Raw genomic sequence first — 56320 nt, 5'->3', positions numbered from 1 at the left:
TGTCGGATTGACTTGGTTTTTCACCGCTCCAAAGTCAATCAGAACCAGTTTGCGGTCTTGTTCGCGGCGAATCAAGTTAGCTGGTTTGATGTCCCGGTGAATCACCTGCTGGCTGTGGATGTAATGCAGAACGGGCAAAATTTCGCTTAAGAATTGCTTGACTCCGGCTTCGCTTAGAGGACCCGCTCCTTTCACCTCCTGCTGTAGCGTCAAGCCGCTGATATACTCTTGCACAAGGTAAAACTGCTGATTGTCTTCAAAGTAATCCAACAGCCGTGGCACCTGGGGATGATTGCCAATCTTTCCCAAGGTTCTCGCTTCTCTTTCAAATAGATCGCGTGCCATTTGTAAAACGTGGGCTACAGTCGTTGCCGGTCTTAGTTGCTTGATCACGCAACTCGGCTCCCCAGGCAGAGACTCATCTTCAGCTAAAAAGGTCGCTCCAAAACCTCCTTGTCCCAGCGCTTTACTGACTCGATAGCGCTTTCGCAATAGGAGTTCGGAGCCACAGGCCCGACAAACTTCGGCGTGGTCGTGGTTTTGCGGATTTGGACAGGCGGGATTGAGGCAGTAGCTCATTCAGACTCACCGGGACGCTGCAACCGGATATTGCTACCCTAACTTTAATTATCGAGGCATTAATAAACAATAAGCATGGTACATTTACGGACAATTCTTTAAAGAGTTGCTAAAGACGATTAATCTTTGCTTAAAGAATTGAAAAACGATGTACTCCTGCAAATGCCAAGATTTTTCTCGAACATTGCAGTATAGATGGTATTAAATTGTCATCAAACAACTGGCGAACAGAAGAAGCGGATCGGGATTAAGCACAAAAATTGTTTCCATCTCTTTGATAGCACATCCGGAAGCGCTAGATGTGATTGGTGTTACCCCTGAAACTCTGATTACATCTGGAAGTGAGGGCAAAACTTGGGAAGAACAAAGGGGCAAAGATGCTGAGGGGCGCTGGTGCTAAGGAACACGCTCACCGGGAGAGGCGATCGCATTCACCCTCCCAGAAGGCTTCGTCTGCGTGTGCCATCTTTGGTACCCACTCGCCGCCGGACAAGCTTCACCTGTACAAAACGGTAAAATGATCGGGCTGAGGTAAGTAAAAGCTTAAGCGTAGATGCGTATTTCTCTGAACTGGCTACAAGAATTGGTTGACTTGAGGATGACTCCGGCGGAGTTGGCGCACACGCTAACAATGGCTGGGTTTGAAGTAGAAGATATTGAAGACCGTCGCACTTGGGCAGATGGGGTGGTGGTGGGGAAAGTTCTAGAGATTCAACCCCATCCGAACGCGGATAAGCTCAGGGTCTGTACGGTCGATGTGGGGGCAACGTCTCCGTTGAATATTGTCTGTGGGGCATCCAATGCCAGAGCAGATATTTATGTGCCTGTCGCCACCATCGGGACTTATCTGCCTGCTGTTGAGCTGAAAATTAAACCGGCTAAACTCCGGGGCGTTCCTTCTGAGGGGATGATTTGCTCTTTAGCTGAATTAGGTTTGGCAAAAGAGTCCGCAGGAATTCATATCTTTGGGCAGGAAAATCTGCAACTGGGTAGCGATGCGCGATCGCTCCTGGGCTTAGATGATGTGATTTTAGACTTGACATCTACAGCAAATCGTGCTGATGCTTTGAGTATGGTCGGCGTAGCACGGGAAGTCTCGGCGCTGACGGGTGCGGCGCTGCGACTTCCACAAGCCCCAGAAGTGTCAATCCCGACGGGGAATGGCGGTTTGAAGTTGCGAATTGCTTCTGGTCAAGCTTGTCCGGCTTATATCGGGACGGGAATCGAAAAAGTCAAAATTGCGCCTTCTCCGGCATGGTTGCAGGGGCGATTACAAGCCGCTGGAGTGCGACCCATTAACAATGTGGTAGATATTACCAACTATATTTTGCTGGAATGGGGTCAGCCGCTGCACGCTTTTGACCGCGATCGCTTGCAATCTTTGGCAAGTGGTGGAGGCGGAGGAACCTCACCGCTACAGATTGGGGTTCGCTTTGCCAATACTGGGGAATCCCTAAAAACGCTCGACGGTCAAACCCGCACCTTGCAACCCCAAAATCTGCTGATTACTGCCAACGACCAGCCAGTGGCACTAGCTGGAGTCATGGGCGGTGAAGAAACAGAAGTTTATGAGGGGACTGAAAATTTAATTTTAGAAGCCGCTTTGTTCGACCCGGTGGCAATCCGCCGGTCGGCACGCAGTCAAAATTTAAGGACAGAAGCCTCTGGACGCTACGAGCGGGGCGTCAATCAGGCAGAATTGGGAATTGCTTGTCAACGAGCGATCGCGCTGCTCTCGGAGTTCGCAGGTGGCACTCCCGTGGCACAGGAAATTGCCGATACAAGACCCGACCCCTCAACCTGGAGTCGCTCGATTGAACTGCGTCTAGACCGGGTAAACCACGTTTTAGGTCCGGTAGAGTTGGGAGATGCCACGGGGGAAGTTCACGCTGAAGATGTTGAGCGCATCCTAACTGCACTGGGGTGTCAGCTACAGCAAGTGACGAAAAAGGATGAAAGCAAAACGAGGAAGGATGAAGAAGATTCTAAGCTTCATTCTTCCGAATCCCTGATGTGGACGGTGAAAGTACCGCCCTATCGCTACCGAGACTTGGAGCGAGAAATTGATTTAATTGAAGAAGTTGCTCGCCTCTACGGCTACAACAAATTCTGCGACACCCTACCAGACAAGACTGAACCTGGGTATCTTTCTGTCGATCAGATGCTGATGCGCCAGATGAGGGAAGCTTTTCGGGCAGCAGGATTGACAGAAGTCATGCACTACTCTTACTCAGTAGCGAAAAGCAAGAACGATACAGAAGTAGCGATCGCTAATCCCATGTTTGCAGAATATTCATCTCTGCGAACTGAGCTGATCTCCGGCTTGATTGACGCCTTCCAGTACAACTTAGAACAAGGCAACGGCCCGTTGAACGGGTTTGAAATGGGTCGGATCTTCTGGCGGGAAGAGGATGGACTTATCGAAGCTGATTCCGTTGCTGGAATTTTAGGTGGAGACTCATGCACCCAAGGCACTTGGACGCGAGGCGGGAAGCCACAACCAATGACTTGGTTTGAAGCTAAAGGAGCGTTGCAAAGCGTGTTTGAGCAACTCAGCCTGCCAGTAGAATATCAACCAGACCGCCGCGACCCACGCCTGCATCCCGGACGCACGGCTTCTTTGTGGGTGCAGGGAAACCGATTGGGCACGTTTGGGCAACTCCATCCCCAACTACGGCAAGAACGGGACTTGCCTGATGAAGTCTACGTTTTCGAGCTGGATTTGGATGTTGTTTTGGATTACCTGGATGCAGAGGAAAACCGGACGCCCTTGTTCAAGCCTTACTCTACTTTCCCAGCATCAAGTCGGGATCTGGCTTTGTTCGCCTCGATTCAGGTTTCTGTCTCAGAATTGAAACGAGCGATCGCTAAAGCTGCCGTTGCGGGCAACCACAAGGGTACATCCCTACTAGAATCGGTCGAGTTGTTTGATGAATATCAAGGGAAAAATGTCCCAGAAGGACAGCGCAGCTTAGCGTTTCGCTTAGTTTACCGAGAAAGCGATCGCACTCTTACCGATGAAGATGTCGAGCCAGTGCATCAAAAAGTCCGCGAAGCTCTCGTCGAAAAATTCGGCGTTAATCTGAGAAGTTAAATCAAGTGTTGAGTGTTGAATTTAACACTCAACACTCAACACTTTACTGCGATTAGCCATGCCTAAATACATAATGTGGGGAAGCTATTGCGAGGATGTTTTAGACAAGCGATCGCCCTACCGGCAAGCGCATCTAGACGGTCTTGCTGCTCAAAAAGAAGCTGGTGTTCTGATTACCATTGGCCCGACGAAGGATATCTCTAAAGTCTTCGGCATCTACGAAGCGGAAGATGAAGCCGCCGTGCGCCAGTTGATTGAAGCCGACCCTTACTGGCAAAACGGCATCTGGACTGAATATGAACTCAAAGAGTGGATTCAAGCCATCTAATCCCACTAATCAAGCGCATCTCAATCGGGCAGATTTACCCTCCTCAATTCCCCTAAAAAACAGGGGAATTAGGATTTCTCCCTCTCCATACTCAGGTGGAGCCAGTCGCACAACCGCCGCTAGTTGCCATTGCCGATAGAATCTTGAGCATAAAATAAAGAAATCACCGTTAAATTGCCCCTGGCGGAGAGGGTTATGGTAGAAACCATTGACTGATATGGAACGCTTTCTCTACGATATCGAGCGTCACCTGCGGGCAATGCCCAAACCCTGTCGGTTGATTACAGATTCTCTCACCCCGCTTGCTGTCCAGTATGCTCCGGATGAGTTCATCACCTTCATCGAACGCAAGAACCGTCTGCTGCGGCAACTTGATGTAGCATTATTTGACACGATTCTTCCCAAAACGCTCAATGAGAGCATTCTTTACAGCCTGCTCAATAGTTACGATGTAGTTCTGGATGTGTACGTTCCGAACTGGGGTGAGATGGATATGACGGGTCAAGGTTTTCGGGTACTTCAAGCCCGTAAATCTAGAGGCACTCACGCTGACACCCGCCCCTATCCCTACACGATTCGCTCGCGGCAAGGGAGGCGAGCGTCCAAGAAGGCTTCTACGGAGAAATTTAAATTTATCAGGACTTACGCACTGAAAGCTTGAACCCCCGACGCAAGCGGGTTATGACCAGCCAGAGGATCTGCTGCGCGATGCCGATATCGCCATGTATCGAGCTAAGGCATTGGGGAAGGCTCGTTATGAGGTCTTCGATAAAAATATGCACGCTCGTGCAGTGGCTCTCCTGCAGTTAGAAACCGATTTGCAACGAGCGATCGAACGAGGGGAGTTTTTACTTCACTATCAACCGATTGTATGCCTAAAAACCAACCAGATTGTTAGTTTTGAAGCGCTATTACGTTGGCAACATCCAGAACGCGGTTTTGTTTCTCCGGGAGAGTTTATTGCGGTTGCAGAAGAAACCGCAATGATTACTCGGATTGGCTGGTGGGTACTGCGCGAAGCTTGTGCCCAATTGCGCGAATGGCAGACGCAATTTCCGAGTTCCATCCCTTTGAGTATCGTGCTGTGAATCTTTCGGGCAAACAGTTTTCTCAACCAGATTTAGTGGAACGTATCGCTGAAATTTTTGCGGAAACTGGCGTGGATGCTAGCAGTTTAAAACTAGAGATTACCGAAAGCGCCATTATGGAAAATGTGGAATCTGCGTCGGCGATGCTTTGGCGACTGAGAAAGCTGGGCGTTCAGTTGTATATGGATGACTTTGGGACGGGTTATTCATCCTTAAGTTATTTGCGTCGTTTTCCAATCGATAAGCTAAAAATTGACCGCTCCTTCGTCAGCCAGATGACAGTGGATAATGAGAGTCTGGAGATTGTCCGGACAATCGTGATGCTGGCTCACAATTTCGGAATGAATGCGATAGCGTTGCGCCGACCTGTCGGTTCGCAGAGGGTGTGGAAACCGTAGAGCAACTCGCTCAACTGCGATAGCGCGTTGCGCCGACCTGTCGGTTCGCTCATCTTGCGAATACGCGCAAGGATATTTCTTCTCTAAGCCTGTTGATGCTGAGACTGCGCGATCGCGCGTTGCGCCGACCTGTCGGTTCGCTCATCGCCAGCTAAAACACTCATTTATGCATCCAATTCGCAAGTCTTGAATTTACTCATTTTTGACAACTCAACTTTAGCTATTTGAAGATAAGTGTTTAAAGATTTAGCGAGAAAAATCAGCATCGGGAAGAAGGCTAGATTAGGTTCTTGTGCTGTATTTGGTTCAAGTGAAAAACGCTATCGATTTCTCTACTAATTTTCTAACTACTAACTGTTAAAACATTCGTAGATTCTGGTTGCAGCAATCCTGTCAAAAGCGACGCCGGACGCTGGCTGTAAGGCCAAGCAAAGGCATGGCGGAAAGCTGCCTCCTGACAAGCTTGCAACTGTTCAAAATCAATAATGTCCAGCGTCAGCAGATTTTCATACTCAAAGGGCAGACGCACATTGTGCAACCCAGCATTATCGGTGCAGATGGCAATATCTACACCCGCTTCAAAACAGCGGTCAAACACCAGTTTGAGTTGACACATATCTTCCAGCGTTCCTGTTTTTAGGTACGTGGTGGGACATACTTCTAAACACTGATTTCGTTGAGCCAATTGTGTTAATAATTCTGGATATAGCAGGGGAATCTGGATGCCATGACCGATTCGCATCAGATACGGCAGCAGTTCCGGATAACAGCCAGAAGGGGTTTCGTAGAGATGACCCGTGGTTTTGATGCCGAGCGATCGCGCATCCTTGTACAATTGAACAAACTCATCTAAACGCTGGGAAATTTGGGCATCTCCCCCCGCCATGTCCACGGCGCAGACATATTCCTTCTTCTGTGCTGCCAAATCAACAATCGCCCGGTTCACCTCATAAGGTAGCCGCGAGTGCATACACAGGATTTGGCTGGTTACAATCGGATACTCAGGCACCCGACTGGCTTTGCCGACAATGTCTACAATCGTCGCCATTTGGTCAATTCTTTCTGATTGGCTTAAATGCTCGGACGTTCGCAAATATGGTGTATATCGCAACTCCAAATAAGCCAAATTCTCAAAGATATAAGCACCCCGAATCAGCCGATAGATGAAGTAGGGCAAAGTTTCTGCCGTTTGCGTACTTTCCACCAGCGTATGTAGTTCTAAATACTCATCCAGCGTGTTGCGGGGTCGCGTGTAAAATTCTTCAAATTCTGGATAGTTCGGAAATCGTTGAGCCAGCTCAGAATCGCTGCGATGGAAATACCGCCAAAGAATGCGAGGCACAACAGAACCGCCTAGATGGCGATGTAATTCAGCATATAAAGACACAGGAACCTCTTTTGGGTAGTTGTTAGTTATTTGGTAAGGGCACGGCGTGCCCTTACCCCTACCGAAGCTGCGAATTGTTAATCAAAGTTGACAGCGGTAGCACCATCTGTTAATAATTGTAATTTGTGAAAACTCTAGCTCTTTTAATAAACCCTTGGCTAACGTAGTTGTGATCGGTGCCCAGTGGGGCGATGAAGGCAAAGGAAAAATAACTGATTTACTTAGCAAATCAGCGGATGTCGTAGTACGTTACCAAGGGGGTGTCAACGCTGGGCACACCGTCGTGGTGCAAGGGCAGACCTTTAAACTGCACCTGATTCCCTCTGGAATTTTATATCCGGACACCGAGTGCATTATTGGTTGTGGGACGGTCATCGATCCGCAGATTCTGATTGAAGAACTGGATCAATTAGAAGCTCTGAAGATATCCACCCACAATCTGCTGATCTCTCAGAATGCCCACGTCACAATGCCCTACCACAGGTTAATTGACCAGGCATCCGAGGAGCGACGCGGTAGCTATAAAATCGGTACCACCGGACGCGGCATTGGCCCCACTTATGCAGATAAGTCGGAGCGAACCGGCATTCGGATCTTAGACTTGATGGATACCGATGGGTTGCGCGAACAGGTGCGATGGACGATCGATTATAAAAACGTCATTTTAGAAAAGCTTTACAACTTACCGCCTTTGGATGCAGAAAGCGTAATCGAGCAGTACCTGGAGTACGCCGAGCGTTTGCGTCCCCATATAGTGGACAGTTCCCTAAAGATTTACGACGCCATTGGGCGACGGCGCAATGTTTTGTTTGAGGGTGCCCAAGGAACGCTCTTAGACTTGGATCACGGAACCTATCCTTACGTCACCTCCTCAAACCCAGTCGCCGGGGGAGCTTGCGTGGGTGCTGGGGTGGGACCAACGATGATCGACCGCGTGATTGGGGTGGCTAAAGCGTACACGACGCGGGTAGGAGAAGGGCCATTTCCCACCGAACAGAATGGCAGCGTCGGAGAAATGTTGTGCGATCGCGGGGCGGAATTTGGCACCACGACGGGGCGCAAGCGCCGCTGTGGCTGGTTTGATGCGGTGATCGGTCGTTATGCCGTGCGGATTAACGGTCTTGACTGTCTGGCGATCACCAAACTAGATGTTCTCGACGAACTAGAGGAAATTAAAGTCTGCGTTGCCTACGAAATTGATGGCGATCGCACCGAAGACTTCCCCACCAACTCTCGGCAATTTTCCCGCTGTCAGCCGATTTACAAGACTCTGTCCGGATGGAAACAATCCACTGCTGACTGCCGCACCCTGGAAGACTTACCCCAGCAGGCGTTGGATTATCTCAAGTTTCTCGCAGAGTTGATGGATGTCCCAATTGCGATCGTCTCCCTCGGTGCCAGCCGCGATCAAACGATTATAGTAGAAGATCCGATCCACGGCCCCAAGCGGGCGCTATTGCACGCCAACGGCACGCCGATAACATCACATCGGTAATAGAAAGTTTTGGGTGTTGAGTGTTGAATTAAGTATTCTTTACTCAAAATTCAAAACGCGCTACGCGCCACTACGAAGAGCAAAACTCTCTATCTACAACCGCAACACTATTAGCAACTCACAAACAACAAAGATGGAACATACAGTTGAATGTCAAAAGCGACCTGAAGGCAGCAAGCCGAATGCCCTTCGCCGCAGTGGATTAGTCCCAGCCGTTTTATACGGGCACCAAGGAACTGAATCAATTGAGCTGACTTTGGAAGCCAAAAAAGCTGAAACTTTACTCAAAGGTGCTTCCGTTAATAACACCTTGATTCAGCTCAACATTCCTGACATTTCTTGGAGTGGTAAAACACTGCTCAAAGAAGTGCAGACGCATCCTTGGAAAAAAACCTCCCTGTATCACCTCAGCTTTTTTGCTGTCGCGGCTCATGGCGACCTGGATGTGCAAGTGCCCCTACATTATGTGGGAGAGGCATACGGTGTTAAGCAAGACGGCGGCGTATTAGACCCCGTACTCACGGAACTTCAGGTGCGATGTGCGCCTGAAAGCATCCCAGATTCCATTGAGATTGATGTCTCTAATTTGCGTATAGGGGATAAGCTGCATATCAGCGAACTCGTTCTACCGCCGGGAGTGACAGCGCTTGGTGAGCCAGATCAAGTGACTGTAAGTGTCCTCCAACCTCGCGTCGAGGCTGAAGATACAGAAACTGAATCGGCAGATGTTGTATCCGAACCTGCATGAGGCGATAGCGAAGCGCTGACTTTTCAGTTCGCACGAAGCGCCAGTTTGTTTCTCATTGCCTTTAAGACCAGGGGTTAAGCCCCTGGCTTTTTTTTAACCGCAAAGACGCTATAAAACGCAAAGAATATGACAGAAGCTTCTTTTCCTCCTTTAATTCAGCAGATGTTGCAGCCGAGTTTTTATCCTCATTCGGTGACGCAACCAATTGAGCTGATTCAGACACACGTTTCTTATGTGTTGTTGACGGGTGATTTTGTTTATAAAGTTAAAAAGCCGATGAATTTTGGCTTCTTAAACTATTCAACGTTAGAGCTAAGGCAGCATTTTTGTAATGAAGAAATCCGGCTGAATCAGCGCGGTGCATCGGAAATTTATTTAGAAATTTTGCCCATTACTCAGACAGACGACCAATTTCATCTAAGTGGTACGGGTGAGCCAGTAGAATATGTGCTGAAAATGCGCCAGTTTCCCCAAGATGGCTTATTCAGCAACCTGTTTGAGCAAGACTTGCTGACGGAAAAACTCATGGAGGATTTGGGACGGGTTGTTGCCAAATTTCATGAAAAAGCGCAGACGGATGACTATATTCGTAAATTTGGTGAAGTGGCTCAAGTTCGAGATGCCATTGATGAAAATTATCGGCAAACTGAAAAATATATCGGTGGACCGCAAACTCAGGAACATTACGAGAAAACTAGGCAGTATACAGACTCTTTCTTTGCTGATAGAGAGGAGTTATTTAAAAGCAGAATTCAAAATAATTGGATTCGGGAATGCCACGGGGATTTGCATCTGAGAAATATTTGCCTCTGGCAAGACAAGATTCTGCTATTTGATTGCATTGAATTTAACGAGCCATTTCGCTTTGTCGATGTTATGTTTGACATTGCCTATGCAGTGATGGATATGGATGCGCGATCGCGTCCAGACCTCGGCAATGCCTATTTGAATACTTATGTCGAGCAGATGGGAGATTGGGAGGGGTTGCAGGTGCTGCCTTTGTACTTGAGCCGTCAAGCTTATGTACGGGCGAAGGTGACTTCTTTCTTGTTGGACGATCCTGCTGTTCCCGCAGCGGATAAGGAAAAAGCCGCCGCCACTGCTGCCCAATATTACCAACTGGCGTGGGAATACACGCGATCGCCGTCTCCGGCGGATGCTGCTCTAGGCTCCTCGCCGTCTCCGGCGGATGCTGCTGTTAGCGGTTCCTCGCGCCAAGGAAAGCTGTTTTTGATGTCTGGTCTATCGGGTTCTGGAAAGAGTACGGTAGCGCGACTCCAGGCGCGACGCTTGGGGGCAATTCACATCCGTTCGGATGCGCTGCGGAAACATTTAGGAGGCATTCCCTTGGAACAACAGGGGGGGGCAGACCTTTATTCCGATGAGATGACCCAGAAGACTTACAGCCGGTTGTTGGAATTGGGGATAATGCTGACAAGCCAGGGTTGGTCGGTGATTTTAGATGCGAAGTACGATCGGCAGAAGTTGAGAGAAGATGCGATCGCTCAAGCCACTGCTCACCAAATCCCTTTGCAAATCCTCCACTGCACCGCACCGATGGAAGTTTGCAAGGATCGCCTCTCCTCCCGTACTGGCGATGTCTCTGATGCCACCGTTGACCTATTGGCTAAGCAACAAGCCGCTGCTGAACCTTTTACCCAGTCGGAACAACCCTACGTGAAAACTTTAGACACTACTCAAGATTGGGAGTCACAATTAAATAGCTAATCGAAGACTGGCTAATTGAAGGATTGTTCAACCACTCTTCGATTAGCGACTCTTCGATTAGCCAGACACTTATGACTGACAAAAACACTGGGTTCAGATCGCTTGGACTCTCAAATGGGTTCTCCGCTGGGTTGAAGTACTGGTTGTTTTTTCTGATTTGCTTTGTAATGCTGGGGTATCGGGTACCCTTGAGCATCTTTCTTGGGGCCGTTGGGGGTTTTGCGGGGGCATGGGTGGTTGCCTGGTCAAAAGCCAAAGATGAACCACGACAGCTACGTTCTGAGGAGACTAAAGAAGTTTCCAGTGGGCTGAATAGGAATAGTTCGGCAAACAGAAAACGCTATGGTAAACCCAAAAAATCATATCGTGGCTTGAGTGGTCGCCGCGACCGGGGCAACAAAGAAAATAACCAACAAGATAATACAGAATACAACACAGAAGATAACCGGGAAGACAACACAGAAGATAACCGGGAAGAATAATCCTGCTAGGGATGGAAAGCCGAGGCGCAAAGGGGGAGACAGGGAGTTATACCACTTTAGATTTTGGATTTTAGATTTTGGATGGCACAAGTCTTGTCAGTAGACACTTCCAGCAATTTATTTGTGGCAACCTTAAGCTGAAATGGTCAGGACTTACGCAAAGTTTATACCTATAGCGTTTTGTAGGGGCAGTTCCCCTGTGGTTGCCCCTAGATGTGGTGACGTTGCGTAAGTCCTGATGGTATAGCAATTAGCTTTTTCCCAATTACCCATTACCTTTTTCTATGTTTTTGTTTCTCTCAAAACTGCTACCGCTATTCATCTATCCCTTGGGTCTTGCCTGCGTGCTGATGATTGTGGCACTGGTATTGCTGTGGAAACGTCCTCGTTGGGCAGCGGTGCCGATTGTTCTGGCATTGATTGCCTTGTTGGCGGGTAGTAATGGCTGGGTGGAGAACTCGTTATTGCGATCGCTAGAATGGCAAAATCTCCCACCGGCAGAACTCCCAACTGCCGAGGCAATTGTCATCTTGGGTGGTGCCACGAAATCGGCTTCGCCGCCGCGACCGAGTGTGGATTTGAGCGAAGAGGGCGATCGCGTCTTCTATGGTGCCCAGTTATACCGCGAAGGCAAAGCTCCCCTCGTGATTGCCAGCGGCGGACGCATCGACTGGCGGGGCAGTGGGGCACCGGAATCTGCGGATATGGCTGTAATTTTGGAAACATTAGGCGTCCCTAAATCTGCCATTCTTCAAGATCCTAGCTCTTTCAACACTTATGAAAATGCGGTGAATGTGGGGCAAATCTTAGAAAAGCAGGGAATTCGCCGAGTGTTATTAGTGACTTCGGCAATGCATATGCCGCGATCGCTCTTGATTTTCAAGCGTCAGGGGATTCAAGCGATCGCAGCACCCACCGACTTTTTGGTGACAGAAGCAGACTTCCTCGAACTCAACAGCAGCCTGCAAGCTCGGATACTGAATGTTTTACCAGATGCCGAGCGGTTACACAAGTCAACCAGAGCTTTAAAAGAATACATTGGAACAGGGATCTATCGCCTTAAAGGCTGGCTTTAAAAAGTTTAGACAGTAGTTTGAAGCGATTATTCTTCCAACCTTCAACCTTCAACCTTCAAAAATGCCCAAAGAATTCCCACACTTTATTCCAGCGCCTCCACGCGCAGCGGAAATCTTTGCCACCTACCAAATGACTCATGCCTTTTACCGGGAAGCCGAGTACCGAAAGGAACTTGAGCGTTACTGCCAGTGGTATCAAATGACAGCGGAAGCTAATCGGCAAGAGTTGCAGAGAATGCGGGGTGACATCAATATATTTGGCTGGTTTAATCGCGGTAGGCGATGATAGTCAATGGCGAGATAGCTAATAGCGAATATGAGCCATTGACAACTTGCCTAATTTAAAGCTTCTAGCTCATCCTCGCGGAAGTGACCTTTAAATTTTTTGTCAAACTGGACAAAAACTGGAAGGTTGGCGCTGACGGGTCTGCCTTGCCATTCGTGAACGATTGCTACTACTTCTCCTTCCCGATCCTTGACATCAAAAGGCTTACCCTTATTTTCAGGATGGTGGTAAACAATCACAGATTTGATAACGCGGACGCGATCGCCTACTTTCATTTCTTGATCTCCGGTTGGGTATCTGAGTCAAACTGGTACAGCCTTCTTTTGAGGAATGACTGCTTCCACCAAGCGTGAGCTGGGAGCGTTGCCTATCAAGACGCTTGGCTCTTACCAGTACCCAAGCATTGTGCTATTTTGAACAACCTTAATATTCTTGCACAGGACGGTAACTTCCTCTTTATCGACTTGGAGGGGGTACTGACGGAACTGGCGACGCCGAATTTACTGGAGGTGGCGGCACTGCTGTGGATGGAGACGGAGAGTTCTGCGGCGATGGCGGCACACTGAAAGCGGGAGATGGAGAATTTTCGGGGACTGACACTGGCAAGGGTGTGGGATTGAACAAGCGATCGCGTATTTGCTGTAACCCTTGAGGATTGTATTTCCACCAAGCATATAACCCAGCAGCACTACCCCCCATCAGCAGCAGCAATCCCAGTGCTACGACCAACCCTTTCCCTCGGCGCAGTCGGTTTGGCTTTGCCGGAACGATCTCGACCGGCACCGCTTCAATATACTTCACGGTTTCAGCGAGTTCGGTTTGCAGGCTAGCTTTCGGTATCAAGCTGAGATTCCCGATCTCGCCAAAATTGAGTAGCACCGGATACTCTGGGGAAACGCGGCAGTAAGTAATCACGACTGAAGTATTATCGTAACCGTTCTTCTGATTCGCTAAGTCAATCCAGGACTGGACTGCCGCCTCTAGGGGAATTTTAGCCTGAAGCACCGGCTCTACATAATCCGCCCAGGATTGCTCAACCCAGTTATTGTCGCTCAGACCATCAGAACACAGCAGCAGCAGTCCGTCTTCTTCCACAATGAAGCGTTGCACATTCGGACGAAGAAACTCGGCATCCCTCGTGCCTAGCGCTTGGGTGAGTGCCCCCGCATCGGGTCGCTGCAATGCCTCGCGGTAGAGACTGCGCCCCATTCGCACTTCCCTTGCCGCAACGTCATCGTCTACTGTCAGCAGCTGGCAGGAATGGGGGGTAATCCAGTAGGCGCGGCTATCCCCAACATGGGCGATATAGAGTTCGTGGGCATTCCCCAAATCAGAATTAGCCGTCGTCACCTTCTGGGGCAGCTGGAGAGCCATTACTAGCGTCGTTCCCATCCGTCGCCTGGACTCTCGTCCTTGTTCGTCATTTCGGGCACAAATTAGGTTATTTACCACCCGAATACTTGCCGCTAGTTGCTCTTTCACCAGTTCCGGCGGCACGATTTCCGTTTGCTCTGCCACTTCAGCCAAAAGCGCCCGCACTTGCAGTTTCAGGGATTGTACTGCTAGCTGGCTGGCAACTTCTCCACCTTCATGACCGCCAATCCCATCGCAAACGATGCTCAAGTGGGGAATCAACGGGTCAGTTGTTTGGGTGAAGTCTGCTGCTAGCAAATCCCGCGCGGTGGGATAGCAGGTGTCTTCGTTGTGATCGTGTTGGGGACCTGTATCTGTGGCACCGGCAACCCGCAAGCGCAAGGGGAGTTCCGCTGCCTGCTCTAGTAATAGCTGATTCAGCCGTTCGGCGATCGCGCTTTCGGTCACATCTTCGGCTTGCATCTGTTCGCAAATTTCTAAAAGCGGCGTCACTACTGATGTCTGTATTAATCGACACCAACTGGCTAGAACAACGCCCAGATCCCGGAGACTTGGCCCAAACCCCACAACCATTTGTTCCCCGGTCGGTTCCGCTAAGGCGTGAGCGGCAAAAGGCTCAAGGCTCAAGGTGAGAGGCAGAAATTTTTTCTCTCGCCGACTTCTTCCGGCTTGCCTGCGGTCGGAAACCCCATTCCCGTTGTTTGTATGGGCAACTCCGATATCTGGGTCGGTGACGGGATCGGCGTAAAGTTCCAACAACCGTAACCGCCACCCTTCCACTCGGAGATTGTCAGCAACTAAAAGGCTAGAAGCTACCCCAAATTCCGCAAGCGGCGTCCAAAGTTCCAGAATTTGCCACAGCCAGTAAATCTGGCGGACTGCCGATGCTTGCGGCAATACGTCCAAAATGGAAGGCAATAGCTTGCCTGTGGCATCCAGTGGGACATTTTCTAGCAACAGAATCTCCGTCGGGGATGGAGAATTTCCCAGCAACGCATATCCATATACTTCGGGGAGATGAAAGCGCTCTTGATACAAGCGCAGGTAAGGGTAAAGATTGTCTGGCAACTGTTCGGGAATCTGAGGCGGCAGTATCGGTTGAGTATCCAACCAAATTTGAGGTGCAACAACCTGATATCTGTCTTGCACGAATTCTCCGACAGGGAGCATTGCGGCAACTGAGCCAGTTGCCCAAAGATAGCGATCGCTCTTCAACTGGGAACTGTTCATAAACTGAAATTTTTATAAAAAAGCTTCCAAGAGATTCTTAAGGAAAAATTCCACTGGGTTCTGGGAAATTTATAGATGAAATGTTGTAGTCAACAAAAAGGCAAGATGCCTTCCCAATCCGGCGCTGGCTTTCATTGGAATAGTTCATCTTACCTTGATAACTATCCTTACTGGGATATCAAGAAGGGATTGAGTTTTATGACGATTTGGTTTCTAGCAGGGTTGTTTGATTCTCCTTTACTCATCCAGCTGGCGATCCAGTCTTTCGGATTCAGCCCGACTTTGTTGTGGTTACTGGTAGGGACGATCCTTTGCTTGGTAGAGCTAGTTGTGCCAACAGCTTTTACCTCTTTCATGATGGGAATCAGCGCCTTCGTGGTGGCACTGTTGGTGATGCTGCTCCCATTACCGGCGGCTTTACAGGTGGTGCTTTGGTTAGTGTTTTCCATTGCTTTGATTTACTTCAGCCATCGCTTGATGCCGAGGCGAAAGGTGTCTTCGATTGAAGATGCCACCGAGGGTCAGACTTTAACAGAGATTTTGCCAGGAGAGATGGGGCGGGTACTCTACGAAGGAAATTCTTGGAGGGCACGGTGTGAAGATGAGAAACTAGCGATCGCTCCCAATCAAAGAGTGTACGTCGTCAGACGGGAAGGCACAACTCTGATCGTGCTGCCAGAACACCTATTGAAATCCTAATCCTAGGGTTTATCAATCTGCAATATTGTAAAAACGAGGTTCACAATGGAAGGATTTTTTGGGTTACTAATTGCTTTAGTTTTGGGCGGATCTGCCCTCTCAGGCGTCAAGGTGGTTACTCAAGGAAACGAAGCTTTAGTCGAAACTTTAGGTAAATATAGCGGCAAGAAACTAAAACCCGGTCTGAATTTCGTGATCCCAGTTTACGAAAGAGTCGCTTTCCAAGCAACCGTCCGGGAAAGAGTTCTAGATATTGCTCCCCAACAATGTATCACCCGCGACAACGTTTCGATTACCGCTGATGCGGTCGTGTACTGGCGCATTCTGGATTTGGAGAAAGCCTACTACAAAGTGGAAAATCTCCAGTCAGCAATGGTAAATTTGGTGCTGACGCAGATTCGAGCCGAAATGGGCAAGCTGGAACTAGATGAAACCTTTACTGCCCGGACTCAAATTAACGAACTTTTGCTCAGAGAACTGGACGAATCTACCGATCCTTGGGGAGTAAAGGTCACGCGGGTAGAACTGCGAGATATCGTTCCTTCCAGGGCTGTGCAAGAATCGATGGAATTGCAGATGTCGGCGGAACGTCGCAAGCGGGCGGCAATTCTCACCTCCGAGGGCGAACGCGAATCAGCCGTTAACTCTGCTAAAGGGAAGGCTGAGGCGCAAGTTTTGGAGGCGGAAGCCCGTCAAAAATCCGCGATTCTGGAGGCAGAAGGGCAACAAAAGACGATTGTTCTGAAAGCGCAGGCGGAACGGCAGCAGCAAGTTCTCAAGGCTCAGGCTACCGCTGAAGCGCTGCAAGTGATTTCTAAAACTCTCAAAAGTGACCCCAATGCCCAGGAAGCTCTCCAGTACCTACTCGCTCAGAATTATCTAGAAATGGGGATGACGATTGGTAAGAGCAGTAGCAGCAAGGTCATGTTTATGGACCCGCGCAGCATCCCAGCAACGTTGGAAGGCATCCGCTCGATTGTCGGAGACACGAACCAAGCTCAATTTTTAGATTTAGACGAGGACAGTTAATCCAGGGCATCGCTAGCAACTTGAGCGACACAGCAGCGATCGCACAGTCCAAAAAACTCTAGAGTATGGTAGAAAATTTTAAACGAGTGCGATTGTTGCAGCTGGCTCTCCAACTCATGGACTGGACATTGATTGATGGGAATCGAGTCTCCGCACTGCAAACAAGTCAGGTGGTGCTTGTCTTGTTGCACACAACTGTAGAGCGATTCGCCACTTGCCAACGTCCGTACCTGGACGACGCCGTCTAGTTTTAAGGCTTCTAGGGAACGGTAGACGGTTGCTAATCCCATGCTTTGGCTACGATTGCGAAGTTCTACATAAATATCCTGAGCTGAGACAGCTCGGTTCATCGTCTTGAGCAGATTCAAAATACGCTCCTGACTGCGGGTGCGTTGGGCTTTCATGGTCTTCAGTTTTGCTAGATATCCTTAATCTTTTCAGGTTGTCGCTGATATCTTTATCTATTTCCACCTTAAATTGCCAGAACTTCACGCAGCTCACACGCTTCCACCTTAGAATAAAACAAATATCACCTATCTAAGGGAAGAATTTATAGGAATGCCGATGAATCGGAAATATCAAGCTAAAATCTACGTGACTCTGCGCCCTTCGGTTTTAGATCCAGCAGGCACGGCGGTACATTCTGGGTTGGAGCATCTGGGATATGACAATGTTGAGCAGGTGCGAATAGGAAAGTATATTGAGCTGACTGTGATGGCAGAGAGTGAGGATGAGGCGCGACATCAATTGGCTCGGATGTGCGATCAGTTGTTGACGAATCCGGTAACGGAAAATTATCGGTTTGATTTAACGGAGATGTCAGGTCAGATAGAGACGGAAATATTCTTTTAGGATAAGAGGGGCTAGGTAGTTGGTGGTCAGTCGTTATTGGTCATTTGTGAAGGACTAATGACTACTGACTACTTCTGGTTAGCCAGTCTTCCATTAGCTATTAGCAATATGAAATTTGGGGTGGTTGTGTTTCCGGGTTCTAATTGCGATCGCGATGTCGCTTATGTCACTCGCGATTTGCTACATCAGCCGACGCGGATGGTTTGGCATGAAGACACGGATATTTCCGATCTAGATGTGGTAGTGATTCCGGGTGGCTTCAGCTATGGCGATTATCTGCGCTGTGGCGCTATAGCTCGTTTCTCTCCGGTGATGCAAGCAACGATTAAACACGCCCAGCAAGGAAAGTTTGTCTTGGGTATCTGCAACGGGTTTCAGGTGCTAACTGAGGCGGGACTTCTGCCAGGGGCGCTCACCCGAAATCAAGATTTGCATTTTATTTGCGATCGCGTTCCCGTCAAAGTCGAACGCACCCATCTCCCTTGGACGCAAGCCTATTCTACTGGACAAGTCATTACCCTCCCGATTGCCCACGGCGAGGGGCGATACTACGCCGATGCCGCTACTTTGGCAAAGCTGGAAGATAACCATCAAATTCTCTTCCGTTATCACGGCGAGAATCATAACGGTTCTTTAAATAATATTGCGGGTATTTGCAATAAAAAAGGAAATGTGCTGGGGATGATGCCTCATCCAGAACGGGCCTCAGATCCGATTTTGGGCGGTACCGATGGCATTGGGTTATTCCAAGGATTACTGTCTGCGGTGGCAGCGATCGCGTAGTGCTGTAGCAAAAAATGCTTTGTTGAACCACCAAGGCACCAAGATAGAAAACTTTGTGCCTTCTTTGTGTCTTCGTGTCTTTGTGGTTAATCTTCAAACACCTATGTATTTAGGTAGAAATACGTTTGGCTGTCGCAAGTTCCACCTACAGACCGACAATTGTTCCAACCAGACAGCACTAGCATCAAAAAAAGATGGAATTCATGGGCAATTATGGTCGCCATTACTGATTTTCAGCCGACGAGTTCGGCAACGATCCAACGCACAGCCACAAACTACAACGGATCTGAGCAGCAATTTGTAAAACTGCTCGAAATGGAAGATTTAGACAACAAGCTGGCTGCACAGCCTGAACTAGCAAGCGACGTTGAAAATGCGATCGCGATCGCCATTGAGGCGGCTTATAACGTAGAAAGTGGCGATGAGCCAGTTGAAGCTTCCCACCTCTTTTTGCAGCGTGTGCTGTATCGCATCAATCGGCTCAAGCTGTTTTGGTATGACGATCTGCGGCATTACACCAACGAGCGCTCAATTTGGTTGCAAAAAGTTCGCAACCAAATTGAGTCAGCTTGGCAGCAGTGGGAACTGGCACACTTTGACGTAGAAGCACTACAACAACTTTCACCAGCCGATGTCAAGCAAGCCCTGAGCGAGCGTGGCGCAGCCGACTTAGAGCCTCCCCTATCGGAAGATAGTCGGTACTTGCGGGAGCAGACGACAGAGGCAGGTTATCGCCGAATCTTGGCAATTGGTTCCTTCGATGGCTTAGTCGAAGGCAGCCGCCTTTCGCGGATTCTGGGGGGTACCGCCAACGCAGTGCAATGTACTCTCGTCAGAGTGCTGCTAGAAGAGTACGGTAACGGTCGCCTCTCCCGCAAGCACTCTACCTTTTTTGCCCAGATGCTTGACGAGTTTGGCATGAATACAGAGCCAGAGGGCTACTTCGATTTAGTACCCTGGGAAGTGCTAGCCTGCGCCAATCATAACTTTCTCGTCACCGAGCGCAAAATTTATTTCTTGCGTTACTGCGGTGGATTGACTTATTTTGAAGTGGCAGGTCCTGCGGCGTACAAAACCTATCTAGCAGCAGCGCAACGGTTGAAACTTTCTGATGCAGCAATGGGTTACTGGGAGCTGCACATTCGGGAAGACGAACGTCACGGTCAATGGATGTTAGATGATGTGGCGTTGCCATTGGTTGACAAGTACCCGAATGATGCTTGGGAAATTGTCTTGGGATATGACCAAGAGAAGCTAATGGGCGATCGCGCTGGTGCAGCGATCGCGCGTTCGGCAAGAGAAGCCGATCGAGAGGTCAATCGATAAAATAAAATTTGCCTGTCCTCTTCCTTTCTCGTTCTCCAGGCTGAACCTGGGAACGAGAATAAATTTGATAGTTTGGGTTAAAAATTAAGCAATAAGAATGGGGCAATGAGAACTGTTAAATTCCCAATACCCCCTCGTTTTTGTCTAAAGCGGCTTTCTGAGTTGAGGGAATTACTTTAGCGATCGCTCTCCCCACTCTCAGTTCAAGCTTTTACAAAGATGTCATGATCTGAATCAACTCAGCAGATAAATCTACCTGACATTTATGCTGCTTTTTAAACAAAACTCCCGCTAAAAGATAGATGTTTTTTGAGTAAAAAGCCATCTTCTTTTCTCGCAATTCTCTAATTGTGTTTTTCACCTTTGGCTCAGAACTGTAATAGCCAAAGTTTAAAGGGGAGATTATGAAATTAGCAATGGAGTAGCCTTGCATTATTGCATAATTAATAAAGCCCTCTGGATTAGAATAACTAGAGAGCATAAGTAAAACATTTTCATAATCTAAAGATAAAAGTCGTTTGGCAATTTTAGAACCATCTGTACCGCCATGTAACAGGGGTTGGTAAATATTCTCATCTGGCGCTGGAAGGTATGGTGGGTTTGAGATCAGATAATCAGCCTTGGGAAGAGATGCTTCAAAAAAAGAGGTATTGTAGATGATATATTGGGCGCTGAGTTCGTATTCCTGAATATTTGATTTGGCAGTTTTCCAAGCTAAGTCATTGAGTTCAAATCCATGTATGATGCCATCAAATCTGGTTCTCATTAAGGAGTTAATGACTGGAGTTCCATCTCCTGAACCGAACTCAATGATAGTTTTACCATGAGCGCCCTCATTTAAAACTAAACTTTCTAAACATTGAGAGTAGAAATTAGATTCTTCTGGGCAATAGAATACATCTTTTACGGGTCTGGATGAAATTAGCATATCTTCCTTTGTAACAACTATAACAAAGCTAATTCATTCTCTATTCTTTTGTGATCTATCAAGAGAATTATGCCCAAAGACCTTGACAACTATTTACGTTTATTTATAATATTCTAAGGTAATTTTACTGACTTTCAAAAAACAGTGTTTGTTAAAACAGGGAATGGCTAATTGCTTTTCAATACTTAGCAATTAGCCATGAGTCATTATTCAGTAATAAATGGAGCTTTAAGAAGTTAAGCAGCTACTGCCAGTCGCTTAATATCACCAGTGACTACACAAGCCTAAACATCGTTGAAGAGTACTGGAGTTTGGCTAGCAAGCTGCAAAATATCTTTGTTGATACAGCCTGGGATTACATCTGTGTGAACGTACACCCATCAGCAGCCAGCATTGCCTGACGTTGTTGCTCTATTCACCACAAGCATCAAACCAAAGGCGAGGCAACACTGACGACATGAGGATGTTTCAGGGGTGGTTGATAGCGCTGGAAGCGTTAGGGTAGCGTTTGCGGAGAACAACTGTATTGTAGTTGTAGGCGATCGCTACAATATTCGTGACCAGGCAGGTGCTTCCCAAACACAGCAGGATATAGGTAGGAGGCATCACCACCCCAACCTGGAACCAAGTAAAGACGTGCAGCACCATCACCACAGCAAATACGGTTGCCACTCCAGCACTCCGCCACACCTGAACTTGAGGGCGACAGAGTGCAGTAAGAATCATTGTCGAGATGGTAGCACCCAAGTTGGCTGGAACCAAAAACGCGCAAATGGCGATACAGTGGGCGCGTGAGAACTCAGATAGGGTATTAAAGTCTAACATCCGTTCATTATATCGAATGGCAAAATTTTACAAGACTTTTTGCGATCGCCTGTAAACACTCACTGCTGTTGATAACATTTGTTCACATACGACAGCGATCGCTTTCCCACAAAAACTGCACGATCTTTTCTAAAACTACATAATTTGTTTTAAATCTAAGACAAACCCAGGAAGCACATCTTCTCCTGATAAAGTTGCCGGATTTTCTAGAATTTCCACATCCTGACCTTGACGATAGATTTCTACTCGCTGGTTTTTCCGGTCTATTAACCAACCCAATCTAGCGCCATTTTCCATGTACTCTTGCATTTTCTCTTGCAATTCTTTTAGAGAATCACTCTTCGATCGCAACTCAAGCACAAAATCGGGACAGATGGGAGCAAATCCCTGTTGTTCTTCGGCGGTTAAAGCCTCCCAGCGATCGCGTCTTACCCAAGAGGCATCGGGTGAACGATTTGCGCCATTAGGCAGTTTAAAGCCACTTGAAGAGTCAAAGGCAAGCCCTAGATTGCTCTGAGAACTCCAGACTTCTAGTTGGGCAGCTATTTTGATGTTACGATTTCCAGTTTCGCTACCTGTAGGTGGCATAATTATTAATTCTCCCGATGCCGTTCGCTCAAATCTATAATCGCGGTTGTTTTGACACAGCTTCCAAAACTGCTCATCAGTCAAATCAATTTTCAATTCGAGAGTAGGAGGCAATGCGATCGCCATCGTTTGCATGAACTTATCCCAACATCAACTGTTAATATTTTCTAGTCTTGATTCGCTTTTATGAATTTTTGCAAAAACTGCCTTATCAAAAGCGATCGCGTCTAAATCAAGCTACATAATTTGTTTTAAATCTAAGACAAACCCAGGAAGCACATCTTCTCCTGATAAAGTTGCCGGATTTTCTAAAATCTCCACATTCTGACCTTGACGATAGATTTCTACTCGCTGGTTTTTCCGGTCTATTAACCAACCCAAACGAGCGCCATTATCTATATATTCTCTCATTTTTGCTTGTGCTATTTTCACCGAATCGCTAGGAGAAAGCAACTCAACCACAAAATCAGGACACAGAGGAGCAAATCCTTGTTGTTCTTCGGCGGTTAAAGCCTCCCAGCGATCGCGTCTTACCCAAGAGGCATCGGGTGAACGATTTGCACCATTCGGCAGTTTAAAGCCACTTGAAGAATCAAAGGCAAGCCCTAGATTGTTTTGTCGGCTCCAAGCTTGGAGTTGATACGATAAATCGATGTTACGATTTCCAGTTTCGCTACCTGTAGGGGGCATAATTATTAATTCTCCCGATGCTGTGCGCTCAAATCTTAAATCCCGGTTGTGCTGACATAACTGGAAAAACTGCTCGTCTGTCAAGTCAATCGTTAATTTGAGGGTAGAAGGTAAGGTAATTGTTGCTGTGTTCATAAAGTTATCAAAGTATTACTCTCTTATATTTTCTAGTCTATTATCGCTCTGCTATAAAAGGGCGATCGCTCCTTCTCCCGTATTGGCGGTAAATAAGTTTCTCTGTTTTCTTTTTTCCTAATTCGAGAAAATTCAGTCATAGAGTACCTGCATTAATTTGGGGCTGATTTCTGTAAAAGTGAGAGGCAACCCAGCGATCGCCAAGTGTAGGCAAGGGGCGCATCTCCTCCCCATTGTCAACCCTGAGACTGATGTAACCCGCCGTCAGTCGATTAATTTAGTTAATAGAACTTAACATTTGACCACTAAGCCAACGTTCCTAGATGCACTTCAGCGGCAAAGGTGAATGGTTTGTCGTCAGCACTTTATAAGGATTAGCAACAATGCAACTAAAGCCAATCAAAGAGCAAGTCGTCGCCGTCGTTGGCGCTTCTAGCGGCATCGGGCGCGAGACAGCTTTGCAGTTTGCCCACCGAGGCGCAAAAGTGGTAGTCTCAGCTCGCAGCGAATCAGGGTTAAAGTCTTTGGTGGATGAGATACAGCAACAAGGCGGTGAAGCAGTCGCTATCGTTGCTGATGTCACGGATTTCGAGCAAGTAAAAGCGATCGCAGATAAAGCCGTGGAGGTATACGGGCGACTCGATACCTGGGTTCATGCAGCCGCTACCGGAGTCCTCGCCACCTTCGACAAGATAACACCCGAAGAGTTTAAACAAGTCATCGATGTTAACCTGACAGGGCAAGCTTATGGTGCAATGGCAGCGCTACCTCATCTTAAACGCGAAGGACGCGGAGCGCTGATCCATATCTCCTCAGTTGAGGCTAGACGCTCTGTACCTTACCAAAGTCCCTACTCTGCATCCAAGCATGGTGTTGAGGGTATGCTTGATGCTTTGCGTCTTGAGCTGAAACACGAAGGATGGCCGATTAGCGTCACTAATATCATGCCATCGGTGATCAACACGCCATACTACAATAAGGTTCGCACCAAGCTAGGTGTGAAGCCGACAGGAGTGCCGCCGTACTACGAGCCAAGTCTTGTCGCCGAAGCTATTCTCTACGTCGCCGAAAACCCCACTCGTGATTTTATCGTCGGAGATGTGGGCAAAGTGATTGATATAATACAACGAATCTCGCCAGCGCTAGCGGACAGCATCTTACTGCTGATTGGCTTCGAGTTACAGAAAACCAACGAGCCGAAGTCCGAAGACGCACCAACCAATCTGTATGAGCCTATAGAAGGTTACGACAGAGTTGAAGGAGACTTTGGCAATCTGTCGATACCCTCCTTTACTGACTGGCTGGATAAAAATCCGCCGATTAAATGGGGTGCTGTGGCAGCTGCGGCGTTGGGAGTTGCAGCAGTCTTCGGAGGGTTTTTCCCAGGAAATGATATTTAAGGCGATCGCTTACAAATTGCAGCTACGACACCTGTGCGATGGCGTTGCACAGTTGTACGATTGGTTGCCAGATTTCTCCATTTAGATGCCAGCCATCTTTCTGCCATATTGGTGAATTCGGGACTGCCTATCATCAGTCCGAATTTATCGGCTTTTAGCATCTGAATGTCCTGTCTTTCTCGCTTTTTATCTTCGGTACTTTCTTCACTATCACCGTTGATTTCGTCATCAATTGTAGTTGATAGTTTGTCCTGTTGTTCTTTGAGTTTTCTTTCGTTTAAACGCGCTAAAAATGCCTCGCGTTTATCGTAATCTTCAATCATGGCTTGGCGCAATTTCATCGAGTCGCGCTGTAGTGCTGCCAGCCTTTGAGCTATGCGCTGACGCGCACGCTACGCGAACGGCTTTAGCTGCTGGCACTAGGTCTTGTTTTTGGGCTTCTTCGTTGAACCAAACTCCGGTGGATTGCCAGCTAGTTTGGGTGATGCCAATTTGACTGTTTTTGCGATTACCAAGGATGGCTTTGGGTAGTTCGTAATCGCTACAAGGAATGAGTTCTTTGAGTTGTTTTTTATTGATGCCTTTGATGCTGGAGCGGTCTAAAATTAGTTGGGGTTTGTTACCTTCGGACTCGGCTAATGAGTCGAGTAAGTTGTCATCGGGACGGAGGGTTCCTTTAGCTAGAAAGCTGACTTGGGGTGTGGATTTTGTATTTTCTGTATTCCAACTGCGTAGCCAAGCGAAACGAAATTGGCTGGCTCGATTTTTCTCGCCGCCGATGCTTTTAAGTAAGTCGGAACTGATTGCACCGTGACAGTCACCGGTTCGATATTTAGCATATTGTGGGTCGGTGAAATCAACAATTTTTACTCGCAGATGGTCGGATTCTGATACGCCGGACATACAAGTGCTGACTAGAAGGGAACCGTAGCGACAGGCGGTGTCTTTTTCGGTTATGAATAAGTCTCCTATTTTTTGGGCTAGGGTTTCGTCACCGAAGTAATAGCTGTTTCCAGATTGAAATATCAAGCGTCGTTTGATGCCATCTTCTGGGTCGTGGATGCTGGCGCGTAATTGGCGAGGATCTGGATTTGATTTGTCAAGTTTGACAATCATTAATGATTGCAGTTCTTCTGGTTCAAATATTGCTTGCAGAATCGAGTGGCGCAGGATTTCTGGATTGTTGAAGAACTTTCCTACATTCCGCCCTTTGGCATCGGTGTAAGCAGCATCGAAAACGGGAATTTTGAGTCCTTCTTCGGTGGCAATTGTGGCGACCATGTGTTGATTTCTCCTAATATTTGAAGTGTGAGAGTAGGAATTGTTGAAAAGGTATGGCAGGACTATTTAAGCGTTAACAGGTTGAAACTCGGTCAAGTGTTGACCGTGGGAAGTGTTTTTGAGGTGATTGAAATGGAACTAAAGGTTGATGCGATCGCTAGTCCGGATCTGTTTGAAGATGAGGATATCGGGCTGGTGGAGTTGGCGTTGGCGTAGCCTGCGCGTAGCGCATTCGCGCCGGATGATGAGGATAAATACCCATTCGTGCGTCCCAGTAGCACTCCTGCGGATTTAATGGACAGGCCGGCGAGGGTTATTACAGAATGGGAAAATATGGACTTTGATGAGCGAATTCAAGCTGACCCTACTTATATTGATAAGGTATAGGTATTTTTCAGAATTTGGTCGTCTAAGTTTGATTGTTTAGATGTTAATTTTTATTGCCAATTTGAAGTTATAGCTGTGGAGGATACAGATTTACTCCATTGGGTACATGTTTCGATGGGTAGCGGTAGCTGCCCTTTAAGTCTAACCATTTAACTAATTTATGGATAGATCGGTTTGACACCCTTGCCACTGTTGGGAGTTTTACAATCCCAGCGACAGTCACAAGTTTTACAATCTTGTTCGCTAATCTCACCTGGAGCAGCAGGTTCCCATGCGTTAGTTAAACGAGATTGTTCAATCTGACCCACCGTTTTAGTGAACTCATCTATTGCTACCTGAATTTCATCAGGCTCAATACTAACTTCTAAAAGAGCGTTAACTGGGCGTTTTGTTGGGCAAGTCGGGCCATCAAGCTCGTTAAGAAAATATAAAACAGCTTTCTTTGGCAGGACACCGTGCTTTCGTTGATAAAGATAGGCATAAACCCGCATTTGAAACTCATACGTCTGCAAGTCTTTAGGATTTAAACCAACACGAGTGCTGCCTTTATAATCCCACATTTCGCAGTTAGCTGGATCTACCATTTCATCGGTTGAATCTACTAACAAATCGACAACCCCATGCAAAATGTGATTAGTCTGATTTGCTTGTAATCTATGTTCTGTGTCTTTAACTCGTGGATAAAGCGTCGGGCCTTCCAGTGCATTGAAATATTGAAGAATATTTACGGCTTGAACTCTAGTATCTGACCTAATAGCTAGAATTCCTTGACTGTTCAAGCCATTTTCAACTTGAATAAAATACCTCACAATATCGCTAGGAGGTGGCGGCAGTGTTGTGACAGCTTTTTGTGCGCTTTTTAGCTCCCCAAAGTATTCGCGAATCTCCTCTTTACTGAGAAGATAACCCTTATCAGGTAGTGAGTCCTTAGTCGATGGATCGACTCTGCCATGAAAATGGGCATGACAGCGATCTAAAACTTGATGAAGTACCGTACCAAAGTAAATCTGTGTTTGATGAGCAGGGGCATATTTATAAACGTTAAAAACTCCATACTGACGAGCACAATGTCGAAAAGAAACAACATCTTGAGTGACACTATATCGTCGTTTCACTAATGTACTATTGGGCAAAGGTATTGAAATTCCTTGGAATGGTTTGGTCATAAATGCTCTCTTTAAATTACAAGTGTATTGCGACGAAATTCAACATGGTTACGTCCTGGTGCGGCTACATGATTTTTAATGTGTTCTTCCGTACCAACTAAGATCAGGCCATACTGGGCACGAGAGTAAGCTACATAAAGCAAACGGATGTCATCTTCGACAACCAAGAGTTCTGGACTGCGTGTATTTCTAGGATAAAGCTCCTCCCGAAATGGTTCTAAATCTTGTTCAAGGATGTGTGCTGCTCCCACATCTCCGCTTTGACCCAGTTGTGCGACAAAAACGAAGGGAAACTCTAAGCCTTTTGCTTGGTGAATAGTCATAATTGGTAGATATCCTTGGGGAACTATCACCTCTTCATCTTCGTCATCATTAATTCCAGCTTCGATAATATAGCTGACAAACATTGTGTAAAACCGATTTAGAAAAGTGGGATCTAAATCGCCTTCTTTATTCGCCCGCAACCCGTCTAACTTAAAACTGTGATAGCCATCGAAAAGACGGCTTAGTTTGGAAAGGCGTAAGTTTCTTACAGGATCTTTTTGCCATGTCCGAAATGGTTCTAGTGCCAGAATATGATATATGATTTCTAAAAGGTTAAGATTGAGAAAGTTGCCCTTATTTTCAGCACATAGTTTCGGCAATTCGGCATTACTATGGATTAAATAGTCGTCCAGTCCCTTAGTTAAAAGATTCGGATTACCTCTAATAGTATTGAGAGTGTCAATCCATCCCTGGACCGTTCCAACCCATGATAAAGGTCGCCCAATTGGATCTTTGTAAGAAGAATAAAAAGTATGATTTTTGTCAATTACTTGTACCATTGCTGCCAGCAAGCACTGGATTTCTTCACTTTCCATGAAAGATTTTGAGCGGGGATTATAAACCGGAATATTATGTTGTTGAAACGCAGCAATAAAAGGGCCAGCATTGCGTGGCGAGTCCTTCGCACTACGTAGCAATAAAACGCATTGACTATAATCAGAGATAATTCCGTCGGCGATTAAGTGATTTTTAACTAAATCGACAACAGCATTTGGTAAATCTGCTACTTTTTTCCGAGTGATCCAAGAAACAGCAGGATATGATCCAGAAATTGTAGAGGCTGCCGTAACAGGATTTTTACCAGGGGCGCGTACCCCTGGTGCTATCATTTCTGGAAAAGAAGTGATATAACTGTTGAAAAATTCAACGATACTGCTGTGAGAACGATAGTTTTGATCTAGCTGAATTTTTTGAGGAGATTCACCTAATTCTGCCATACAAGCCTTGTCAAAATTCACCATGCAAGATACGTTTCCTCCTCGGAAACGATATAAAGCTTGATCGTCGTCACCCACTACTGTAATGCTATGTGGGGTTTTGTTGGCAAGGGCAAGGTAAATGCGCTCTTGGATTGGATTAGTGTCTTGGTATTCGTCAACCAATACGTGCGTCAACGGTGACTGGTTTTGACCATCTCCCTCTAAAAAGCGTTTACTAGATGGAGAGGTTAAGAATTCCAAAAAACAAGCTTGAAGATGAGCAAAGTCACAGCGGTAGTTTTTCTCTAGACCTTCAGTATATTGCTGATAGAATTCTGCTAGCGTTGCCCAGTGTCCCCCAGCCAGAATCATTTTTTGGACATCAACGTAATCTTCTACAATATGGTTGAAGAGTGTAACTGCGGCCTTGGCTCGCTTCCATTTATTAGGAGGGTAATTTTGAGTTCGCCAATCAGGGACTGCATGAGCAAAAGGTATCCAGAAGCTTGTATCTTGATGCTCTGTAATTGAGGCATAACGGTAGACGAACAAATCCTGCTCTACCTGGTCAAGAAGACGAACGTTTTGATATGTTGGGTAACGATATTCTTGGAGTATATCATTGCATAGACTATGCAATGTTCCTATTCTTATATCAGATAAGTCTACCGATTTAAGAGTATGATCGGTGTTTTGTAGTGCGGCCCAGTAGGTAGCTAAGCGATCTTCAAGGTTACGTGCTGCCTTCGTTGTAAAGGTGGTTAGGATAATGGAGCGTGGTTTAACACCATCTACACAGAGTAGTTTTAGAGTGCGTGTAACCAGTACCTCGCTTTTACCTGAACCTGGGCCTGCGAGAAGCCACAAAGCACCTCCGTCATACTCTACTGCTTCCTTCTGTTTGTCATCTAGCTCATAGCCACGAGCAGTCTGTTGGGCAAGACAGGTATGAAAGGTACTTAGGTCAATCATTGTAAAAAATATTTAATTTCACCTAAAAACTTACGTACCGTTTGCAGGATCGAGTAAAAAGGATAAAGTATCAGATTTTGGCTCAGTATAGCATCCTGCCCAATAGAAAATTTTCCATTAAGCCATCATTTGGGTGGGGCTGGTGACGCATACTGAACTCAAGCTTTGGATTTCAGTGCCGCCCACACCGATTGCTGGGTAATGTAAACCGATCGCGCCGTCCCACTTTCCAAATCAAAATAGGTCGCAAACCGCTTAAGATTATCCGCCGCCTCAGCCGCCACCCGAACATTCACGCGATCGCTCTGCACGTTCAGCACTGCCATCTCAGCACAAGATAGGTTATTTGTCAATCTCAATGCTAGAGCCTGCGCCTTGGGCAATCCGATCTCCTTGTCGCAGAAAGCCTGCCTGCTGATATTGGCTTCTTCAACTATATCGGGATCTGCGATCGCCTACGGTACGCTATGCTAACGCGATACTACTGACACAACACTACGCGATCGCACTTCACCTATCCAGAGATGCGATCGCTCGCTTCGACGTTACAATCTGTCATAACAATAGGAGTAAACTCCAATGGCAACCAACACCTCTTTAGAAGAACGGATGGCAGCAGTAGAAACAGCAATTACCGAATTGCAGAAACAAGTTGCAAATCCTCAATCGACAAATTGGCTACAACAAATTACAGGGTCTTTCAAAGATGAACCTGCCTTTGAGGAGGTACTGGCTTACGGACGAGCGATTCGCAAAGGTGATGAGTCTGTACTGGAATCGCAAGACGAGCTATGAAATATCTATTGGATACAGACCATCTGAGTATTCTTCAGCGTCAAACTGGGAAGGATTACAGCAACCTTTCGACACGGATGGCTCAATACCCGCTATCAGATTTTGCCGTATCAATTGTCACCTTTCATGAACAAATGCTTGGCTGTCATGCCTATATTAATCGCGATCGCACCCTCAAGGACGTAGTGAAAGGATATGAGATGATGGCGCGACTCGTTAATGACTTTAAAGTATTGCCCATCCTCTCATTCGATGCGGGTGCAGCTACAACATTTGAGCAATTAAAGTCCCGACGAATTCAACTGGCAAAGATGGATGCAAGAATCGCAGCAATTGCACTGTCCCATGAATTGATTCTGTTAACCCGCAATCATCGAGATTTCGGGAAAGTGGCAGGGTTGGCAATCGAAGATTGGACAATTTGAGGCATCAAGAATATCTTTTGGAGTAAGGTTAGCATGGTGTTATTGCTTCACTTGCGATCGCTTTTACTACCACACACACCGACTGCTGCGTGATATAAAGCGATCGCGCCATCCCACTCTCCAAATCAAAATAGGTAGCAAACCGCTTAAGATTCCCCGCAGCCATCCGGTACAGGTAATCCGCCGCCTCAGCCGCCACCCGAACATTCACGCTCTCGCTCTGCAAGTTCAGCACTGCCATCTCAGCACAAGATAGGTTATTTGTCAATTCTTCTGGTTTTGGTTTCAAAAGGTCAGGAGCTTGCAGCATCGGAGATGGCAACCTCGCACATCCCAGCCCCCCAAAATTATAGAACTCCGGGTCAGTTTCCAAACAACTGCCCAGCAAGATTTGTCCCGCTGCTGCATGATTCCCACAATCCAGATACCACACGCGGGGGATTTCAGAGCGACTATCACATTGGTTCAACACAAGAACCTGGTTAATAGCCGCTCTCCCGGCTGCCCTATCCACGCACCCTACAAGGATTGTCAGCTTGTCGTAGGCGTAGTGAATCAACTTGGGGTCAAATTCTTGCACGAAAGCCGTCGTGTCCACTCCCCAAGCTATCGAGTATCGCAACGCTAGAGCCTGCGCTTTGGGCAATCCGATTTCCTTGTCGCAGAAAGCCTGCCTGCTGATATTGGCTTCTTCAACTATATCGGGATCTGCGATCGCGCTGACGCGCAAGCTTCGCAAACGCCAACCTAACCTTTTTCCCTGGCTTACTTAAACTGCGTGCCAGTCGCGCAATATGATAGGACAGCCAAGAACCAGTTCCTCCCGCCCCAATTAACCAATAGTCGATCGAATCAGTCTGTTTAATGATTAGAGGCGAAGCTTCAATATAATCATAGTTAATTAAACATTGAAGAAAAAGTACTAGCCTCCCTCCAATAATTCGGTAGCTAATTTCGGCAACGCTTGACAGTTCAATTTTATAATTAATTTTAGTTTTCATTGTTTATTGATTAACTTTAGAAAATCAAATTCTTTAGCAAAAATAGTTCAGATAGCTCTTTAAAAAAACAGTGGAAAGAGAGCTATCTGATTTGGTTAAAAAAAAGCCGTTAACTAGCACGAATTTTAACTTTCTTAGCAGAATCAGTACTTTTCGTCTGTACCTTTTCTTTAGAATCTGGATTTGGGCGATCGCTTGGAGTTATAGTTGTTTGAGCAATAGCGCGATTGGAAATTGCCTCACTTGCAGATGTCAAGTTAGCAGCTACTATTCCGTATTCAACTCTAAGTTTGCGTTCGATGCGAGTACCATCTACAGGAACACCTTTTTTCCAATCGTCGATGATTTTGCGCTTGTCTGGAGTGAAAACGACTTTTTCTGCTCGATGTTGAAAGGAGTGCTGCGATCGTACTTAAATAGGTACATTAGCTTTAACAAAAATCCAATAACAATTAATCTGTCAACCCCAGTCTAAAGACACAATCCATTAAAAGGTCATTTAATTTGGCAATGCGGACAACAATCTGTTATCGCGGACAAATAATGTGGCACTGTACACTTAGAAAAATCAGGTTTGTCAACCATTTCCATTGTGCTTACCTATATATCAGCACTAAGGTAGATTTGTAAATTTATTTTATTGTAAAAGATTAAGCTTGGTTCCGGCGGCGATCGCCATCTAATTACCAAGGTGCTGGGAAGAGTTAAATGCGATCGCGTCTTGTCTGTGTCAGAGCAAATCCCGCCTATCCAACCTCAAGCCTAGCTTCTGGCTATCAAACAATCCCGCTGCGATCTCTACCTTGGCGTTTAGCAATTTAATACCCGCGAAAGAGTAAAAAGCGATACTAACTAAGCTATCTTCATAAACAGAAACATCGTAATAAACAGACTACGATCAACTTAAAATAACATCGGAGAAAAAATTCATGAGCGACGAACAAAATCCAGTTTTGCCAGAAGATCCTAGAGAAGCTGAACCGGGAAGAGGGGCACCAGGAAACAACCACTATGGAGTTCAATTATCACAATCAGTATTGGGCGTGAATGCACCAGATGCGGTGATTCCATCTAATGTGGATAAAGAGCTGAACAAACACCAAGTTGAGGCAGCCAGAGAACAAGAAGAGGGAACTGGTTTAGATACAACCGAGGGCTACATCCTTGATGAAGCGGGGCAGCTGAACAATTTTGCGATTGAGCCTCCAATGTATGTAGAAGAGAAATAAAATACAACGTTAGCTGGGAGCGCTAAACATCATCAGCCTCCCGGCATATTTATGTATTTATAAACAAAAATTTAACAACTTTGCCTGGAATTTCAGCGTCTTAATTGTAGGTAACTAGAAGACGTTATCGGCATTAGTTAGGAAGAAAAGTATACCAGAATCGACTTCGACCTCAGAAGCAACAGCGATCGCTTCCACCGTTCAAACCAACAACGATGAAGTTGAAGCCACAACGCAACAGACAACCACTCAACCAGATGTGGCAATATAGCCAAAGCTTGATGACTTTCCCCATCAACTCATCGTTTTGGTAGACGAAGTGAACCCAGCAAGTGACTTCGCTCAATTTCGGCAACAGTTGCGGGAAGCAGTGCTAAAGCGCGATGCAGAGTTAACGAAGTCATCAAAGTCAATCGTCAAATCGAGGAACAACGCGCCAGAGAACGGGCGCAAAAAGGCGAAGATTACAGTTCCCTCAACGGGTGGACTGCGGTGATTTTGCCAAATGGAAAACCAGGCTACATTTCAGGACTTACGCAAAGCTTATACATATAGCGTTTTGTAGGGGCAATCCCCCTGTGGTTGCCCTCAGATGTGGTGCTATTTGCGTAAGTCCTGATTTCCAATCGCTTTGCTTATTCTCCCCTGGAATATCAAGCCGTCTTTGGCAAAGTGAAAGGGCAATGGCGTCTGCTTTATATGCCCGGTAGAGAGTAAATTAAGGTAAAAGTATCGCTGTTTCGGGGAAAATTAGACAGGCGAGCGGGAATTAAAAGCAAGTTTCCCACAGACTAAAGCTTGGATCGAGATAAATGAAGTCCGTAAAGACGATTTCACGAAAAATATATCTGTATTTTCGAGCCAGCAAAGATTCTGTTACCTTGTCAAAATTCCCCAGCCCGATCAATACCTTTGAGAGCAACGTCCATGCCAGTAGACTTAATCATTCTAATTGCCGCACTCATCGTATCCTGGTTAGTCTTCGCCTTACTAATTAAGGTGGTGAAAGCCAGCATCGGCACAGCCATTTTAATTGCGGCAGTTGTTCTCATTTTACAACTCTTCTTTGGCATTGGCCCCGAAGACATTTGGCAGCAGATAACCCAACTTCCCCAAACTATTTGGCACATGGTTACGGGCAATTAATCCAATTGACAAAAGTCCATAATATAGAGGCAGGTTTATAGATATGCTTGGCTACTCACCAGTATCTTATTAAACCCGTCCCTACAAAGCAGTTGTTTTTTCGATTGCACTGACAATTACCCCTTAAGCCATAATCATCTTGGCAACCTTTTCCATCACCTTGCTCAAGGGATGATCTGGAAACCGCAGGCAAAAGAGATCGCTGCTTGCCATTTGAATCATCTCTTCCGAAAGCGGCAAAATTCCAGCCACCGGAGCATTGTAGGTTTTTTCTACCTGTTGCTTCAAAGCATCAAAATCCAAAACGGGTAGCGCCTTATTTACTAGCAGCAACATCTTAGGCACCTGCAACTTGCGAGCCACCTCCACCGTCACGGCAGTCCCCTGAAAGTCTTGCCGGTCTGGACGCAAAATTAGCACCAAGATATCAGAGATAGTAATAGAAAGCAGAGTTTCTTCGTTAAGACCTGGGTGGGTGTCAATAAACAAATAATCCAGATTCAGGGTTTCAATTATATCTTGGAAACCGTCATTGAGGAGACCAAAATCGAATCCCTCGCGCAGCACTCTAGTAATATCCCCAGCTTTGATACTAGAAGGAATCAGATGAATGCTGCTGCCTTTAACGCCAGTCTTTCTTAAAACTGAAGTGACATCGTAGGCAGCTTCTTCAATTAAACAGCGACCCCACAGGTAGTCATTGAGAGAGTGTTCCATCTTCTGCTCATCGAAACCGAAAAGCACATGAATTCCTGGCGATTGAATATCGGTGTCAACGATACCAACGCGATACCCAAAGCGAGCGACTAAAGCTGCCAGATTAGCCGTCGAATTCGATTTGCCGGTGCCACCCCGGAATGAGTGGATGGACACAATTTTTGACATGGTTTACCTCAATGTGTGAAAGGATTTTTAATCCTTAACAGAAAACAATCGAGAAAGCCCACTCAAGGGCGCGTTGCATTTCTGTGGGTGATTCCCACAGCTTGATAGAGGCTTATTTCGGTTTTTCCTCACTCCAGGTTCTGCCAGATATTTGTAGATAGCTTGCTTCGCTGTTTGGGGGCAAGGCGGGGTCGGTAGCGGCGTGTTTCTCCCTCTTCTAGTTCTTGCACGAAGCCTTGAGTTACCAGAGTTTCCAACTGGGTGCGGACAACTTCCTCACCCTCGCCGGTGTGAGCTGCCACTTCCTCCAAGGTCACGTTTTTCTGACGCATCATCCAGTTGACGAGTTTCCGCAGGTCATCGGGCAAACTCATAATATCAAGCATATTCAGACCAACATCAGTCTGTTTTCCGCTGGAATCGGCGGGTGATTGATCGATTCGATCCTGATTCATCTTTTCCTTCCTTGCCCTTCAGCTAATGATGTGAATAGCGAGCCTTCGATGTATCGGTAGATGTCCTCTAATGGCACTTTATCTCACCGCCATCCCGCCATTAGGTAGATTCAGTCTCTGCATTCCTCACTGTTTTTGCCCGTTGCTGCAACTGCTGGAAGTAATCGAGTTCTTCGCTGAGTTCAGCTTCCTGGCTAGTCTCTAGAACTTCTATTGTTGAGGAATTTGACTCGGTAGCGGTTTCGGCGTGCCCGTCGCTGCTCGAATTTCTCAAGTTTGCTCGTTGCTGCAACTCCTGGAAGTAGTCGAGTTCTTCGCTGAGTTCAGTTTCTTGGCTTGCTTGTGCGACTTCTGGTATTGAGGCATTTAACTCGGTAGCAGCTTGTGTTTGCCTATCTTCCTGCCAATTTCTCAAGTTTGCCCGTTGCTGCAACTGCTGGAAGTAATCGAGTTCTTCGGTGTCTTCAGCTTCTTGGCTTGGCTGGATGACTTCTGGGGTTGAGGTATTTGACTCAATTGCGGCTTCTCCATGTCCGTCGTGCCGATTGCTTAATTCTTCGGTAGGAGAAGTGACTTGGCTTGCCTGTGTAGCTTCTGGTATTTCAACGGTTGACTCAGTGGTAACTTCTGCTTGCCTATTATTGGGTCGATTTCTTAACTTTTTTCCCTTTTGCTGTAACTGCTGTAAGTAGTCGGTTTCTGCCGTTGTTTCAGCAGCTTCTGGTATTTCAACGGTTGACTCAGTGGTAGCTTCTGCTTGCCCATCATTGGGTCGATTCCTCAGCTTCTTCCCCTTTTGCTGCAACTGCTGTAAGTAGTCGGTTTCTGCCGTTGTTTCAGCAGCTTCTGGTATTTCAACGGTTGACTCAGTGGCAGCTTCTGCTTGCCCATCATTGGGTCGATTTCTTAACTTTTTCCCCTTTTGCTGCAACTGCTGTAAGTAGTCGGTTTCTGCCGTTGTTTCAGCAGCTTCTGACATCGCGGCGTTTAATTTAGAAGCTGTTTTCTCAGAAGGATTGCTTTCTCGACTCCTGAGATTTTTCGCCTTTTCCTGCAACTCTTGGAAGTAGTCACTTTCTGTAATTTCCGCTACTTGGCGTTCTTTCTTTTCGTGGTCAATCTCAATATCGATTTTTAAAAACCCTTTGACGCCCTGATAGATGGCTTTGGCGTATCCTCTATCTACCAAAACGACGCCGACTGCCGTTGCCACCAGTGCCAATGCTGGCGGCACTAGGGGTATCCATCCCGCTTGGAGAAACAAGACATAGCAAGTTCCAAACAAGAGGGCGATCGCGCTTCCTCCTGCAATCACCAAGAGCCAGGGACGCCGAATCCGCCATGCTACTAAGCCTCCCACCAACGACCAGACCCAAATCCATCCAATTTCCCCCCACTCATTCCAGTACCAAAATAGCGGTCGTTTATCCAGAACTGCACTGAGGATTTGACTCACAACCTGAGCATGAATGACCACTCCGGGCATTTTCTGAGTGCCTTGTTGAGCAGCACTGTAGGGCGTGTTGAAGTCGTCATTCACGCTGACTGCGGTGTAGCCAACCAAAACAACCCGATCTTTGACTAAAGCCGGAGCGATCTTGCCCTTAAGTACATCTGTGAGCGTTATCTTTTGGGCAGGTAGATTTGCCGAACGGTAGTTAATCAGCATCTGCAAACCTTCTGTGTCGGCGTTCCGGTATCCGCCAGCATTCGGGTCGGGGCTTTTGAATACAGTGGAACCGATCTTCAGGTTTCCATCATCTGAAGGTTCTGCTTCGATTCCCTCAGCTTGCAGGTACATGAGTGCTAGGGTCAAATCCAAGGAGGTGAGTTGCTCTTCGGGATTGCTACAAAGATGTGGGTTTTCTAAGGGAGCTTTCGGGACTGGAGGATTTGCAACTAAGAGACTGCGGCGAACCCATCCATCAGGTTCTTTGACGAAATCAGCAAATCCCACCTGGTCTGGTGAGATTCCAGGCGGTGGTGGAAATCCTGCCTCTTTACCATCACTGAGTTGGCAGATCGTAATGATGCGATCGCTTCCTTGGAGAATCTTCAATAAATTGGCATTCCCGTCTTTGACCGGAACATCCCGAATAATATCTATCCCGATGGCTCTCGGTTCATACTGCTCTAATTTCTCCAACGCTTTGGCAATTGTGGCATCCGAGATAGGCCACCCCTTCTCGGTTTGGATATCTCCCTCAGTGATTTCCACCAGCAACAGGCGGTTATCTGAGCCTTCATCAGGACGCATCCGAGTCAGCTGGTCAAAAGCACCTAGCTCCTGTCCCTGGAGTATCCCCAGCTGCCTAGCTCCCACTACCAAGCTTGTCGCCACCACACTGGTGAGAACTACTTGTCCACCAAAACTTAAGGCAGCTGTGCGTAGGTTGTTTGTGTTTGATAGCAGGGAGCGAATCTTTGAACTGAGCCGAGAAACCATATAATTGTCGCCTCCTCTCTAGGGGCTAGAGTTTTAATTTTCGCTCAATGTGTAGCTTAAACAGAGGAATTTAAGATTAAGATTTTGTACGCATCCTTGTATCTTTGGAAATTGTTTAAGCAGCAACGCGAATCGTCAAAAATCAAACATTCAATCGATTACAAAACTTCATGAAGCTTTTGATAAGAAACTGGATAAATAGATGAAATTTTTGATTAAGAAAAGAAAAAGTGCCAAATTGAGAGATAATTTTATAGTAGTTATAACATCAAATTTTGTAAGAGGCAAAAAGCAGAGCTTTCAAATCACCACTGAGGGAATATATATGCCAAAATTAATAGTTAATTTCTAGAGATTTGCCTGGAAAAGTGGGAAACTTTGTTGAAGATAAAAGAGTCTTTGATCTTCAACCGCTACGGTCGCGGTCGAGCTTATTTTACAAAGCACGATGCCTCACGGAGGCGACCCCTTTGGGAAGTGGTTCGTTCCCCTTATATGCGCTCCGATCGCTGCTCGCCAGGTAAACCCACTGCAACAACTAAAAGATTATGGTGAACAAGTCTTCCGTGTATTTCACAACACTTTCCTTAGCCTTGTTGGTGGGGCTTAGTGCGATCGCTACTAGCTTTCCAGCTACCGCCACAACAAAAAGCCAACCGATTCAACAACCCAGCCTGAACCGTAGAGAAATGCGTGTGGCAGGTCGCCTAAGATTTAGGCTGCCAAGAAGGGTTGGGGCACCCAAAACTAGAGAACCCGGAGCATCGCGTGGTAGCAGCAGCTGCGCCGCACCAGGAAAGACGCTCATGGCTTTATTGCCAAGCACGAATATAGGATTAACTATATCCGCTCGCCCGACCTTATTTGTTGCTCTTCCTGAAACTTCCGCACAAGAAGCAGAGTTTACTCTATTTGATGGAGAAACGGGTCAGCAGGTAAAATACGAAACAAAATTTCCGATTCCTAACAAGGCAGGTGTTGTTAGCATTAGCGTTCCTCAAAAGGATGCACCACCGCTAGTTATTGGCAAAAAATACCATTGGTCGTTATCAGTGATTTGTGACCCCGAAGATCGGGGGGCAGATATTGTTGTAGAAGGGTGGATTCAACGAGTCCAACCGAGTTTAGTGCTGAAGAATGCGCTAGACAAAGCAGCACCGCGCGATCGCCCAGCCATCTATGCAGACGCTGGTATGTGGCTTGACACCGTCGCATCTCTAGCTGACTTACGTAACGCCAATCCTAAAGATTCCACCTTAGTTAGCGATTGGAAAGACTTGTTAAAGTCAGTTAATCTCGGCACAGTTGCTGAAGAACCCTTAGTGAAGGTAGACATCAGCCAGAATCCAACGCCGTAACACAAAGCATTGCAGATGAAGGAGGGGTAAGGGGATAACTCTTGCCCCTTCTTCATTCTGGCTGCATCATCTGACTAATTTGTGTCACCCAAAATAGGCGATCGCTATGTTCCAGATTGAGGATATCCTCTAAAGACCAGTGAAAGTGAAAAGCAATCAAGGCTACCTCTTGGCGTAGTAAGTCCGAGGGGTAGCCTAAAATTCCCCCGATAGAGAAAGCTCCACCTGAAATTGACTATTGCACTTGGGACACTCAACCGGAATGTAAGCATCCCCCTCCTGGTTAATGCGATTGTAAAACTCCCGCAAGTATGCTAAATCCCGCGAGAAAAGACCCTCCAACAACGCAGGTGTTACCTCTGTTAAAGTACCTATACAAGTAATCACCCGCGACAGCATCACCAAGACCCCATAAGCTGGATTATCCTGAACGCCACGGTCTTTTTGAACGTACATTTCATCTTTTGCCGTTGCCAGACGCATCACCCCCTGGCGATGAACGCCCCCTTGAGCATCGACTAATCCTCTAGGGAGGACAAATTCAAATTCTGTTTGGATGCGATCGCTGGACATGAGACGCTTTACTCAGAATCAGAAGCCAGTGCAGGATTTGCAGATGGGTTCGTGGCTTCTTTAAATCCTGCATTTTCCTGTTCTAGGTCATTAATTTGACGATAAAATTTCTGAAGATAATTCAAGTCACAAGCAAAAAAGCCTTCAACAACTGAAGGTGTCACCTCCTCCAACGCTCCCAAGCGGACAATCACGCGGGACAAAATAATCACTGTAGCGTAGGCAGGATTTGATTTAACACGCGGATCTCGCAAGGGGACAATCTCATCCATCGCCCTCGACAAACGCATCACACCTTTGCGGTGCAGATTGCCATCCGCATCAAGGTATCCTTTAGGTAAAGTAAATTCAAACTCAATTTGAATCATTCCTTGCTACTTGAATCCGTTTTAACTGTTCAAGGGTTATTTCCATTTCTTCAATCTCCAGCTCACCTCCAGCAGCATTCACATCAGAAATTTTATAGCTAGTAGGCCACGCCCGTTGAAACTCAAATCTAAACTGTTCTTCCGCCGCTTGATTATAAATTACCAAAGAACCATCTCGTCGTTGTTCAGCCCAATTTCCATCCTGCACAGCTTGAATCCAGTTCCACAACGTCATTGAGCAAGTCAGACCCCGGCGCAGAGTAATATTGCTGTAACTAACATTACCAGGAATTTTTGTAGTGACAATTCGACCCTTAGATTCTCCATCTTTTCCCCACTTTTGAGGTGTCACCTCAGAGATTTCTATCACCTGCTGGATAGACTTAAAACCGCTACAATCCATAAAGTAGCCGTCTACTGCATCATTGCTGCCATTTAGTTTTAGTTCTAGGAAAAATCGACAAGTGGTGAGAATTTCAGGAAAGTCTGTCACAATTGATACCGCCTTACAACCAATGCGCTTTCAATCTGATAAATAAGTGACTGGTGAATAAGAGTGCGATCGCATCTCACCTCACCAGAGCAGTTTTACATTGAGTATATTCCTTCTACGCAGATACAGTAAACTTCATCCGCTCATAGTTAAGCTTAAGCGTCCAAGTTTCCAGTTCGCTACTCCCTGCGTCCCGCTTAGGAACATCAAAACTATTGGGAAGCACCCCTACGAAGCTGTACGTTAACCCCACCTTCCCGTCTGAACCGGAGTAATAGACATTAATTGTCATTTCTTTACGTAAGCTTCGCGCTTTTGCTGCTTCCCCAAGGTTGGCTTTCGAGGCGCAATCCTTGTACCACTCCCACAGCTTATCGTCATTTCCACCCTGATGCGCTCCTGGCACCAAAACCAGCGTTATCTCGCCATACTTGGGTTGACTCGGAACGCTAAGAACCAGCGATTTTCCCTTCGGACCAGAACCGATGGCATTATCAGCACCCTTTGGGGACATATCTACTGACATCCCACTGACTTCTTTGATAATGATGTCTTTGATGTCACCAATTGCTACATCGAAGTTATCACTAGAGAGCAACTCAACGGCATCAGCCATAAATAACCTTCCAATCAATTACAAAGGAATGACTTTGGCGTTTGCAGATTGCAAACCAATTCAAATTAAGAGTATTGTGTCAAACACTCAGACTTAGATAGATCAAGCTGGATCGAATTGGTCAACCTGTATCGTAAAGGTTTCTTCAAGCAACCCACCGTCTGAACTGAGTTTCCCGATTTGATATTTACAAATCCAAACTCCGCTCATCTTCCACGAATCTACCATTTCTCCGGCTGAGTTATAAGATTTAATTACGCCTTCCGCCATCCTGGCACTCGTAGGAAAGCCCCCACCGTCCTCGGCTTTTGGCATACACTGTAGCAGCCACTTTCGCATCAACGAGCTAGTGCTTTTTGCATCTCCACTAGCTAGGGTTACTAAAGTGATTTGAACCGCTGCCTCCCTTTTCTTAGTAAGAGTCTGCCGTACAGATCCCTTGGCACCAGACATTAGGGCATCACCATGTTGAACTTCAGTCTTATAAGCGGGTAGGTCAACACTTTTGAACTGTAAACCGTCACCTACTCCCTTAATTTCTAATTCAAAATTCTCAACGGTAATAATAGCCATTGTTCAAAACCTCCCTTACAAATTTTTTTAATATCAGTTCAGATATCAGCTAAAGAGCTGATATCTGAGCTGACGACTCTAACCTACTGGTTAGGAGACCACTGACTGATGCGGAAGATGACGAATTCTGCTGGTCGGACTGGGCAAACCCCAATTTCGACATACAGACGACCCAGCATTATCGTCTCGTGGGTATTGATGCTGGCATCGCACTTGACGTAAAAGGATTCACCAGGCGAACCACCAAACAACGCCCCCGCACGCCACAGCCGTTCGAGGAAATTGCTGACCGTGCGGGAAACTCGCGCCCACAAATCTTGATCGTTAGGCTCGAACACAACCCACTGAGTACCGATTTCAATCGAGCGCTCGATGTAGCTAATCAGGCGGCGGACGCTGATATAGCGCCACTGCACATTAGCGGGTTCTACCAGAGTCCGTGCGCCCCAAACTTGGAAACCTCGGTTGTAGTTAGCGAAGTTGCGGATACAGTTGATACCTACAGGGTTCAACAGCTCCTGTTCGCGGAAGTTAGTTTCGTAGGCTAGACCTAGGACACCGCGAGGAACTTCGTTAGCGGGTGCTTTAAAAACGCCACGAGTCTCATCGGTGCGGCACCAAATCCCCATCATGTGACCGCAGGGGGGAACCAGAATCGGTCGTCCGGCATTGCGTGGGTTCGCCACTTTAATCCAGGGATAATACAATGCCCCAAACATGGAACGACGATTGAAGTTACTTAACCACTGAGCTACGTGCTGAGGCTTTTGTTGCTCTGGGGGTACAGGATCGCCGCCTCCCTTGCAAGGTGGCGGGTCTAGAACCACCATGCGGTAGTTGGGGCTGGGAGCGTTGTTTTCGCACATACTAACCATCATTTCCATGATGCCGTGAACCTGATCCAAATCCAGCAGACCGCGTTGGTATGCCAGCATTAAATCGGGACAGGCAATCATGGAAACTTCGTCAATCTCAAAAATCCCTTGTACGCCCGTGCGGTCATCGCGCACCCCATTCACATCCCGTGGAAAGCGCTCTGGGCTAGAAATCACGGGTGGAGGGCTGACTTCATAGGTGCCGTTGACAGGTCGCCGAGACAGGGGTTGTCCGCTGGTGGACATATCAGTGACGGACAAAAATTGAGATGCCTCCTGGTCGCCTATGCCCTCATTGAGCGCAGTGATGACATAGGTACCCACTTGAGCCTCGACTTCCGGGTTCATTGTCAGGTGGCTGTACTCTTCGAGTTTCTCGCCACCGCGACTAACGATGACTTTAAAGTATTCACCTGTGTTGAGTGGGGGTTCTGCCTCTGGATCTTCAGGGGCTTTGGGTGCATCGGGGAGGATCGAAACATTGACTCGTCCACCGGATAGGGCAAGAGCTGAGCTGCCATCCTCTTCGCCTTCGGATGGCTTAATAGCAAACATCAAAGAGGGACGATTTCCAGAGCTTCTAAGCTTTGTGGCTGTTTCCTCCGGTGCCGGTGGTTCCGAACCGGGGAGTTTGGTACCAATGCTAGTCACCCAACAGCGTCCACCTCCGTTCAGGAACCAGCCATTGATGGCAAAAGGGAGGTAGGCGTTGAAGTCTGTGTAACCATCGGAGCCTTGTTTGGCAAAATACTCTAGGAATTGGCTCCAATTGGTGATCATCATGGGTTTGAACAGTTCGGCATCACCGCGTACATCCTCGGTAAAGCCAACAAACCCAGCAACACTCATGCTTACACCTTCAATCGGGCGGCTGCCACGGTCTACTTCTTCGACGTAGACACCAGGGGCAAAATAATCCATTGGCATAGCGTAGTCTTCCTTGATTAGTGGTGGGTAATCGGTAATTGGTAATGGGTAATCGGTAGGGATGACTCGGCGGGTCGCCCCTAGAGTAGTAGGTAATTGTTACGACCTACTACCTACTACCCCATTTCCTACTGCTTCTATAGGTGTGTTTGGTTCTCCTTGTCCTAGTCGGTTTAAGGGAACTGTCACGGTTACATATAAAGCTGGACGTAATGGAACCCCCAGCGCCCGCCATAGAGCGACGGCATCAATAAGCCCAACGGCAGAAATGGTCATTGACAAGTTGCCATAACCCCGTAGTGAAGGAGCTAGCAACTCTTCTGGTAGCCAGCGGTAACGTAACAACAGCATCAATGCTTCTGACAGCAGACGCTGTTCGCCCAGGACGGTACGATCCCAGGCACTGACTAGGAACGAAATGTCAAACCATAACGGGGAATACTTCCCTAGAGTGGGTGGATGCGGTTTTTCCTGGTTAATCCTGTGGTCTACCTGACTGTTTTCCCCGATGTTGTAGCAGAACAGGTTCAGTGCTGGTCTTACATCCTGCCGCATACCAGGGTGGTTGAAATCAATTTGCTCTGTACTGAGCAGGGAAGTCCCCTCAGCCAGGATTTCTGCCAAAGTCTGGGCAGCAGCAGGGATCATAAGACTGGGTGTTTAGGCTGTATAGGTCTAGATTAGGAAGACAACCCCAGAGTGTTTATTAGACTTTGGTCGAAACTTTAAAAAATGTGTGTAATCCTACTGAATACTCAAATGCATGACTAAGCTAGATTTGTCATCTATTTCTTGCGGAAGATGACAAGTTTCGCAAAATAAAAAATCAGTGGTGTCTACATCCGATTCAACATTGCTGAAATATCCTGTATGCCGGGGAGTTACAGATGAAGGTTGGAATAAAACGGTTTGCTGTACAGGTGCATCCACCTTCCTCCACACTCGGTTCGCTAGGTACACCGTACCCTCCGGATCTTAGGAGTATTTGCCAGCTCCATCTCGAACTGATAGCCGCACAACTACCCGTTGTAGCAGCCTGGATTGTCTACCAAGATTCAGATACACAAAAGCGTCAATTAGTAGCTGATTATCCAGACAAGCGCCAAGGAAATTACGCGGAGTTGCCCCAATTTTTTGCTGAGGTGGGGTGGGAAGATTCCCTGCCAGTGCTGAAGTTGAGCGAAGTAACCAAGAGTGCTAAAAGTGCATCTGCTGACGCTGCTTGTAGCTACTACACCTACGTTTGCCCTCTAAGTGAGCAGAAAGCCAAAGAAGCTGAGTATTTGCTGTTATGGAGTAGAACCCCCCTTTCTTGGCTGCAACAACAAGGCGTAGAGAAACAGGCTCAATTACTGAGTCATTACCTGGTGATGTCTCGCGAGTGTTCCCGTCAAAAAGCTGAGATTCAGTTACTTGAGCAAGTGCTAGGTCGTACAGAACATCAACTGCGAAATCCCTTGGCACTGATTAGTCTTTATGCGGAAAATTTATGTTTGGGGTTGCCATCCGGCGGCTTGCAAGACCAGGCTGAGATTGTTCGTGAAACTGTGAATGAGTTAATTGAAAACTTAACGGATTTGGTTTACTGCGGACAGCAGGCAAAACTACAGGTAGCACCTTATGAGCTGCGGAAAACATTGGCTGAAAGTATCCAAGGACTGCAACCGTGGTTAGAACAAAAACAACTGTATGTCCGCTATCCGGAGAAGCCGATTACGCTGGCGGGGGATCGATGGCAGATGAAACAGGTATTTGACAATCTGTTGAGTAATGCAGTTCATTTTAGTCCCCCTGGGGGAATTATTACTTGTAATTGGCAAGTCTTTCAATCTGAAGTGATCGTGGAAGTTTCCGATCTCGGTTCCGGACTTTCTGAAGAAGACTTGAAACAAGTATTCACACCTTTTTATTCTAAGCGTCCAGGCGGTACGGGGTTGGGTTTGGCGATCGCTAAAAAAATTATCCTCGACCATCAAGGAACCATCTGGGTAGAAAACTTGCCTTCTGGTGGGGCACAATTTTCATTTACCCTACCGAGACCGCAATTTTCAGTTGGTCTGGGGGAATGATAAACAAGTTACTCACCCTCCAAAACGAACAGTCGCATTGAGGTTATCTAAAATGTCCGCACAAGCGCCAGTTTCGATTCTGCTCGTGGATGATGAACCGCGCTTCCGAGCCGGGTTACGGAGTCTACTTGACTTCTTGAGTCATAACGGCTCTTTGCAATTCGAGATTGTCGGCGAGGCGGCTTCTGTAGAGCAAGCGTTAAAATTAACCGCTGAGCAAAAGCCAGCGATGATTTTGCTGGACATGGAATTGCCCCCGGTCGATGGAATTACAGCCTTGATCGGTTTGGGAGAAATGTCCTATAAGGGGAAAGTGTTAGTTCTCTCAGCACACCGGCAAGACGAATGGGTGTTTCGGGCGATGCAGGCGGGTGCTTGCGGGTACGTGTTTAAAGATCGGGTGGCAACCCAACTGTGCGAAGCAATTACCACCGTCATGAAAAATGAAGTGTATTTATCGCCAGAAGTCGCAGCTTGCTTCTTTCGGTTGTTTCAATTTTATGCAGGGCGATCGCATATTTCCGGTCGGAGCATTCACCTAACCGATCGAGAGCGAGAAGTCTTACACTGGTTGGTTGAAGGATCTTCCAATGAAGAAATTGCCCGCCGCCTTTACATCACAGTCGCGACAGTTAAAGCTCACTTAACAGCAATTTTTGAAAAACTCAGTGTCACCAGCCGCACTCAAGCAATTGTAAAAGCCTTAAAACTGGGATTAGTCAGTGCTTAATTGTCGGAATCTTGTGATTATCAAGTGAAACCTTTATCAAGCTAAACTGTGGAAACTAACAAATCAGCTTAACGAAAAGCTGATTGCTGAATTTTTTTTATGAGCAATTATTTAGCGATCGCCACTGTCACCGCAGCTTTGCAAAGAACTTTGCAGGCTGTTGTACAAATAGATGTGGATGGTGCCAGAGTGACAACGGTGCGACCTAGTAACTTGGGGAGTGGCACGCCAGAGACGGGAGTGAACATCTACCTGTATCAAGTGAGTCTCAATCCCGTGTGGCGCAGCAGCGCTGATGTGCGGAATCGCAATCGCAAGGGCGAAATGGCAAAGCGATCGCACAATGCCCTCGATCTGCATTACATGATCAGTCTCTATGGCAATGAGGTTGAGTTAGAACCGCAACGACTTTTAGGCAGCATCGTTCGTACCCTCAAAGATCGCTCAACTTTGACCCAGGAAATGATTTGGGACACAATCGCTGATTCTAACTTTACCTACTTGGCAGACTCTAACCTCTCCGAACAGCTAGAAGAGATTAGCTTCGTGCCAATGGATTTATCTTTAGAAGATTTATCTAAAGTTTGGTCGGTATTCTTCCAAACCCCATACACCCTGTCAGTTGCCTACCGAGCGACCGTAGTCATGATTGAAGGGGAAGAAGCAGCCCAGAAAGCCTTACCCGTGCGCGAGTACAGGTTCAGCGGTGTGGTGCCATTTTCTAATCAGCCGGTGATTCATGAGGTGGTGTCTCAAGCTGGTAGGTTTCAGCCAATCTTGGCAGACAGCACGTTGCTGATTCGGGGTAAAAATTTGAATAGCAACATCACGCGGGTGCGTCTTGGTGAGGTGGAAGCAACGCCCTCAGAAGTTCACGAAACCCAAATTGCCTTGCCACTGTGTGCCTTCTCTACCGAGTCGCTACGCGCAGGCGTACAAAGTCTACAGGTGATTCATCACATCGACCGCCCAAGCCAACCTGTAGCGAACGGTGGAGTCGGATCAAACGGTGCCACATCCAGAGGCAAGACCCCCACATTAAGCCTCCAGCCCGCTCTCCAGCGCAGTGTCGAGTCGAATGTGGTACCGTTTGTACTGCGTCCAACGATTACAGAGGCAAGCATCGCCAACATTCAGGGAAGTGGCGATGAACTGCGCTCGGCGAACCTGACGCTGCAAGTGAATCTTACTATCGGCAACAAGCAGCGAGTCGTGGTGGCGCTGAACGGACGGTCAATTGATAACGCGATCGCTTATCTGTTTGATGCTTTACCGCGTCGAGCAGATACAACCTCCGTGATAGTTCCGATTCGAGATGTGAAGCCAGGTGAATATTTGGTGCGGATACACGTAGACGGAGCGGAAAGTATGTTGAGCGTAGATACGGACAAAGACAGCCCAAGCTTCCAGCAGTATATTGACCCGAAGGTAGCAATTGTATGATCGCCACGGCTACTAATAACTGGCAAGCAGCTAATCAGCGCTACTTCATGGGACAAGTTGCTCGCGTACGTCAGGCGTTAGAACGTCAAGCCGCTAAGATGCGAAAGGAGGAAAAAAGCCAGGAACAAGAAGAAGATTTTCCGCCTCTTACCTGGAATTTTTCGCCTCCAGCAGCATTAGAACAACTGTGCAAAACGTTCGGTTTGTCAGATTTTGAGCGGGATATACTGCTGTTATGCGTGGGGATGGAACTCGACCCCAGCTTTCCTTCTTTGTGCGCGATCGCTCAAGGCAACGATCGGCAGTATCCCACAATGAGCTTAGCGCTGGCGATTCTATCTCCCTCCCACTGGGATGCGCTGACACCCACTGCCTCCTTGCGTCGCTGGCAACTGATTGAAGTTGGGACAGGCAATACACTCACCTCCAGTCCCCTGCGAATTGACGAGCGAATATTGCACTACATCGCTGGCGTACAACATCTAGATGAACGGCTCATGGGCATTGTCGAGCCATTGTACGTATCAGTTCAAAGTTTGGTACCATCGCACCGACAGGTGGCAGAACAACTGGCAGCAACGTGGTTGCAGGCGTCGCAACAAGGTTCGGCGTTACCTGTAGTGCAGCTATGTGGAGATGAGACTGCTAGCAAACGAGCGATCGCATCTGCGACTTGCGCTCTTTTACAGCTCAACTTGAATGCGATGTCCGCCCAAGCAATTCCCACCAGTCCCAGCGATTTTAACAACATCCTGCGCCTATGGAATCGGGAAGCCATTTTAAGCGAGAGCGTCCTGTTACTCGACTGTGACGATGTAGAGACAAGCGATCCAGCGCGAGAAAATGTCATTGCCACGTTGATTGAAGGAATCACCAGTCCGCTAATCGTCATCAGTCCGGAAAGACGGCGATCGCGGCAGCGTCCCTCCATTACAATTGATGTCCATAAGCCAACCCCCCCCGAACAACGGGCTATTTGGCAAGATGCCTTGGGTGAAGAAGCAGAAAGCTTGAATGGGCATCTAGACAAGCTGGTATCCCATTTCAGCCTTAGCGCCCCCTCCATTTACGCTGTTTGTACTGAGGCAAGAGGTAGGGGAGCCGGGGAAAATAAAGAATCTCCCTCCTCAGCCCCCAATCCTCCCTCCTCAGCCCCCAATCCTCCCTCCTCAGCCCCCAGTCCTCCCTCCTCAGTCCTCCCTCCCCAGTCCTCCCTCCCCAGTCCTCCCTCCTCAGCCCCCAGTCCTCCCTCCTCAGCCCCCAGCCCTCAGTCCTCAGTCCTCCCTCCTCCCTCCTCCCTCCTCAGCCCTCAGTCCTCAGCCCTCAGTCCTCAGCCCTCCCTCCTCCCTCCTCAAGAAACTCTCAGCACTCTCTTGTGGGATACCTGTCGCTCACAAGCCCGTCAGAGACTCAATGACCTGGCTCAACCCATCATCCCTGGAGCCAGTTGGGATGAGCTGGTCTTGCCAGAAGCACAGCGACAGGTGTTGCGCGACGTTGCCGCCCACGTTCGGCAACGTGCCAAAGTGTACGAAAGCTGGGGATTTGGCGGCAAAGGCGGACGCGGCTTGGGCATCAGTGCCTTATTTGCGGGAGGTAGCGGCACTGGCAAAACAATGGCAGCAGATGTACTGGCTGGAGAATTGCGGCTAGACCTTTATCGCATCGACCTAAGTTCTGTCGTCAGTAAGTATATCGGGGAGACAGAAAAGAACCTGCGGCGCGTATTTGATGCAGCAGAAGCTGGGGGAGCAATTCTGCTGTTCGACGAAGCTGACGCCCTATTTGGCAAGCGTTCTGAGGTGAAAGACAGCCACGATCGCCATGCCAATATTGAAGTTGCCTACCTGCTACAACGCATGGAAGCGTACCGAGGCTTAGCAATTTTGACGACTAATTTAAAAGGTTCTCTCGATCAGGCATTTCTGCGCCGCATTCGTTTTATCGTTCAGTTTCCATTCCCCGATGCCACCCAAAGAGCTGAGATTTGGCAGCGCATCTTCCCGACAGAAACGCCTACTGAAGGGCTAGATCCCGTGAAGCTGGCACGGCTAAGTGTCGCCGGTGGAAACATTCGCAATATTGCCCTAAATGCAGCCTTTATCGCCGCAGACGCCAATGAGTCGGTAGGGATGCAACACATTTTGCAAGCAGCAAAAAGCGAATATGTCAAGCTGGAAAGACCTCTCACCGATGCTGAAGTGAAAGGCTGGGTGTGAAATGAGAAGGCGATCGCGCTTTTGTTCTCTAGTGCTGATTAAACTTATAACCCAGGGATTTCCGACAATTCCCCTTCCAACTCTTCTACCTTAAATCCGGTTGTATCTTTCCATTCTTCAACTGTAAAGTTATAGCCACATTCTTCAGCCATCTTGACTAATGTTTCCAAGTCGGGTGCAGAGTTGAGCTTCTCCCGTAAGGCGGGGTCAGTTTGAACAGCTCTGAAAAGTTTTATTACTTCCTCTGTTGCCATAGCTGTATATTCCAAGTGCGCTAAATCAATGTTACTTTACCATCCACCTATCGCTTATCCGGAGAATTTTCGGTGGCACTGACAAACATTCCCAAAATTATTCTGAGGGAGTTTCTGAGGAGGAACCCCCCCAATTTTAGACTGTACCAATACGGTTGGTTGAGTCGATACGAATGGATTGCACCTGTCGTTGATGAAATCAAAACCGAACTCGATCCCCTAACGCCAGAGGAAGCAACTTCCCAATCAGACCCAACAGAAGTACCGCCGCCTCAATTTACCACGCAAGTTCAGGGGGTTGACCACCTCTACAGACAGTACCGTTGCAAGTATAGTGAAGCCTTAAGCTGTACCTTGCCGCTACAAACGGTTCAGCAAGATCCGACAGCTAAATATTGCTCGGAATGTAGTTTCCCAGCCACCTTAGCCGATAAAAGTGAAATCCGGGGGCGTCGGGGAAGATATCGAATCGAAGGCTTGCTGGGACGCCGGGGAATGGGGCGACTGTACAAGGGAATTCAGGTTGCCGATCAGCAGCCAGTTGTGATTAAAGAGTACCTACTTCCCAACCGTTGTTTCAACGAGGAAGAAACTCGCCTGCGTCAGCAAACCTTCGAGTTAGCAGCGGGTTTGAGTCTAGCAGATGGAAGAGTCCAAGATGTTCGCTTGCGTCACCCTTGGGACGCCATTTCTGACCCGATTGAGGAACGCTGCTACCTCGTTACTACTAGCAATTTAGATACGCATCCAACTCTAAACGCCTGCCTTGCCGCCAATGGTTCGATGACCAGTCGGCAAGTGCGCCAAGTCCTCAACCAAGTCCTACAAACCCTAGAGTTTCTCCACGGTCAAAAGTTCAGTCTGCCCTCCGGTCAGGTGCAGCAGGGAATCGCTCACGGCAATATTAGTTTAGATAGCCTGCTCATGGTGGCAGACGACCAGAAATTTTTTATCCATGTGTGTGATTTGGCGCTTTGGGAACGTCTGTTCGACCTGCCAACTGCCCAAACCATTATCCCTACAGATGCCCAAGACTTAGTAGCTTTGGGATACGTGGCTTTTTACCTGTTAGTAGGACGCTCTACTGACCCCGTTTCCGGTCAGCTTCTTGACCCTAAGGATGAGCAGCAATGGCCTGTGGTGGAACCTCACCTCAAAATGTTCATTTTTCGCCTTTTAGGGCTAGATGTCAGTTTTGAGAGTGCTGAGGAAGCACGACAGGCACTGTTGAAACTGCCGCCGGAGAAACCAGTCGATCTTGTAGTTTTAGACACAGCGCCGCTAGAAAATGAGAAACCCAAGCGTCGTCCTCCCTGGCTGTTGTTGGGTGTTCTGGGAGTGACTTTGTTGGGAATATTGATCTGGTTTCTGATTCCGAAGTCTCAAGCTGGTAATCGTGCCGCCGATGATGATTTTCTGGTTTGTTGCATCAAGGAAATTCCTGGTATTCCTGCTGGTAAGTTTACTTACACAGCGGAAAAAGACGGAACGTGGAGCTATATATTGCGCCACGCCAATCTCATCTCGAAGAATAAAACTTTAGAAGACAAACTAAGAGAACGTCAGCCAAAATTAGAGTTGAATTATCAAGCTGAGCCTTCTGGAGAGGAAGCGATCGCTAAAGTCAGATCGCAACAAGTAGACTTTGCGATTTCCAGCTTGGTGAGTAATTTGACAAGCGAACTAAAGTATAAAGAAGTTGCCTACGATGGGCTGGTCGTGTTTGTTGCCTTCAGCTATGCCAAAAGAGATAAAAGTCTTCCTCAGGCTCTCAATGGTCAAATTACTTTTGAACAATTGCGTCAGCTTTACACTGGCGAAATCACTAATTGGCAAGATTTAGGAGGTCCTGATTTACCTGTAAAACTCTATATTCCGAAAGAAACTGAGGCAGTACGAATATTTGAGCAACGGGTTCTCAAAGATCAGCGGCAAATTGCTCTATTTAGAAAATTAATTCAAAAGAGCGAGCAGCCACGTCCTTTGTTTAAAAATTCTTTCGAGCCAGAAATTCAGCGTCTGTCTACCTTCGAGACTCTGCGACAGGTGATTCGGGACTTTGAGGATGATGAAGTCGGGGGAATTGCCTTTGGCACAATTAGCAAAGTTTTCGGTCAGTGTTCGGCTTATCCTTTAGCTTTAAAAGATGGTAATAAACCGGCAATACAGGCGTTAATTCAAGACAATGGGAAGCCAGTAGAGCCAACAACCGACCTCTGCGATGATAAAGGAAGTTATCGTCCTAACAGGGAATTTTTCAAGAATAGCACCTACCCTTTGGCATATCCCATAACCGTTATTTATTCTGGAGACAACCGCCGTATCCCTGCCGGTCAAAAGTTTGCCGATTTGCTAAGAACTCGTGAGGCACAGCGACTGCTGAGCAAAGCAGGACTGGTGCCGTTGCAACCGCTAGAATAGTTTTTAGATAATCACCTGCTAGATTAGATTTCTGGAGGTTAATGGCGAATAGCTATTAGCTAAATTTAGACCTTTGTCTAGCAATCAGCCAAAAACGGGTGCCCTAAAATAACAGGAAGTTCTGGTTTTTTTATGAACAGGTATTCTTCCCGACCAGCGGTTTCCGGCGCGATCGCTAATCTGGGGACACAACCCTATCTACAACCCATTGGGAGTAGCGCCCGTCCGGCTGGGCACGCCGCACCGGCTTTAGTTCCCAGTAACATTAAAGATAACCAAACTGCGGTTTCAAAGACAGCAGCTAAAGTTCTGCGCGATCCTTTATTGCTGCGGCAGTTGAGCGATCGCGTCTATGAATTGATGCTTGAAGATTTACGTCGTCAAAGGGAACGCAGTAGAAACTACGGAGGATACTTCTGATGCCCGCCCCACTGCCACCAGCACAGCCGTCTACATCAAGTCGCAATAATGGAAACAACAAAAATGGCACTAGCGTCCGCGAACTGAACTACGTTACTGCCAATCGCTTCTATGTAGAAATTCAAAGTAATATTACTGCCTGTTTCACCGAGTGCCAAGGCTTGGGTGTCACGATAAAAGCTGAAAAACACTATGAAGGCGGTGTCAACGATCAACAGAGAATTTTTCTGGGTCAGGCAGAATTTACAGACGTAACCCTCAAGCGTGGCATCACCAATGATTTAGTTTTTTGGGATTGGATTAGTAAAATATTAAGCGATGTTGGGCGCAATAAAGGCAATAATCTTCCGAAGAAAGAACGTCGTAACATTAATATTTTAGTATTCAACCCGGCAGGTGAAACAATGCAGTGTTGGACTCTAATTGGTGCTGTTCCTGTTGCTTGGAAGTCAGCCTCATTAAATGCAGACTCCAATACGGTGGCGATTGAAGAGTTAACGCTGTCATACGAGGGTTTGCAGGTTGATAAGTCACGCACTGGCGGTTCTTCAATTTCCGGTGGGCGCGATAGTTTGGGATACTTCGCCTAGTAATTAATACAACAAAAATATGGCGGAACATGAGGGCACAGAAACAAGGAACAATCTTCCCGATGGAGAAACGATACCTCAAGAACCCCTTGGGATCAAAAACCCCTTGCTTCCACCTAATCCGTTAGGGCAGAAATTACTAAATCCTAAATTTTTGCATCCGTTAGGAGCGAGATCGATTACAGTTTTCAATCCTTCCGGTTTTTTCTCTGAGGAAATGTCGGATGAATTTCCGCCGGATAATCCTTTCAAGAATTCACCCTTTTTTGCAGAATCCCAAGACTCACAATTAAGTGAATCGGTCGATGTTGACGCCGCACCGATCTCGGCAGATGCTGCTTTGCCAGTCATGCGGGCAACCAATCCAACATTAGTACAACCCGTTTTAGCAACCGAACCACCAGCTCAAAAAGCAGCAGCGATTGACGTTTCCACGGCACTACAGACATCTGAAATAACTAAGGCGATCGCTAGTTCACCCTCACCCAGCACAATTCAAAGGACAGCAGAAATTGACGAACAAACGGCACCCATTGCAGCAGCAAGTGAAATAACTAAGGCGATCGCTAGTTCGTCCTCACCTAGCACAATTCAAAGGGCAGTAGAAATTGACGAACAAACGGCACCCATTGCAGCAGCAAGTGAAATAACTAACGCGATCGCTAGTTCGTCCTCACCTAGCACAATTCAAAGGGCAGTAGAAATTGACGAACAAACGGCACCCATTGCAGCAGCAAGTGAAATAACTAACGCGATCGCTAGTTCGCCCTCTTCAACTACGCCTTCATCGGTGCCAACAGAAACACTTGCCACCGCCCCAAAGCTGGAACAACCGCTGTTACAAACAGAACCCGACGAAATTCAAAGGGCAGTAGAAATTGACGAACAAACGGCACCCATTGCAGCAGCAAGTGAAATAACTAACGCGATCGCTAGTTCGTCCTCACCTAGCACAATTCAAAGGACAGCGGCGATTGAGGCTTCTACGACACCAGATGCAGCAAAGACACTACAAGCAAGTGAGATAAGCAACGCGATCGCTATTTCGCCCTCTTCAACCACGCCTTCATCAGCACCGTCAAATCCAACCACAAGCGTCCCAACACTAGAACAACCGCTGTTACAAACAGAATCATCCGTTCAAAGGACAGCAGCGATTGACGCTTCCACGACACTACAGACATCTGAGATAAGCAACGCGATCGCTACTTCGCCCTCACCCAGCACAATTCAAAGGACAGCAGCGATAGAGGCTTCCACGACACCAGATGCAGCCGCGACACTACAAGCAAGTGAGATAAGCAAGGCGATCGCTACTTCACCCTCTTCAACCACGCCTTCATCAGCACCGTTAGAAACACTTACAACCGTACCAACACTGGAACAACCGCTGTTACAAACAGAACCTCATCAAGTTCAAAGGGCAACCGAAATTGACACCCCCACGGCACTACAGACATCTGAAATAACTAACGCGATCGCTACTTCGCCCTCTTCAACCACGCTTTCATCGGTGCCAACAGAGACAACCGCAACCGAACCAAGGTTAGGACAAGCCTTTTTGGATACAGAATCACAAGTTCAAAGGGCACCAGCGATTGACGAACAAATAGCACCAAATGTAGCATCAGCACCGCCAGAGACAATTGCTAGCCAACCAACTTTAGGACAAACTCTTTCGGATACAGAACCACAAGTTCAAAGGGCATCAGCGATTGAGGAACTCACGTCATTTATTACAGCACCAGAACAGATGAGCCAGGTGAAAAACGCTCTGGCTGACTCGTCCTCGCCCACTATGCCTTCATCTGTGCAGCCAGATCCAGCCGTCATCGAACCAACGGTAGAACAACCGCTATTACAAGCTGAACTGCAAGTTCAAAAGGCACAAATGCCTCAGCCGTTAACTGCACCACAAGTTGCATCGGTGCCACCAGAGACAGAGTTAGAACTTACTTCAGCAGTGAGCGAATTAACCGCAGTCTCTAATTTGACCACTTCCAACACTGTGCCGGAAGTCACTACAGATCGAGTTGTTGTACAACCCCTGTCGGAAACAGAAGCAGCAAACCACAGAGAAGCTACGTTATCAAATGTTACGGAACCGATTGAGTCGCCAATGTCATTTTCTGCGGTTACAGAGGCAGAATCAGTTGAAATGCCAGCGATCGCTTCCGATAAGATAACAGTTGACCGTTCGGACAGCATAGCCCCTGCAACAAACGTAGAATCGCTAGTTCAAAAGGCACCTGTGCTTTCAGTAGCCACAGAACCAGATGAACCCCCACTGTCGCAAAAGACGGAGGATGCGATCGCTTCCACCAATTCTATACAGGTGCCTGAAAGTACAACAACGCCAGACGCGATTGTGCAAGCGAAATTAGCAACCGAATCGGCAAGTGAAGATTTGA

The 56320-nt window shown here is 47.3% G+C and carries 58 protein-coding genes and 1 pseudogene (2 of these 59 only partly in view); 32 read left to right on the top strand and 27 right to left on the bottom strand.

The genetic code is table 11. The annotated features are described in order from the left end of the window. On the bottom strand, positions 1–579 hold the 5' end (the start) of the coding sequence (locus ACFW2W_RS10625; RefSeq protein WP_378177087.1) for a pentapeptide repeat-containing protein. Its footprint begins 1059 nt before the window's first position; 579 of the gene's 1638 nt are visible here — the first part of the coding sequence; it begins with the start codon at positions 577–579; the stop codon falls past the left edge of the window. Positions 580–956: 377 nt separating this feature from the next. Here ACFW2W_RS10625 and ACFW2W_RS10620 point away from each other — a divergent pair, with 377 nt between their 5' ends. The 5 genes and pseudogenes from ACFW2W_RS10620 to ACFW2W_RS10600 form a co-directional block, all read left to right on the top strand. Beyond that, complete coding sequence (locus tag ACFW2W_RS10620) at positions 957–1100, top strand: hypothetical protein (protein WP_378177084.1); 144 nt, start codon at positions 957–959, stop codon at positions 1098–1100. A 32-nt stretch (positions 1101–1132) separates the two neighbouring features. Next, positions 1133–3673, top strand: a complete 2541-nt coding sequence (gene pheT / locus ACFW2W_RS10615) for a phenylalanine--tRNA ligase subunit beta (protein WP_378177081.1) — start codon at positions 1133–1135, stop codon at positions 3671–3673. Between the two features lie 58 nt (positions 3674–3731). Further along, on the top strand, positions 3732–4001 hold the full coding sequence (locus tag ACFW2W_RS10610; protein ID WP_378177077.1) for a YciI family protein: 270 nt from the start codon (positions 3732–3734) through the stop codon (positions 3999–4001). 217 nt (positions 4002–4218) lie between these two features. Beyond that, positions 4219–4662, top strand: a complete 444-nt coding sequence (locus ACFW2W_RS10605) for a hypothetical protein (protein WP_378177074.1) — start codon at positions 4219–4221, stop codon at positions 4660–4662. A 19-nt stretch (positions 4663–4681) separates the two neighbouring features. Next, positions 4682–5677: pseudogene (locus ACFW2W_RS10600) on the top strand (putative bifunctional diguanylate cyclase/phosphodiesterase); the annotation flags it as partial. Positions 5678–5830: 153 nt separating this feature from the next. Here ACFW2W_RS10600 and ACFW2W_RS10595 read toward each other — a convergent pair. Then, positions 5831–6874, bottom strand: coding sequence for an adenosine deaminase (locus ACFW2W_RS10595; RefSeq protein ID WP_378177071.1), 1044 nt, complete (start codon positions 6872–6874; stop codon positions 5831–5833). A gap of 154 nt (positions 6875–7028) precedes the next feature. Between ACFW2W_RS10595 and ACFW2W_RS10590 the strand changes: the two genes are divergently transcribed. The 6 genes from ACFW2W_RS10590 (at position 7029) to ACFW2W_RS10565 (ending at position 12689) form a co-directional block, all read left to right on the top strand. Then, the gene (locus ACFW2W_RS10590) at positions 7029–8369 is read left to right on the top strand and encodes an adenylosuccinate synthase (protein WP_378177068.1); all 1341 of its coding nucleotides are present in this window, start codon (positions 7029–7031) and stop codon (positions 8367–8369) included. Positions 8370–8502: 133 nt separating this feature from the next. Then, positions 8503–9117 (top strand): 50S ribosomal protein L25/general stress protein Ctc, encoded by a 615-nt coding sequence (locus tag ACFW2W_RS10585; RefSeq protein WP_378177065.1) that lies wholly within the window; start codon positions 8503–8505, stop codon positions 9115–9117. A 126-nt stretch (positions 9118–9243) separates the two neighbouring features. Continuing rightward, entirely contained in the window at positions 9244–10845 is a 1602-nt protein-coding gene (locus tag ACFW2W_RS10580; protein ID WP_378177062.1) for an AAA family ATPase, read from the top strand. 71 nt (positions 10846–10916) lie between these two features. Further along, positions 10917–11327, top strand: a complete 411-nt coding sequence (locus ACFW2W_RS10575; RefSeq protein ID WP_378177059.1) for a hypothetical protein — start codon at positions 10917–10919, stop codon at positions 11325–11327. 284 nt (positions 11328–11611) lie between these two features. Continuing rightward, on the top strand, positions 11612–12403 hold the full coding sequence (locus ACFW2W_RS10570) for a YdcF family protein (protein ID WP_378177056.1): 792 nt from the start codon (positions 11612–11614) through the stop codon (positions 12401–12403). Positions 12404–12464: 61 nt separating this feature from the next. Continuing rightward, on the top strand, positions 12465–12689 hold the full coding sequence (locus ACFW2W_RS10565) for a hypothetical protein (RefSeq protein ID WP_378177053.1): 225 nt from the start codon (positions 12465–12467) through the stop codon (positions 12687–12689). A 50-nt stretch (positions 12690–12739) separates the two neighbouring features. On the opposite strand, the gene ACFW2W_RS10560 is transcribed toward ACFW2W_RS10565, so the two are convergent. Both ACFW2W_RS10560 and ACFW2W_RS10555 read right to left on the bottom strand, forming a co-directional pair. Then, on the bottom strand, positions 12740–12964 hold the full coding sequence (locus ACFW2W_RS10560) for a ferredoxin-thioredoxin reductase variable chain (protein WP_378177050.1): 225 nt from the start codon (positions 12962–12964) through the stop codon (positions 12740–12742). Positions 12965–13145: 181 nt separating this feature from the next. Then, the gene (locus ACFW2W_RS10555; RefSeq protein WP_378177047.1) at positions 13146–15293 is read right to left on the bottom strand and encodes a PP2C family protein-serine/threonine phosphatase; all 2148 of its coding nucleotides are present in this window, start codon (positions 15291–15293) and stop codon (positions 13146–13148) included. A gap of 75 nt (positions 15294–15368) precedes the next feature. Here ACFW2W_RS10555 and ACFW2W_RS10550 point away from each other — a divergent pair, with 75 nt between their 5' ends. Both ACFW2W_RS10550 and ACFW2W_RS10545 read left to right on the top strand, forming a co-directional pair. Then, a complete protein-coding gene (locus tag ACFW2W_RS10550) occupies positions 15369–15992 on the top strand; it encodes an NfeD family protein (RefSeq protein WP_378177044.1) in 624 nt (207 codons plus the stop codon). Between the two features lie 45 nt (positions 15993–16037). Further along, entirely contained in the window at positions 16038–17021 is a 984-nt protein-coding gene (locus tag ACFW2W_RS10545) for an SPFH domain-containing protein (RefSeq protein WP_378177041.1), read from the top strand. Here ACFW2W_RS10545 and ACFW2W_RS10540 read toward each other — a convergent pair. Then, positions 17018–17425, bottom strand: a complete 408-nt coding sequence (locus ACFW2W_RS10540; RefSeq protein ID WP_378177038.1) for a Fur family transcriptional regulator — start codon at positions 17423–17425, stop codon at positions 17018–17020. The two genes, ACFW2W_RS10545 and ACFW2W_RS10540, sit on opposite strands and share 4 nt — an antisense overlap. 160 nt (positions 17426–17585) lie before the next feature. Here ACFW2W_RS10540 and purS point away from each other — a divergent pair, with 160 nt between their 5' ends. The 3 genes from purS (at position 17586) to ACFW2W_RS10525 (ending at position 19982) form a co-directional block, all read left to right on the top strand. Continuing rightward, positions 17586–17873 carry a phosphoribosylformylglycinamidine synthase subunit PurS gene (gene purS, locus ACFW2W_RS10535; RefSeq protein WP_378177035.1) on the top strand — a complete coding sequence of 96 codons (288 nt, stop codon included), beginning with the start codon at positions 17586–17588 and terminating at the stop codon, positions 17871–17873. A gap of 108 nt (positions 17874–17981) precedes the next feature. Beyond that, positions 17982–18656: a phosphoribosylformylglycinamidine synthase subunit PurQ gene (purQ, locus tag ACFW2W_RS10530; protein ID WP_378177210.1), complete on the top strand. Its 675-nt coding sequence runs from the start codon at positions 17982–17984 to the stop codon at positions 18654–18656. Between the two features lie 213 nt (positions 18657–18869). Continuing rightward, positions 18870–19982, top strand: a complete 1113-nt coding sequence (locus ACFW2W_RS10525) for an iron-containing redox enzyme family protein (RefSeq protein WP_378177033.1) — start codon at positions 18870–18872, stop codon at positions 19980–19982. Positions 19983–20193: 211 nt separating this feature from the next. Here ACFW2W_RS10525 and ACFW2W_RS10520 read toward each other — a convergent pair whose 3' ends face one another. The 4 genes from ACFW2W_RS10520 to ACFW2W_RS10505 all read right to left on the bottom strand — a co-directional run bounded on the left by ACFW2W_RS10520 (position 20194) and on the right by ACFW2W_RS10505 (position 23148). Continuing rightward, the gene (locus tag ACFW2W_RS10520) at positions 20194–20910 is read right to left on the bottom strand and encodes a methyltransferase (protein ID WP_378177030.1); all 717 of its coding nucleotides are present in this window, start codon (positions 20908–20910) and stop codon (positions 20194–20196) included. A 468-nt stretch (positions 20911–21378) separates the two neighbouring features. Then, positions 21379–21735 carry a hypothetical protein gene (locus ACFW2W_RS10515; protein WP_378177027.1) on the bottom strand — a complete coding sequence of 119 codons (357 nt, stop codon included), beginning with the start codon at positions 21733–21735 and terminating at the stop codon, positions 21379–21381. A gap of 135 nt (positions 21736–21870) precedes the next feature. Beyond that, entirely contained in the window at positions 21871–22458 is a 588-nt protein-coding gene (locus tag ACFW2W_RS10510) for a Uma2 family endonuclease (protein WP_378177024.1), read from the bottom strand. Positions 22459–22560: 102 nt separating this feature from the next. Beyond that, complete coding sequence (locus ACFW2W_RS10505) at positions 22561–23148, bottom strand: Uma2 family endonuclease (protein WP_378177021.1); 588 nt, start codon at positions 23146–23148, stop codon at positions 22561–22563. Between the two features lie 383 nt (positions 23149–23531). On the opposite strand from ACFW2W_RS10505, the gene ACFW2W_RS10500 reads away from it, so the two are divergent. Beyond that, positions 23532–24548: an SDR family oxidoreductase gene (locus tag ACFW2W_RS10500; RefSeq protein ID WP_378177018.1), complete on the top strand. Its 1017-nt coding sequence runs from the start codon at positions 23532–23534 to the stop codon at positions 24546–24548. Here the strand turns inward: ACFW2W_RS10500 and ACFW2W_RS10495 are convergent. Further along, entirely contained in the window at positions 24545–24889 is a 345-nt protein-coding gene (locus ACFW2W_RS10495) for a hypothetical protein (protein WP_378177015.1), read from the bottom strand. The two genes, ACFW2W_RS10500 and ACFW2W_RS10495, sit on opposite strands and share 4 nt — an antisense overlap. Next, entirely contained in the window at positions 24864–25829 is a 966-nt protein-coding gene (locus ACFW2W_RS10490; RefSeq protein ID WP_378177012.1) for a hypothetical protein, read from the bottom strand. Before ACFW2W_RS10490 ends, ACFW2W_RS10495 begins: the two co-directional genes overlap by 26 nt. A gap of 27 nt (positions 25830–25856) precedes the next feature. Between ACFW2W_RS10490 and ACFW2W_RS10485 the strand changes: the two genes are divergently transcribed. Beyond that, positions 25857–26045 (top strand): hypothetical protein, encoded by a 189-nt coding sequence (locus tag ACFW2W_RS10485; RefSeq protein ID WP_378177009.1) that lies wholly within the window; start codon positions 25857–25859, stop codon positions 26043–26045. A gap of 329 nt (positions 26046–26374) precedes the next feature. On the opposite strand, the gene ACFW2W_RS10480 is transcribed toward ACFW2W_RS10485, so the two are convergent. The 3 genes from ACFW2W_RS10480 to ACFW2W_RS10470 all read right to left on the bottom strand — a co-directional run bounded on the left by ACFW2W_RS10480 (position 26375) and on the right by ACFW2W_RS10470 (position 29957). Then, positions 26375–27382 (bottom strand): PD-(D/E)XK nuclease family protein, encoded by a 1008-nt coding sequence (locus ACFW2W_RS10480; protein WP_378177004.1) that lies wholly within the window; start codon positions 27380–27382, stop codon positions 26375–26377. Between the two features lie 11 nt (positions 27383–27393). Continuing rightward, positions 27394–29598, bottom strand: coding sequence for an ATP-dependent helicase (locus tag ACFW2W_RS10475; protein WP_378177001.1), 2205 nt, complete (start codon positions 29596–29598; stop codon positions 27394–27396). A gap of 158 nt (positions 29599–29756) precedes the next feature. Further along, positions 29757–29957 (bottom strand): hypothetical protein, encoded by a 201-nt coding sequence (locus tag ACFW2W_RS10470; RefSeq protein ID WP_378176998.1) that lies wholly within the window; start codon positions 29955–29957, stop codon positions 29757–29759. A gap of 220 nt (positions 29958–30177) precedes the next feature. Here ACFW2W_RS10470 and ACFW2W_RS10465 point away from each other — a divergent pair, with 220 nt between their 5' ends. Both ACFW2W_RS10465 and ACFW2W_RS10460 read left to right on the top strand, forming a co-directional pair. Then, the gene (locus tag ACFW2W_RS10465) at positions 30178–30393 is read left to right on the top strand and encodes a hypothetical protein (protein WP_378176995.1); all 216 of its coding nucleotides are present in this window, start codon (positions 30178–30180) and stop codon (positions 30391–30393) included. Beyond that, entirely contained in the window at positions 30390–30818 is a 429-nt protein-coding gene (locus ACFW2W_RS10460) for a type II toxin-antitoxin system VapC family toxin (RefSeq protein WP_378176992.1), read from the top strand. Before ACFW2W_RS10465 ends, ACFW2W_RS10460 begins: the two co-directional genes overlap by 4 nt. A gap of 28 nt (positions 30819–30846) precedes the next feature. Here ACFW2W_RS10460 and ACFW2W_RS10455 read toward each other — a convergent pair whose 3' ends face one another. Then, positions 30847–31557: a ThiF family adenylyltransferase gene (locus ACFW2W_RS10455; protein WP_378176989.1), complete on the bottom strand. Its 711-nt coding sequence runs from the start codon at positions 31555–31557 to the stop codon at positions 30847–30849. Positions 31558–32748: 1191 nt separating this feature from the next. On the opposite strand from ACFW2W_RS10455, the gene ACFW2W_RS10450 reads away from it, so the two are divergent. The 3 genes from ACFW2W_RS10450 to ACFW2W_RS10440 all read left to right on the top strand — a co-directional run bounded on the left by ACFW2W_RS10450 (position 32749) and on the right by ACFW2W_RS10440 (position 34194). Next, on the top strand, positions 32749–33048 hold the full coding sequence (locus ACFW2W_RS10450; RefSeq protein ID WP_378176986.1) for a hypothetical protein: 300 nt from the start codon (positions 32749–32751) through the stop codon (positions 33046–33048). Positions 33049–33355: 307 nt separating this feature from the next. After that, positions 33356–33544: a hypothetical protein gene (locus tag ACFW2W_RS10445; protein WP_378176983.1), complete on the top strand. Its 189-nt coding sequence runs from the start codon at positions 33356–33358 to the stop codon at positions 33542–33544. A gap of 431 nt (positions 33545–33975) precedes the next feature. Continuing rightward, entirely contained in the window at positions 33976–34194 is a 219-nt protein-coding gene (locus tag ACFW2W_RS10440; protein ID WP_378176980.1) for a hypothetical protein, read from the top strand. Between the two features lie 123 nt (positions 34195–34317). Here ACFW2W_RS10440 and ACFW2W_RS10435 read toward each other — a convergent pair whose 3' ends face one another. The 3 genes from ACFW2W_RS10435 to ACFW2W_RS10425 form a co-directional block, all read right to left on the bottom strand. Then, on the bottom strand, positions 34318–35079 hold the full coding sequence (locus ACFW2W_RS10435) for a MinD/ParA family protein (RefSeq protein ID WP_378176977.1): 762 nt from the start codon (positions 35077–35079) through the stop codon (positions 34318–34320). A gap of 128 nt (positions 35080–35207) precedes the next feature. After that, positions 35208–35534, bottom strand: coding sequence for an ArsR family transcriptional regulator (locus tag ACFW2W_RS10430; protein ID WP_378176974.1), 327 nt, complete (start codon positions 35532–35534; stop codon positions 35208–35210). 100 nt (positions 35535–35634) lie between these two features. Continuing rightward, a complete protein-coding gene (locus ACFW2W_RS10425; protein WP_378176971.1) occupies positions 35635–37980 on the bottom strand; it encodes a CHASE2 domain-containing protein in 2346 nt (781 codons plus the stop codon). A 548-nt stretch (positions 37981–38528) separates the two neighbouring features. Between ACFW2W_RS10425 and ACFW2W_RS10420 the strand changes: the two genes are divergently transcribed. Next, positions 38529–39338, top strand: coding sequence for a DUF928 domain-containing protein (locus tag ACFW2W_RS10420; RefSeq protein ID WP_378176968.1), 810 nt, complete (start codon positions 38529–38531; stop codon positions 39336–39338). Between the two features lie 52 nt (positions 39339–39390). On the opposite strand, the gene ACFW2W_RS10415 is transcribed toward ACFW2W_RS10420, so the two are convergent. The 8 genes from ACFW2W_RS10415 to ACFW2W_RS10380 all read right to left on the bottom strand — a co-directional run bounded on the left by ACFW2W_RS10415 (position 39391) and on the right by ACFW2W_RS10380 (position 44411). Continuing rightward, positions 39391–39540 carry a DUF6760 family protein gene (locus ACFW2W_RS10415; protein ID WP_378177207.1) on the bottom strand — a complete coding sequence of 50 codons (150 nt, stop codon included), beginning with the start codon at positions 39538–39540 and terminating at the stop codon, positions 39391–39393. Next, on the bottom strand, positions 39534–39911 hold the full coding sequence (locus ACFW2W_RS10410) for a phage tail assembly protein (RefSeq protein WP_378176965.1): 378 nt from the start codon (positions 39909–39911) through the stop codon (positions 39534–39536). The genes ACFW2W_RS10415 and ACFW2W_RS10410 overlap by 7 nt, the downstream gene beginning before the upstream one ends. Positions 39912–39919: 8 nt before the next feature. Next, positions 39920–40279: a hypothetical protein gene (locus ACFW2W_RS10405; protein WP_378176962.1), complete on the bottom strand. Its 360-nt coding sequence runs from the start codon at positions 40277–40279 to the stop codon at positions 39920–39922. Then, positions 40266–40772 (bottom strand): phage tail protein, encoded by a 507-nt coding sequence (locus ACFW2W_RS10400; protein ID WP_378176959.1) that lies wholly within the window; start codon positions 40770–40772, stop codon positions 40266–40268. Before ACFW2W_RS10400 ends, ACFW2W_RS10405 begins: the two co-directional genes overlap by 14 nt. Before the next feature lie 115 nt (positions 40773–40887). After that, positions 40888–41388, bottom strand: a complete 501-nt coding sequence (locus ACFW2W_RS10395) for a phage tail protein (protein WP_378176956.1) — start codon at positions 41386–41388, stop codon at positions 40888–40890. A gap of 102 nt (positions 41389–41490) precedes the next feature. After that, positions 41491–41961 (bottom strand): hypothetical protein, encoded by a 471-nt coding sequence (locus ACFW2W_RS10390; RefSeq protein WP_378176953.1) that lies wholly within the window; start codon positions 41959–41961, stop codon positions 41491–41493. Between the two features lie 83 nt (positions 41962–42044). Then, positions 42045–43763 (bottom strand): phage tail sheath family protein, encoded by a 1719-nt coding sequence (locus ACFW2W_RS10385; protein ID WP_378176951.1) that lies wholly within the window; start codon positions 43761–43763, stop codon positions 42045–42047. A gap of 99 nt (positions 43764–43862) precedes the next feature. Then, entirely contained in the window at positions 43863–44411 is a 549-nt protein-coding gene (locus ACFW2W_RS10380) for a Pvc16 family protein (RefSeq protein ID WP_378176948.1), read from the bottom strand. Positions 44412–44650: 239 nt separating this feature from the next. On the opposite strand from ACFW2W_RS10380, the gene ACFW2W_RS10375 reads away from it, so the two are divergent. The 4 genes from ACFW2W_RS10375 to ACFW2W_RS10360 all read left to right on the top strand — a co-directional run bounded on the left by ACFW2W_RS10375 (position 44651) and on the right by ACFW2W_RS10360 (position 50224). Next, on the top strand, positions 44651–45832 hold the full coding sequence (locus ACFW2W_RS10375; protein ID WP_378176945.1) for a sensor histidine kinase: 1182 nt from the start codon (positions 44651–44653) through the stop codon (positions 45830–45832). Between the two features lie 52 nt (positions 45833–45884). After that, positions 45885–46562 carry a response regulator gene (locus ACFW2W_RS10370; protein WP_378176942.1) on the top strand — a complete coding sequence of 226 codons (678 nt, stop codon included), beginning with the start codon at positions 45885–45887 and terminating at the stop codon, positions 46560–46562. A gap of 99 nt (positions 46563–46661) precedes the next feature. Beyond that, entirely contained in the window at positions 46662–48005 is a 1344-nt protein-coding gene (locus ACFW2W_RS10365) for a DUF4255 domain-containing protein (RefSeq protein ID WP_378176939.1), read from the top strand. Then, positions 48002–50224, top strand: a complete 2223-nt coding sequence (locus tag ACFW2W_RS10360; protein ID WP_378176936.1) for an ATP-binding protein — start codon at positions 48002–48004, stop codon at positions 50222–50224. Before ACFW2W_RS10365 ends, ACFW2W_RS10360 begins: the two co-directional genes overlap by 4 nt. Before the next feature lie 44 nt (positions 50225–50268). Here the strand turns inward: ACFW2W_RS10360 and ACFW2W_RS10355 are convergent, their stop codons facing one another. Beyond that, positions 50269–50478 carry a Nif11-like leader peptide family natural product precursor gene (locus tag ACFW2W_RS10355; protein WP_378176933.1) on the bottom strand — a complete coding sequence of 70 codons (210 nt, stop codon included), beginning with the start codon at positions 50476–50478 and terminating at the stop codon, positions 50269–50271. Positions 50479–50637: 159 nt separating this feature from the next. Between ACFW2W_RS10355 and ACFW2W_RS10350 the strand changes: the two genes are divergently transcribed. From ACFW2W_RS10350 to ACFW2W_RS10335, 4 genes are all read left to right on the top strand, one after another. Then, complete coding sequence (locus ACFW2W_RS10350; protein ID WP_378176930.1) at positions 50638–52899, top strand: substrate-binding domain-containing protein; 2262 nt, start codon at positions 50638–50640, stop codon at positions 52897–52899. Positions 52900–53031: 132 nt separating this feature from the next. Beyond that, positions 53032–53319, top strand: coding sequence for a hypothetical protein (locus tag ACFW2W_RS10345; protein ID WP_378176927.1), 288 nt, complete (start codon positions 53032–53034; stop codon positions 53317–53319). Continuing rightward, a complete protein-coding gene (locus ACFW2W_RS10340; RefSeq protein WP_378176924.1) occupies positions 53319–53909 on the top strand; it encodes a phage tail protein in 591 nt (196 codons plus the stop codon). The genes ACFW2W_RS10345 and ACFW2W_RS10340 overlap by 1 nt, the downstream gene beginning before the upstream one ends. Positions 53910–53928: 19 nt before the next feature. Further along, positions 53929–56320 carry the 5' portion of a hypothetical protein gene (locus tag ACFW2W_RS10335; RefSeq protein WP_378176921.1) on the top strand. Its footprint extends 1421 nt past the window's final position, so the window shows 2392 of its 3813 coding nt (coding positions 1–2392); it begins with the start codon at positions 53929–53931; its stop codon lies off the right edge, out of view.

The organism is Coleofasciculus sp. H7-2 (genome assembly GCF_042747725.1).
Classification (GTDB): domain Bacteria; phylum Cyanobacteriota; class Cyanobacteriia; order Cyanobacteriales; family FACHB-T130; genus FACHB-T130.
This window is presented reverse-complemented; position numbering and strand designations above follow the sequence as displayed.

Excerpts from the sequence above, each read along its gene's own strand:
- ACFW2W_RS10620 (WP_378177084.1), top strand. The coding sequence starts at position 957 with ATGCTGAGGGGCGCTGGTGCTAAGGAACACGCTCACCGGGAGAGGCGA.
- pheT (WP_378177081.1), top strand. The coding sequence starts at position 1,133 with ATGCGTATTTCTCTGAACTGGCTACAAGAATTGGTTGACTTGAGGATG.
- ACFW2W_RS10610 (WP_378177077.1), top strand. The coding sequence starts at position 3,732 with ATGCCTAAATACATAATGTGGGGAAGCTATTGCGAGGATGTTTTAGAC.
- ACFW2W_RS10605 (WP_378177074.1), top strand. The coding sequence starts at position 4,219 with ATGGAACGCTTTCTCTACGATATCGAGCGTCACCTGCGGGCAATGCCC.
- ACFW2W_RS10585 (WP_378177065.1), top strand. The coding sequence starts at position 8,503 with ATGGAACATACAGTTGAATGTCAAAAGCGACCTGAAGGCAGCAAGCCG.
- ACFW2W_RS10580 (WP_378177062.1), top strand. The coding sequence starts at position 9,244 with ATGACAGAAGCTTCTTTTCCTCCTTTAATTCAGCAGATGTTGCAGCCG.
- ACFW2W_RS10575 (WP_378177059.1), top strand. The coding sequence starts at position 10,917 with ATGACTGACAAAAACACTGGGTTCAGATCGCTTGGACTCTCAAATGGG.
- ACFW2W_RS10570 (WP_378177056.1), top strand. The coding sequence starts at position 11,612 with ATGTTTTTGTTTCTCTCAAAACTGCTACCGCTATTCATCTATCCCTTG.
- ACFW2W_RS10565 (WP_378177053.1), top strand. The coding sequence starts at position 12,465 with ATGCCCAAAGAATTCCCACACTTTATTCCAGCGCCTCCACGCGCAGCG.
- ACFW2W_RS10560 (WP_378177050.1), bottom strand. The coding sequence starts at position 12,964 with ATGAAAGTAGGCGATCGCGTCCGCGTTATCAAATCTGTGATTGTTTAC.
- ACFW2W_RS10555 (WP_378177047.1), bottom strand. The coding sequence starts at position 15,293 with ATGAACAGTTCCCAGTTGAAGAGCGATCGCTATCTTTGGGCAACTGGC.
- ACFW2W_RS10550 (WP_378177044.1), top strand. The coding sequence starts at position 15,369 with ATGAAATGTTGTAGTCAACAAAAAGGCAAGATGCCTTCCCAATCCGGC.
- ACFW2W_RS10545 (WP_378177041.1), top strand. The coding sequence starts at position 16,038 with ATGGAAGGATTTTTTGGGTTACTAATTGCTTTAGTTTTGGGCGGATCT.
- ACFW2W_RS10540 (WP_378177038.1), bottom strand. The coding sequence starts at position 17,425 with ATGAAAGCCCAACGCACCCGCAGTCAGGAGCGTATTTTGAATCTGCTC.
- purS (WP_378177035.1), top strand. The coding sequence starts at position 17,586 with ATGAATCGGAAATATCAAGCTAAAATCTACGTGACTCTGCGCCCTTCG.
- purQ (WP_378177210.1), top strand. The coding sequence starts at position 17,982 with ATGAAATTTGGGGTGGTTGTGTTTCCGGGTTCTAATTGCGATCGCGAT.
- ACFW2W_RS10525 (WP_378177033.1), top strand. The coding sequence starts at position 18,870 with ATGGTCGCCATTACTGATTTTCAGCCGACGAGTTCGGCAACGATCCAA.
- ACFW2W_RS10520 (WP_378177030.1), bottom strand. The coding sequence starts at position 20,910 with ATGCTAATTTCATCCAGACCCGTAAAAGATGTATTCTATTGCCCAGAA.
- ACFW2W_RS10515 (WP_378177027.1), bottom strand. The coding sequence starts at position 21,735 with ATGTTAGACTTTAATACCCTATCTGAGTTCTCACGCGCCCACTGTATC.
- ACFW2W_RS10510 (WP_378177024.1), bottom strand. The coding sequence starts at position 22,458 with ATGCAAACGATGGCGATCGCATTGCCTCCTACTCTCGAATTGAAAATT.
- ACFW2W_RS10505 (WP_378177021.1), bottom strand. The coding sequence starts at position 23,148 with ATGAACACAGCAACAATTACCTTACCTTCTACCCTCAAATTAACGATT.
- ACFW2W_RS10500 (WP_378177018.1), top strand. The coding sequence starts at position 23,532 with ATGCAACTAAAGCCAATCAAAGAGCAAGTCGTCGCCGTCGTTGGCGCT.
- ACFW2W_RS10495 (WP_378177015.1), bottom strand. The coding sequence starts at position 24,889 with ATGAAATTGCGCCAAGCCATGATTGAAGATTACGATAAACGCGAGGCA.
- ACFW2W_RS10490 (WP_378177012.1), bottom strand. The coding sequence starts at position 25,829 with ATGGTCGCCACAATTGCCACCGAAGAAGGACTCAAAATTCCCGTTTTC.
- ACFW2W_RS10480 (WP_378177004.1), bottom strand. The coding sequence starts at position 27,382 with ATGACCAAACCATTCCAAGGAATTTCAATACCTTTGCCCAATAGTACA.
- ACFW2W_RS10475 (WP_378177001.1), bottom strand. The coding sequence starts at position 29,598 with ATGATTGACCTAAGTACCTTTCATACCTGTCTTGCCCAACAGACTGCT.
- ACFW2W_RS10465 (WP_378176995.1), top strand. The coding sequence starts at position 30,178 with ATGGCAACCAACACCTCTTTAGAAGAACGGATGGCAGCAGTAGAAACA.
- ACFW2W_RS10460 (WP_378176992.1), top strand. The coding sequence starts at position 30,390 with ATGAAATATCTATTGGATACAGACCATCTGAGTATTCTTCAGCGTCAA.
- ACFW2W_RS10450 (WP_378176986.1), top strand. The coding sequence starts at position 32,749 with ATGAGCGACGAACAAAATCCAGTTTTGCCAGAAGATCCTAGAGAAGCT.
- ACFW2W_RS10440 (WP_378176980.1), top strand. The coding sequence starts at position 33,976 with ATGCCAGTAGACTTAATCATTCTAATTGCCGCACTCATCGTATCCTGG.
- ACFW2W_RS10435 (WP_378176977.1), bottom strand. The coding sequence starts at position 35,079 with ATGTCAAAAATTGTGTCCATCCACTCATTCCGGGGTGGCACCGGCAAA.
- ACFW2W_RS10430 (WP_378176974.1), bottom strand. The coding sequence starts at position 35,534 with ATGAATCAGGATCGAATCGATCAATCACCCGCCGATTCCAGCGGAAAA.
- ACFW2W_RS10425 (WP_378176971.1), bottom strand. The coding sequence starts at position 37,980 with ATGGTTTCTCGGCTCAGTTCAAAGATTCGCTCCCTGCTATCAAACACA.
- ACFW2W_RS10420 (WP_378176968.1), top strand. The coding sequence starts at position 38,529 with ATGGTGAACAAGTCTTCCGTGTATTTCACAACACTTTCCTTAGCCTTG.
- ACFW2W_RS10410 (WP_378176965.1), bottom strand. The coding sequence starts at position 39,911 with ATGTCCAGCGATCGCATCCAAACAGAATTTGAATTTGTCCTCCCTAGA.
- ACFW2W_RS10405 (WP_378176962.1), bottom strand. The coding sequence starts at position 40,279 with ATGATTCAAATTGAGTTTGAATTTACTTTACCTAAAGGATACCTTGAT.
- ACFW2W_RS10395 (WP_378176956.1), bottom strand. The coding sequence starts at position 41,388 with ATGGCTGATGCCGTTGAGTTGCTCTCTAGTGATAACTTCGATGTAGCA.
- ACFW2W_RS10390 (WP_378176953.1), bottom strand. The coding sequence starts at position 41,961 with ATGGCTATTATTACCGTTGAGAATTTTGAATTAGAAATTAAGGGAGTA.
- ACFW2W_RS10385 (WP_378176951.1), bottom strand. The coding sequence starts at position 43,763 with ATGCCAATGGATTATTTTGCCCCTGGTGTCTACGTCGAAGAAGTAGAC.
- ACFW2W_RS10380 (WP_378176948.1), bottom strand. The coding sequence starts at position 44,411 with ATGATCCCTGCTGCTGCCCAGACTTTGGCAGAAATCCTGGCTGAGGGG.
- ACFW2W_RS10375 (WP_378176945.1), top strand. The coding sequence starts at position 44,651 with ATGAAGGTTGGAATAAAACGGTTTGCTGTACAGGTGCATCCACCTTCC.
- ACFW2W_RS10370 (WP_378176942.1), top strand. The coding sequence starts at position 45,885 with ATGTCCGCACAAGCGCCAGTTTCGATTCTGCTCGTGGATGATGAACCG.
- ACFW2W_RS10365 (WP_378176939.1), top strand. The coding sequence starts at position 46,662 with ATGAGCAATTATTTAGCGATCGCCACTGTCACCGCAGCTTTGCAAAGA.
- ACFW2W_RS10360 (WP_378176936.1), top strand. The coding sequence starts at position 48,002 with ATGATCGCCACGGCTACTAATAACTGGCAAGCAGCTAATCAGCGCTAC.
- ACFW2W_RS10355 (WP_378176933.1), bottom strand. The coding sequence starts at position 50,478 with ATGGCAACAGAGGAAGTAATAAAACTTTTCAGAGCTGTTCAAACTGAC.
- ACFW2W_RS10345 (WP_378176927.1), top strand. The coding sequence starts at position 53,032 with ATGAACAGGTATTCTTCCCGACCAGCGGTTTCCGGCGCGATCGCTAAT.
- ACFW2W_RS10340 (WP_378176924.1), top strand. The coding sequence starts at position 53,319 with ATGCCCGCCCCACTGCCACCAGCACAGCCGTCTACATCAAGTCGCAAT.